Source organism: Paenibacillus sp. J22P218, assembly GCF_056269195.1.
Genome location: NZ_JBWDNL010000003.1, coordinates 57235 through 114905, shown reverse-complemented (window position 1 = coordinate 114905; position 57671 = coordinate 57235). Strand labels below are relative to the sequence as shown.

Annotated in this window: 53 protein-coding genes (2 of these 53 only partly in view); 40 read left to right on the top strand and 13 right to left on the bottom strand. The window is 50.6% G+C overall.

Going from position 1 to position 57671, the window contains the following annotated elements; genetic code table 11:
* Together AC0YN0_RS15230 and AC0YN0_RS15225 are read left to right on the top strand one after the other, a co-directional pair.
* Positions 1-229, top strand: the 3' end of a protein-coding gene (locus AC0YN0_RS15230) for a stalk domain-containing protein (protein ID WP_475822003.1). 770 nt of this gene lie to the left of the window's left edge; the window shows 229 of its 999 coding nt (coding positions 771-999); the start codon falls outside the window, past its left edge; it ends in the stop codon at positions 227-229.
* Complete coding sequence (locus tag AC0YN0_RS15225) at positions 136-579, top strand: hypothetical protein (protein WP_475822002.1); 444 nt, start codon at positions 136-138, stop codon at positions 577-579. Before AC0YN0_RS15230 ends, AC0YN0_RS15225 begins: the two co-directional genes overlap by 94 nt.
* Before the next feature lie 301 nt (positions 580-880).
* Here AC0YN0_RS15225 and AC0YN0_RS15220 read toward each other — a convergent pair whose 3' ends face one another.
* Together AC0YN0_RS15220 and AC0YN0_RS15215 are read right to left on the bottom strand one after the other, a co-directional pair.
* Positions 881-1891 (bottom strand): ABC transporter substrate-binding protein, encoded by a 1011-nt coding sequence (locus AC0YN0_RS15220; protein WP_475822001.1) that lies wholly within the window; start codon positions 1889-1891, stop codon positions 881-883.
* A gap of 181 nt (positions 1892-2072) precedes the next feature.
* A complete protein-coding gene (locus AC0YN0_RS15215) occupies positions 2073-3713 on the bottom strand; it encodes an AraC family transcriptional regulator (RefSeq protein WP_475822000.1) in 1641 nt (546 codons plus the stop codon).
* Positions 3714-3890: 177 nt separating this feature from the next.
* Here AC0YN0_RS15215 and AC0YN0_RS15210 point away from each other — a divergent pair, with 177 nt between their 5' ends.
* From AC0YN0_RS15210 to bshB2, 8 genes are all read left to right on the top strand, one after another.
* A complete protein-coding gene (locus AC0YN0_RS15210; protein WP_475821999.1) occupies positions 3891-4889 on the top strand; it encodes an ABC transporter substrate-binding protein in 999 nt (332 codons plus the stop codon).
* A gap of 126 nt (positions 4890-5015) precedes the next feature.
* Positions 5016-6644, top strand: coding sequence for an ABC transporter substrate-binding protein (locus AC0YN0_RS15205; RefSeq protein ID WP_475821998.1), 1629 nt, complete (start codon positions 5016-5018; stop codon positions 6642-6644).
* 227 nt (positions 6645-6871) lie between these two features.
* Complete coding sequence (locus AC0YN0_RS15200; RefSeq protein ID WP_475821997.1) at positions 6872-7876, top strand: ABC transporter substrate-binding protein; 1005 nt, start codon at positions 6872-6874, stop codon at positions 7874-7876.
* 118 nt (positions 7877-7994) lie between these two features.
* Positions 7995-9587: a helix-turn-helix domain-containing protein gene (locus tag AC0YN0_RS15195; RefSeq protein WP_475821996.1), complete on the top strand. Its 1593-nt coding sequence runs from the start codon at positions 7995-7997 to the stop codon at positions 9585-9587.
* Between the two features lie 161 nt (positions 9588-9748).
* The gene (locus AC0YN0_RS15190) at positions 9749-10786 is read left to right on the top strand and encodes an NAD(P)/FAD-dependent oxidoreductase (RefSeq protein WP_475821995.1); all 1038 of its coding nucleotides are present in this window, start codon (positions 9749-9751) and stop codon (positions 10784-10786) included.
* Positions 10787-10920: 134 nt separating this feature from the next.
* Complete coding sequence (locus AC0YN0_RS15185) at positions 10921-11943, top strand: hypothetical protein (protein ID WP_475821994.1); 1023 nt, start codon at positions 10921-10923, stop codon at positions 11941-11943.
* Positions 11944-12082: 139 nt separating this feature from the next.
* Positions 12083-12427: a YojF family protein gene (locus AC0YN0_RS15180; RefSeq protein WP_337100318.1), complete on the top strand. Its 345-nt coding sequence runs from the start codon at positions 12083-12085 to the stop codon at positions 12425-12427.
* Between the two features lie 20 nt (positions 12428-12447).
* On the top strand, positions 12448-13107 hold the full coding sequence (bshB2, locus tag AC0YN0_RS15175; RefSeq protein WP_475821993.1) for a bacillithiol biosynthesis deacetylase BshB2: 660 nt from the start codon (positions 12448-12450) through the stop codon (positions 13105-13107).
* A 59-nt stretch (positions 13108-13166) separates the two neighbouring features.
* Here bshB2 and AC0YN0_RS15170 read toward each other — a convergent pair whose 3' ends face one another.
* Positions 13167-13571 carry an SET domain-containing protein gene (locus AC0YN0_RS15170; protein WP_475821992.1) on the bottom strand — a complete coding sequence of 135 codons (405 nt, stop codon included), beginning with the start codon at positions 13569-13571 and terminating at the stop codon, positions 13167-13169.
* Between the two features lie 137 nt (positions 13572-13708).
* Between AC0YN0_RS15170 and AC0YN0_RS15165 the strand changes: the two genes are divergently transcribed.
* The 4 genes from AC0YN0_RS15165 to AC0YN0_RS15150 all read left to right on the top strand — a co-directional run bounded on the left by AC0YN0_RS15165 (position 13709) and on the right by AC0YN0_RS15150 (position 18471).
* On the top strand, positions 13709-15049 hold the full coding sequence (locus AC0YN0_RS15165) for an NAD(P)/FAD-dependent oxidoreductase (protein WP_475822506.1): 1341 nt from the start codon (positions 13709-13711) through the stop codon (positions 15047-15049).
* Positions 15050-15103: 54 nt separating this feature from the next.
* Positions 15104-15574 carry an SRPBCC family protein gene (locus AC0YN0_RS15160; RefSeq protein ID WP_475821991.1) on the top strand — a complete coding sequence of 157 codons (471 nt, stop codon included), beginning with the start codon at positions 15104-15106 and terminating at the stop codon, positions 15572-15574.
* Between the two features lie 143 nt (positions 15575-15717).
* Entirely contained in the window at positions 15718-16734 is a 1017-nt protein-coding gene (locus AC0YN0_RS15155) for an iron-hydroxamate ABC transporter substrate-binding protein (protein ID WP_475821990.1), read from the top strand.
* A 96-nt stretch (positions 16735-16830) separates the two neighbouring features.
* Positions 16831-18471, top strand: coding sequence for an AraC family transcriptional regulator (locus AC0YN0_RS15150; protein WP_475821989.1), 1641 nt, complete (start codon positions 16831-16833; stop codon positions 18469-18471).
* A 55-nt stretch (positions 18472-18526) separates the two neighbouring features.
* Here the strand turns inward: AC0YN0_RS15150 and AC0YN0_RS15145 are convergent, their stop codons facing one another.
* The gene (locus AC0YN0_RS15145) at positions 18527-19480 is read right to left on the bottom strand and encodes a family 43 glycosylhydrolase (RefSeq protein ID WP_475821988.1); all 954 of its coding nucleotides are present in this window, start codon (positions 19478-19480) and stop codon (positions 18527-18529) included.
* A gap of 422 nt (positions 19481-19902) precedes the next feature.
* Here AC0YN0_RS15145 and AC0YN0_RS15140 point away from each other — a divergent pair, with 422 nt between their 5' ends.
* The 12 genes from AC0YN0_RS15140 to AC0YN0_RS15085 all read left to right on the top strand — a co-directional run bounded on the left by AC0YN0_RS15140 (position 19903) and on the right by AC0YN0_RS15085 (position 32573).
* Complete coding sequence (locus tag AC0YN0_RS15140) at positions 19903-21567, top strand: PucR family transcriptional regulator (protein WP_475821987.1); 1665 nt, start codon at positions 19903-19905, stop codon at positions 21565-21567.
* A 140-nt stretch (positions 21568-21707) separates the two neighbouring features.
* A complete protein-coding gene (locus AC0YN0_RS15135) occupies positions 21708-22556 on the top strand; it encodes an ABC transporter ATP-binding protein (RefSeq protein WP_475821986.1) in 849 nt (282 codons plus the stop codon).
* Complete coding sequence (locus tag AC0YN0_RS15130) at positions 22556-23437, top strand: ABC transporter permease (RefSeq protein ID WP_442049651.1); 882 nt, start codon at positions 22556-22558, stop codon at positions 23435-23437. Before AC0YN0_RS15135 ends, AC0YN0_RS15130 begins: the two co-directional genes overlap by 1 nt.
* A 63-nt stretch (positions 23438-23500) precedes the next feature.
* Complete coding sequence (locus AC0YN0_RS15125; protein WP_475821985.1) at positions 23501-24520, top strand: ABC transporter substrate-binding protein; 1020 nt, start codon at positions 23501-23503, stop codon at positions 24518-24520.
* A 32-nt stretch (positions 24521-24552) separates the two neighbouring features.
* Positions 24553-24738 (top strand): hypothetical protein, encoded by a 186-nt coding sequence (locus AC0YN0_RS15120; protein WP_442049649.1) that lies wholly within the window; start codon positions 24553-24555, stop codon positions 24736-24738.
* Positions 24735-26102 (top strand): amidase, encoded by a 1368-nt coding sequence (locus AC0YN0_RS15115; protein ID WP_475821984.1) that lies wholly within the window; start codon positions 24735-24737, stop codon positions 26100-26102. Before AC0YN0_RS15120 ends, AC0YN0_RS15115 begins: the two co-directional genes overlap by 4 nt.
* 30 nt (positions 26103-26132) lie before the next feature.
* Positions 26133-26519, top strand: a complete 387-nt coding sequence (locus AC0YN0_RS15110) for a RidA family protein (protein WP_475821983.1) — start codon at positions 26133-26135, stop codon at positions 26517-26519.
* 342 nt (positions 26520-26861) lie between these two features.
* Complete coding sequence (locus AC0YN0_RS15105) at positions 26862-27878, top strand: ABC transporter ATP-binding protein (protein ID WP_442049646.1); 1017 nt, start codon at positions 26862-26864, stop codon at positions 27876-27878.
* A complete protein-coding gene (locus tag AC0YN0_RS15100) occupies positions 27865-28800 on the top strand; it encodes an ABC transporter ATP-binding protein (protein ID WP_475821982.1) in 936 nt (311 codons plus the stop codon). The genes AC0YN0_RS15105 and AC0YN0_RS15100 overlap by 14 nt, the downstream gene beginning before the upstream one ends.
* Before the next feature lie 5 nt (positions 28801-28805).
* The gene (opp4B, locus tag AC0YN0_RS15095) at positions 28806-29768 is read left to right on the top strand and encodes an oligopeptide ABC transporter permease (RefSeq protein ID WP_475821981.1); all 963 of its coding nucleotides are present in this window, start codon (positions 28806-28808) and stop codon (positions 29766-29768) included.
* Positions 29769-29816: 48 nt separating this feature from the next.
* On the top strand, positions 29817-30701 hold the full coding sequence (locus tag AC0YN0_RS15090; RefSeq protein WP_475822505.1) for an ABC transporter permease: 885 nt from the start codon (positions 29817-29819) through the stop codon (positions 30699-30701).
* 18 nt (positions 30702-30719) lie between these two features.
* A complete protein-coding gene (locus AC0YN0_RS15085) occupies positions 30720-32573 on the top strand; it encodes an oligopeptide ABC transporter substrate-binding protein (protein WP_475821980.1) in 1854 nt (617 codons plus the stop codon).
* Between the two features lie 60 nt (positions 32574-32633).
* Here AC0YN0_RS15085 and AC0YN0_RS15080 read toward each other — a convergent pair whose 3' ends face one another.
* Complete coding sequence (locus AC0YN0_RS15080) at positions 32634-32984, bottom strand: hypothetical protein (RefSeq protein ID WP_475821979.1); 351 nt, start codon at positions 32982-32984, stop codon at positions 32634-32636.
* A 135-nt stretch (positions 32985-33119) separates the two neighbouring features.
* Between AC0YN0_RS15080 and AC0YN0_RS15075 the strand changes: the two genes are divergently transcribed.
* The 5 genes from AC0YN0_RS15075 to murI all read left to right on the top strand — a co-directional run bounded on the left by AC0YN0_RS15075 (position 33120) and on the right by murI (position 38795).
* Positions 33120-33791 carry a hypothetical protein gene (locus tag AC0YN0_RS15075; protein ID WP_475821978.1) on the top strand — a complete coding sequence of 224 codons (672 nt, stop codon included), beginning with the start codon at positions 33120-33122 and terminating at the stop codon, positions 33789-33791.
* Between the two features lie 181 nt (positions 33792-33972).
* Positions 33973-35184, top strand: a complete 1212-nt coding sequence (locus tag AC0YN0_RS15070; protein WP_475821977.1) for an MFS transporter — start codon at positions 33973-33975, stop codon at positions 35182-35184.
* 198 nt (positions 35185-35382) lie between these two features.
* On the top strand, positions 35383-36006 hold the full coding sequence (locus AC0YN0_RS15065) for a hypothetical protein (RefSeq protein ID WP_475821976.1): 624 nt from the start codon (positions 35383-35385) through the stop codon (positions 36004-36006).
* A 113-nt stretch (positions 36007-36119) separates the two neighbouring features.
* Positions 36120-37877 (top strand): methyl-accepting chemotaxis protein, encoded by a 1758-nt coding sequence (locus AC0YN0_RS15060; RefSeq protein ID WP_475821975.1) that lies wholly within the window; start codon positions 36120-36122, stop codon positions 37875-37877.
* Between the two features lie 129 nt (positions 37878-38006).
* Positions 38007-38795, top strand: a complete 789-nt coding sequence (gene murI, locus AC0YN0_RS15055) for a glutamate racemase (protein WP_475821974.1) — start codon at positions 38007-38009, stop codon at positions 38793-38795.
* A gap of 58 nt (positions 38796-38853) precedes the next feature.
* Here the strand turns inward: murI and AC0YN0_RS15050 are convergent, their stop codons facing one another.
* On the bottom strand, positions 38854-39615 hold the full coding sequence (locus AC0YN0_RS15050; RefSeq protein WP_475821973.1) for an exodeoxyribonuclease III: 762 nt from the start codon (positions 39613-39615) through the stop codon (positions 38854-38856).
* A gap of 135 nt (positions 39616-39750) precedes the next feature.
* Here AC0YN0_RS15050 and AC0YN0_RS15045 point away from each other — a divergent pair, with 135 nt between their 5' ends.
* The 4 genes from AC0YN0_RS15045 to AC0YN0_RS15030 all read left to right on the top strand — a co-directional run bounded on the left by AC0YN0_RS15045 (position 39751) and on the right by AC0YN0_RS15030 (position 42948).
* Complete coding sequence (locus AC0YN0_RS15045; RefSeq protein WP_475821972.1) at positions 39751-41151, top strand: aldehyde dehydrogenase; 1401 nt, start codon at positions 39751-39753, stop codon at positions 41149-41151.
* Between the two features lie 93 nt (positions 41152-41244).
* Entirely contained in the window at positions 41245-41991 is a 747-nt protein-coding gene (locus AC0YN0_RS15040) for an RNA polymerase sigma factor (RefSeq protein ID WP_475821971.1), read from the top strand.
* Between the two features lie 101 nt (positions 41992-42092).
* On the top strand, positions 42093-42503 hold the full coding sequence (locus AC0YN0_RS15035) for a VOC family protein (protein ID WP_475821970.1): 411 nt from the start codon (positions 42093-42095) through the stop codon (positions 42501-42503).
* A gap of 16 nt (positions 42504-42519) precedes the next feature.
* A complete protein-coding gene (locus tag AC0YN0_RS15030; protein ID WP_475821969.1) occupies positions 42520-42948 on the top strand; it encodes a DUF6157 family protein in 429 nt (142 codons plus the stop codon).
* 89 nt (positions 42949-43037) lie between these two features.
* On the opposite strand, the gene AC0YN0_RS15025 is transcribed toward AC0YN0_RS15030, so the two are convergent.
* Complete coding sequence (locus tag AC0YN0_RS15025) at positions 43038-43937, bottom strand: DMT family transporter (protein WP_475821968.1); 900 nt, start codon at positions 43935-43937, stop codon at positions 43038-43040.
* Positions 43938-43992: 55 nt separating this feature from the next.
* The gene (locus AC0YN0_RS15020) at positions 43993-44769 is read right to left on the bottom strand and encodes a 3'-5' exonuclease (RefSeq protein ID WP_475821967.1); all 777 of its coding nucleotides are present in this window, start codon (positions 44767-44769) and stop codon (positions 43993-43995) included.
* Positions 44770-44984: 215 nt separating this feature from the next.
* Between AC0YN0_RS15020 and AC0YN0_RS15015 the strand changes: the two genes are divergently transcribed.
* From AC0YN0_RS15015 to AC0YN0_RS15005, 3 genes are read left to right on the top strand one after another with little or no spacing between them, the layout of a single operon-like run.
* The gene (locus AC0YN0_RS15015) at positions 44985-45782 is read left to right on the top strand and encodes a sugar phosphate isomerase/epimerase family protein (protein WP_475821966.1); all 798 of its coding nucleotides are present in this window, start codon (positions 44985-44987) and stop codon (positions 45780-45782) included.
* 27 nt (positions 45783-45809) lie between these two features.
* Positions 45810-46937, top strand: coding sequence for a Gfo/Idh/MocA family protein (locus tag AC0YN0_RS15010; protein ID WP_475821965.1), 1128 nt, complete (start codon positions 45810-45812; stop codon positions 46935-46937).
* Between the two features lie 3 nt (positions 46938-46940).
* A complete protein-coding gene (locus tag AC0YN0_RS15005; RefSeq protein WP_475821964.1) occupies positions 46941-48158 on the top strand; it encodes an MFS transporter in 1218 nt (405 codons plus the stop codon).
* A gap of 76 nt (positions 48159-48234) precedes the next feature.
* On the opposite strand, the gene AC0YN0_RS15000 is transcribed toward AC0YN0_RS15005, so the two are convergent.
* Positions 48235-48681: a DUF1648 domain-containing protein gene (locus AC0YN0_RS15000; protein ID WP_475821963.1), complete on the bottom strand. Its 447-nt coding sequence runs from the start codon at positions 48679-48681 to the stop codon at positions 48235-48237.
* A 282-nt stretch (positions 48682-48963) separates the two neighbouring features.
* Here AC0YN0_RS15000 and AC0YN0_RS14995 point away from each other — a divergent pair, with 282 nt between their 5' ends.
* On the top strand, positions 48964-52824 hold the full coding sequence (locus AC0YN0_RS14995; protein ID WP_475821962.1) for a fibronectin type III domain-containing protein: 3861 nt from the start codon (positions 48964-48966) through the stop codon (positions 52822-52824).
* Positions 52825-52923: 99 nt separating this feature from the next.
* Here the strand turns inward: AC0YN0_RS14995 and pstA are convergent, their stop codons facing one another.
* From pstA to AC0YN0_RS14975, 4 genes are all read right to left on the bottom strand, one after another.
* The gene (gene pstA, locus AC0YN0_RS14990) at positions 52924-53844 is read right to left on the bottom strand and encodes a phosphate ABC transporter permease PstA (RefSeq protein ID WP_475821961.1); all 921 of its coding nucleotides are present in this window, start codon (positions 53842-53844) and stop codon (positions 52924-52926) included.
* A complete protein-coding gene (gene pstC / locus AC0YN0_RS14985; protein ID WP_475821960.1) occupies positions 53841-54806 on the bottom strand; it encodes a phosphate ABC transporter permease subunit PstC in 966 nt (321 codons plus the stop codon). Before pstC ends, pstA begins: the two co-directional genes overlap by 4 nt.
* 97 nt (positions 54807-54903) lie before the next feature.
* Positions 54904-55755, bottom strand: coding sequence for a phosphate ABC transporter substrate-binding protein (locus AC0YN0_RS14980; RefSeq protein ID WP_475821959.1), 852 nt, complete (start codon positions 55753-55755; stop codon positions 54904-54906).
* Between the two features lie 19 nt (positions 55756-55774).
* The gene (locus tag AC0YN0_RS14975; protein ID WP_475821958.1) at positions 55775-57193 is read right to left on the bottom strand and encodes a stalk domain-containing protein; all 1419 of its coding nucleotides are present in this window, start codon (positions 57191-57193) and stop codon (positions 55775-55777) included.
* Between the two features lie 222 nt (positions 57194-57415).
* Between AC0YN0_RS14975 and AC0YN0_RS14970 the strand changes: the two genes are divergently transcribed.
* A protein-coding gene (locus AC0YN0_RS14970; protein WP_475821957.1) for a pyridoxamine 5'-phosphate oxidase family protein crosses the window boundary here: on the top strand, positions 57416-57671 show its beginning. Its footprint extends 344 nt past the window's final position; 256 of the gene's 600 nt are visible here — the first part of the coding sequence; its start codon is at positions 57416-57418; the stop codon falls past the right edge of the window.

The following is a 57671-nucleotide window of genomic DNA, read 5'->3' as shown; positions in this document are numbered from 1 at the left end:
AATGAATTTCGATCAGCCTGCGATCGTTGTTGCCAATAACATTCGTGAGTTTATGCGAATTGTGATGAAAGACCCCTCCCTGCTCTTCATGGGGTACGAGGATGAACAGGCTTATCTGCAAAGCGAACGCGAAATGTGGGAGGAGTTAGAGCGCGAGTACGGTATCAAGGAGACGGAGGAAGACCGGTTGGAGAGCAAGCCGTTGTTCGAAAGCTTGAGGAAACGCTGAAACCGCCGATCATCGACGACGTTTATCGCTACTCCGAGAACGTTGCGTTAGAAAGGGAGAAGTCGATAGTCGTTCCGACTTTGGACAAGCTTGGTGTGACGAATGTTGTTCCTTCCGATGCAGGAAAGCTTCTTCCTCCTTTGGCGGTCGATGAAGAGATGATGGCGAGTGAGCTGACAAGGCTGCTGGAGCACGTAACGTATTCGCAAAAACTAGCTTTGATCCGGGATGTTAACTTGGGTCCAATCGACTATGATGATGGATTTATGGAAACCTTGACGGACGCAATGGTAGATATGGGATTGCAGGATGAGGTTGCAAGATTCCAAGCGATGTATTCTTATTACTAGCTGCTGGGAAGTTAGGCAGCTTTCTACACGTTAACGGACACAGGCGACTCTAAAGGTAACTTTCTAGACAAAATTGGCTGCTTACGGACACAGATGACGCTAACTGCCGATGATGATCGTTCAAGAGGCTATTTTCGGTTCGTTAGGTGCAACGGAGTCCGCAACGGTTGTATGTAGCTAATGATGCAGCAGTTAGGGTCACCGGAGTCCGTAATGAACCATTCTAATGTATCCAGAGAGTGGCGAGATACAAACGAAAGAAGGAAGGCCTAAACTGGCCTTCCTTCTTTCGTTTAATATGTTATTTTCCTTGACTAACCAGCCATTCAGCAAGCTCTTCCGTTTGAGCAACGACAGCAAGCGGGTCATAATACCACGAACGCGCTTCAGGCCAAACGTAGAAATGTCCGTTCTTTATGGCAGGAAGTTTGCTCCAGATCGGGTCCGCTTGGAAGTCCTCAAGCGTACGCGTATTGGAGGTCATAATGACATAGTCTCCAGCGTACTGGTCGAGCAGCTCGGTTGATATTTCCGCCCACTGCTTCTCCATGATTTCGTCCGCGACTGCGGCAGGCGGTTTGCGTCCTAGAGCCTGATATACCGGTTGGCCACCGCGCCCGAAGTTGTCTCCGTATACCCACGTCGACTTGCCGCCGTCCTCCATGATGGCGAAGGAAGCTTCAGCTGGAATAGCGGCATCGACTTTGGCTTTGGCTGCGGCTATCCGCCCGTCATACTTCTCGAGCCAAGCTTTGGCTTTATCTTCCACACCCAGCAATTCACCGAAATAGGTCAGCTCTTCATGCACGTTTTTGAGATCGCCGTAAGGAATAACGACAGTTGGTGCGATTTTGCTTAGCGCCGCGTAGCTGTCGGGATTGCCGGTAATAATGAGATCGGGATCGAGAGTAATAATCTTTTCCGCGTTTTGTTGGCCGTAAGCTCCCGTATCGGTAACGCCAGTCAGCGCTTCTTTGAAATAGTAGTTTTCCAATGTAAGTCCCGGAGCGCCCACTGGAATGACATCCAGGGCAATCAAGCTGCCCAAATATTCCTCGGCCACAATCCGTTTAGGATGGGTCGGTATTTCGATATCGCCATTTACCGTTTTGACGGTTTTGACGGTTGGTTCTTCGGCCGCAGCATCCTTTGGCGCATCTGTTTGGGCAGCCGGAGCGTTAGTTGCAGTGTCAGCAGCCTTATTGTTGTTGCTTGCTCCGCAAGCGGAGACGACAAGCATCATTATGACCAGCAGGGAAAAAGTAAAGATCAGGTGGCGCTTGCTGTTGAGCGGGTTATGAGCAGAAAACAATGTGATATCCTCCTTGTGTATAACGATAATCATTATCAGTTACACTCTACAGCGTAAACGTCAATATGACTATGGCTTCAAATGATGTCCGTTCATGCATATTTGTGACCACATAGGAAAGTTTAAGTTCGCTAAAGCTTTAAAGCGAGTCGGACTTTCCTATTGGCGAATTAACCAACCTTTAAACGCGGTCGCTCATCTTCGAAAGACCTCGATAGAGGTTTATCTCATGTGGCGTTAAGGCATGCAAGAGCTCATGAAGCTGCGCCTGCGTGGAGAGAGGGTCGTATCCATAAAAGAGTTCAGGCTCATTCAGATAGTAGACTCTGTTATGCTTAACCGCGTCTAAGCTTCGCCATTTGGGAGAACGGAGCAGTCGGTCAAAACGAAGCCGGCTGTCCGGACAAGAAGGCATCGAGGTAAAGATGATATAATCGGCTGGGTAGGAAGCGATAGCTTCGATATCAGCCTCTATATAGCCTTTGGCGGCAATTCCTTGCTCCAATAGCTTGCCAGGAGGATGAAAGCCGAGTTCATCGTATAAAATCTGGCAGCCTCTGCCGAAGCTGCTGCTGAAGCAGTAAGCTGCATGCGAGCCGATCTCCCATACGATGGCGGTGCCTCTGGCTCCCAAATCGCGGTCCAATCGATGATTGACCACGTCCATCATTTGATCATGTTTAGCCAGCCAGTCCTCGGCTTTGAACCGTTTATTCACGATATCGGCGATGAGAAGGAACTGATCTCGCCAACTCATCGTCATGAGAGGAAGCTCCATGACCGGTGCGAGCGGAAGCAATGATTTATTTACCTCGGCATTGCTATAACTGATAATCAGATCGGGCCGTACGGAGGCTAGCGCCTCATAATAGGTGGCGGGGGTATGGATGTACGGGTTGAATTTTTGTCGGTTTTTCATTTTTTTCTTGCTGTGGAGTTGCTCCAGCCAGGACGTATAGACGCCAAGCTCGGGGGTAATGTCCAAAGCGATCAGACTGGCCGTATGGTTCGAATCCAGCGTGACGATATTTTTGCGCGAGTGTCGATAGGCCGTTGGAGACAGTCCGACCGACTCCTTGAATTTGCGACTCAAATACAACCCTTCCTTATAGCCGACCTGTAGAGCCAGCGTATTCAAATTCGGCGTGCCGATCAGGAGTAGTTGTTGAGCGCTGCGAATTCGCAGCAAAGTAAGATGGGCATTGAAGGTTCGGCCTGTGTGCTTCCTGAACGTGCGCGAGAAGTGCTCGGGACTGACGCCAGCCTGCTCAGCCATCTGCTCCCGTGTAAGCTCTTCATTATAATGGGCGTCCATATAATGAAGAGATTGATCGACCCAAGAATGGGAAGGCTGCTGTCTTGCGGCAAGCTCCTCACTTAGCCCTTGCAGCAATTGCGCAAACAGCTGCTGCGCTTGGAACGGGGAGCTAAGCTGCGGTTCCATCCAAATATGCTTAAACTCCCCGGCGAGCCTTAATAGCCCGGCAGGAACACGCTGCAAAGGAATCGGATGATGCAAGCCTTCGGGGCTGGAACCGTCCGGAGTCAAGCAACGGTACTCGATCCCGATACCGCGGAGAGGGGAGCGAGACTCTACCCGCAGCTCTATCTGTGTTAGAGCATTCAATAGAAATAGAGTGCCGCGGGAAAGATCTTGCTCATGCCCATCGACGAGAAGGGTGCCTTCGCCGCCCCATAGGATGAGAATGATAGCGTTCGGCGATTCGTAAGGGACGACGAGATCGCCTATTTCGAATAGATGGACAGGCATATAGAACGTATGGGAGGCTGTAGTTCTCTCGTTATTGGCAGCAGCGGTCATAGAGATCACGCTCATTTCTCAAATTCGGATTAAAGTTCGCTGAATGATTTTTGTACAAAAATGGAGTGACACATTTGTTTTGTCCATTGAGTATAGGAACATAATTAGTTACTATTTTTAATGATAATGATAAGCATTATCAAAGTAAAGGGGAAAGAACAAGGAGGAGTATCAAAAATGGTACAGGCAAAAAAAGCAAGTCTGCTATTAGCGGTAATTGTTTTGATGGGGGCACTATTGTTGGCATGCGGCAACAACGCTAACAATTCGGATAATAAAGCGCCGGCAAACGGCGGCCAAGCATCCGAGACACCTGCTACGGCTGCGCCGGAGCAGACGGAAGCGACAACACGCGTATTCACCGACTGGTCGGGGCACGAAGTAGAAATTCCGGTTAATCCGCAGCGCGTTATTTATCACGGGGAAGTAACGGGCGACGTACTGGCGCTTGGCGTAACACCGGTCGGCGTCCTCAAGAATGAAGGGACATCGTATGACGATAAAATCGCATCCGTAGAAGATGTAGGCTTCCCGTTTAACTTGGAGAAGGGGTTGGCGCTTCAACCGGATCTGATTATCTTCTCGAACGACGACGCGAAGCAGTACGAAGAAATTTCGAAGGTTGCGCCGACGGTCACGTTCAACTCCTTCGATCCGATTGAGGTGAGAATGCCGATCCTAGGTGATATGCTTGGCAAGAAAGCGGAAGCGGAAGCATGGCTTGCGAAGAACAAAGCGGAGACAGCCGATATGTGGGCGAAGCTGCGCGCAGAGAGCGGGCTTAAAGAGAACGAAACGGCTTCGGTATTCACGATGTATCCGGGCAATCGCTTGTTCATTATGGCAGGCGCGGGACTCCCGCAATTCCTATATGGAGAAGGCGGCTTCAAGCCGCTCGACAAGGTGCAAGAGTTGATCGATCAGCAGACGGGCTTCTTGGAAATTTCGGCTGAAGTCATGTCCGAATATGCGGGAGACCGGATCTTCATCTTGAACCCGGTCGATCCAGAGGCGCAGTCGGATACGAATGATCTTATGAATAGCGAGCTGTGGAAGAAGCTTCCGGGCGTGAAGAACGGTTACGTCTACAACTTCGATATTCTCAAAGCAGGCAGCGACGCTCTATCCAGAGAATGGCTCATTCAAGAACTGCCTAAGGCTATGGCAAGCAAATAAGCAATGCACGAGAGCATAGAGTAAACAAGAGAAGCTTTTTGACCGGCATCGGTTGAAAAGCTTCTTTTTATGGGCTATAATCATGTAAATGATAATAATTCTCAGTTCGTAAAAGGAGGTTCCGACATGCACTACCAATCAGCGCCAGCAACACCAGCAGTGCCTCTGCGGTCACTGTCCTTTCATCTGCTTGATGCCAAGCTGCTAAGTTGCCGTCCGGGTACGGTACTGCCGGAGGAAACGACGGAGATTTATACCCTTCTAATTAACAAGAGCGGTAAAGGGCAATTGTACAGCGACAGCAAGAGGTCGTTGTTTGCCGGCCAAAGCGCGTTTCTCTTCATTCCCGGAGCCTCTTTCCAGCTGGAAAGAAAAGACGATTCGGCACTCGAGTATTATCGCATACAATTCGCGGTTACATTCATCGATTCATGGGCGACCCCAGCAGCATATAAAGAGGCTTTGTTTCCAGGCAGGAGCGAGCTGCGCGTCTATCCTTCGTCACAGTTGATGGAAATGGCGGAGCAGCTATATAGCGGCAGAAGCGATCAGGATGGAATGCCAAGCTTCGAAAATAATATGCGGTTTCTGAAGCTGATAGGTTTCTTATTGGAGCATAATCTCATGACGGACAGCAAGACCAGCTCCACGCAAGCCGTAGAAAGAACGATTCAATATATGCAGGACCATTATACGGACAAAATAACGGTGAAGTGGCTTTCGGAGAAAGCTTCGCTTCCGAGCGGCCAGTATTCGGCTGTCTTCAAAGAATTAACGGGCAAGAAGCCGCTGGACTACTTGACGGAGCTGCGGATTAAGCGGGCCAAGGAATGGCTGCTCCAATCCGACGAATCGCTGCGCGATATTGCGGAGCGGGTCGGCTTTGCGGACGAATATTATTTCAATCGCCGCTTCCGCCAGACGACAGGCATGTCGCCTAGACAGTATGCATTAGCGATGAGGCGAAGAGTTCGGGTAAGAGATTGGGCCGGCCATGAGGTGACGATACCAGATCAGCCGAGGCGTATTATTTTTTACGGGGAGACGATCGGAGATCTGTTGTCGCTTGGCATTCAGCCCATTGGAGGCGACCTATGGAAGCAGGGGCGACCTTTCAATGCGGAGAAGGTATCGTCGCTGAAACCGGATCTTATTATATTCGATAAGGAAGACGAGAGGGAATATGAGCAAATCTCTCGGATAGCTCCGACGCTTACCTACAACTCCTATGGCCCGCTCGAGGAGAGGCTGTTGACGCTTGGAGAGTGGTTCGGCAAGGAGCGGGAGGCGCAGCAGTGGCTCAGCCATCATGCGGGTAACGCCCAGCGGATGTGGCAGCAACTGCAGCCTTATATTCGTCCGGGAGAGACGGCAACCGTATTCGTGCATCATCGGGGCAGACGGTTATTCGTAATGGGCAATATCGGATTAACGTCGGTGCTGTATCATCCGGACGGCTTTTCTCCCGTACAGAAGGTACAGGATGTGCTTCAAGCGGACAGGGCGTACAAAGAAATTACGGAGGACTGTCTTCACGAATACGCGGGCGACCGTATATTCATGCTGCTTCCGGGCAGCCCCGTCTCGAGAAAGGCGATGGAGCAGACGATTGCAAGCCCGCTGTGGCAAAGCCTTCCCGCGGTGCGGAACGGGCATGTCTATTTGGTGGACGAGAACGAATGGAACTGCGGGGATGCCTATACGATTGAACGGCTTCTCAGAATGCTCCCCGAGCTGATTCAACACACTTCATAACCGCGATAGGAAAGAGGAGCCTCTTAAAGGGGTTCCTTTTTTAGATTAGATTGCTTTTGTCGATAAGAAAGTGGCGAGTTTGTATAAAACCGGTCGTAGAGAATGTGTATTGAGCATGCAATCCGAAATGAGGTACAATCTATTCAAGCAAAATGATAATGATTATCATTATAAATGAATGAATTGTTTTGCTGCAAAACATAAAGCTTATGGGAGTGGATTTAGTCATGGCAAGATGGGGGTTTATGAAGACGGGATGGATATCGCTCATTGCGGCGGCAATGATTACGGTGACAGGTTGCGGCGCGGCAGGCGAGCAAGCGGCGGGCAATGCAACTACCGAACAGCCAGTACAGGCAACGGCAACGCCAAGTGAAGTGCCAGCCGAGAAAGAAACGCGCGTCGTAACCGACGGATTCGGAGAGGTAGAGATACCGACAGATCCGAAGCGGGTCAGTGCTCTTTATCGCGAAGATTATTTGGTTGCGCTTGGGGTAACGCCTATTGTGCAATATTATAACCCTATGTGGGGCAAGCAGGATTATTTGAAGCTGGAAGTGCCGTTGTTCGATGTGACCGGCAGCATTGAAGCTTTGCTCGTGGCTGAGCCGGACTTGATTATCGGTGCCGGAGAGGTCGATGCGGCCCAATACGAGCTCTACTCGAAGGTTGCGCCGACGTTCCGCTTGCCGGACGACGTACTTGCGGATTCACGCAAAACGTTGACTTTAATCGCCGATCTGCTCGGTCTCAGCGACAAGGCGGAGCAAGTTCTCGCTGACTATGAAGCACGTATTGTCGATGTGAAGGCTAAGCTGAACGCCGCGATCGGCGATGAGAAGATTGTCGTGCTGCGGATGAACATCGTAGACAAATCGATTAATATTTTCGGCATTCATAACACGTTTGTTGGACAAATCTTGTATGAAGATCTTGGCCTAAAGGCGCCGGGTTTCGCCGAGTCAATGACGGAGAGCAATATCGTCTTATCGAAAGAGGTCATCCCGGAGCTGGACGCGGATCATATTATTTTGCTTCCGTCCAATGGCACATGGGAGGAAGAGAGCAACGCGAAGGCGCTCGAGGAAATGAAGGCAGATCCGTTATGGCAGACCGTTCCTGCGTTTAAGAACGGCCACGTATATCCTGTAGAAAGATCGTATTGGCAGACGGGAGCCATTACGGCCAACGGCATGAAGATGGATGATTTGATTAAATTGCTGGCTTCCTAGTTGCAATTAAAGGTCCGGGCAAGAGCCGCTTTTCAACGAAGGTTGATGGGCGGCTCGTTTTGTTTTACACTATATTCATTGAGAATGAATATCAATTAAAAGGCGGTTGATATTGACGATGGATATTCAACAGGGCAAACAAGCTGAAGCTGCTCCCTCAGTCCAATATGTGCTGCAATCAATCGACTTGATCCCAGCGGGTGAACAAGCGGATCGAGGAGAATTAGAAAACAGCGATAGAAACGATGAGGAATGCTTTGAACTGTTATTCATAATGAACGGGACGGGACAAGGTAAATGCTATTTGCGGAGGCCTGGGAAATCCCTATCTATTGATCAAGAGGCTTCGAGCTTCAGTTATTATCGAGTGTGCTTCATAACGAGAGGCAATGATGGTGCGTACAGCCTGCTGCCGGAGAAGCAAGAGCTGGCCTGCACGCCGTTCGCGAAGACGCTGGAGCTGCTCGACGAGCTATATGGGCTCCGAGGGGCAAGCGACGAGCTCGAACGGTTCCAACGGTTTGTGAGATTTCAAGAATTGCTACTGTTTCTATTCCGCCAAAATCTACCTGCTGCTGATGAGGGTAAGGGAACGGACAGCGAGCGGCACGGGGTAGAGCTGAGCTTGCGGCATATTCATCAGTATTACCGTGAGCTTCTGACCGTGGAGGAGCTCGCTGCTCTGGCCGGTGTTGATCGCTGGAAGTATACCCGTCTGTTCAAAGAGGCAACGGGTCAGGTGCCGCTCCAATACTTAAATGAAGTACGGATCAATCAAGCCAAGAAGTGGCTGGCAAGCGCCGATGACAAGCTGCTTGATATTGCGCTGAATGCGGGATTCAATAATGAATATTATTTCAATCGCCGCTTCAAGCAGACGGTAGGCATATCGCCCGGACAATACCGACGCAGCCGCAAGGGACAGCTTAGAGTAGTCGCGCCTTATTTGGAGGACTTCATAGTGGCACTTGATATGCAGCCTATCGTCCAGTATTGGCATGCGAAGTGGGGGAAACAGGACTACTTGGGCTTAAGCCACATTCCGACGTTCGATGAGCATAGCGGCGATTTCAACACCCTCTCCGGCTACAAGCCAGACTTGATTCTGCTCATGGATCGCTATGAACAACAGCAATATTCGGAGTGCCGCCGCATTTCCACCACTTGTATCCTGCGCGAGCAAAGCAATAACTGGCGGACGGTGCTGCGAACCGTTGCCGACTATTTCGGACGGACGGACCTCGCTGACGATGCAATCGCGAAGTATGATTCCAAAGCCCGGAGCGCGAGCCATAGGCTTGGTCAGGTCATGAAAGGAGAAACGGTCGCTTTCTTGCGTATCTCGGCGGATCACATTATTCAATACACGGAAGAAGGACGCGGCTTTGTTTCGACTGTTCTCTATGGGGATGTTGGCTTGCGTTCCCACTCCGCTGTAGGCGTAGCTTCTAAAGCGAATGCGCCGGGCATGTTCAATCTCTCGAGAGAGGACCTAGGCGCGTTAAACGCTGACCATCTATTTATTACTTTCGATAAGTGGCACAGCCAGGCAGAAGGTGCGGAGAGAGAGCTGCTGGAGCAACCTGAGTGGCGCGATCTGCCCGCCGTACGCAATAACCGCGTCTACGAGGTTGATTTTCTGACCTGGATGAACAACGGAATTATTTCCAACGGTAAAAAAATCGATGATATTTTGCGAGCATTAGCGTAACTTCTCTTTCGCTTGCGGCTGAAAGCTTCGCTTCCTTCATTTTGTACAAAGCAACCGTCGATTTTATCCATTGTTTTTGTCGTGCAGCCGAAGCTACAATGTTGTTGATAATGATTATCACAGAATGGACGTTTCTGGAGCCGGCTGGAGGAGGACATCAATTGACTGAGCAGCTTGAATTGTACGATGTGACGATTATCGGCGGTGGCCCCGCGGGGATGTATACTGCTTTTTATAGCGGCATGAGAGACTTAAAAACGAAGCTGATCGAGGCAAAGGAAGAGCTCGGGGGGCGTATGCTCATCTATCCCGAGAAAATGATTTGGGATGTCGGCGGCGTAACTCCGATTCTATGCGAGAAGCTAATCGATCAATTGGCGCAGCAGGCGAAGACATTTGACCCTACGCTCGTATTCGGACAGCATATTATTGGATTAGAGAAGCAAGACGATGGTACGTATATATTGGAAGCAGCAACGGGTGAGAGGCACAGGACGCGTACGGTCATTCTGGCTATCGGTCGCGGCATTCTGCGGATGGCGAAGCTGGAGCTGGAAGGAGCTGAACGCTATGAGGTGTCCAATCTGCACTATACGGTGCAGGAGCTGGAGCCTTTCAGAGGAAAACGCGTGCTTATTTCAGGCGGAGGAAATTCCGCGGTCGATTGGGCGAATGAACTCGAGCCAATCGCTTCTCAGGTGACTGTCGTGCATAGGCGCGATCACTTCGGCGGACATGAGAAAAACATTGTCCGGATGAAGGAGTCGTCTGTCGATGTGCTCACCCCTTATGAAGTAACCCAGTTATACAGCGGTAACGGAAAGACGATTGAACGTGTGACGATCAGTCATATCGAATCGGGGCAGTCGCGTCAAGTGGAGGTTGACGAGGTTATTGTCAACCACGGGCTGAAGTCTGATTTTAGCGGCATTAAGGATTGGGGGCTTCATATGGACGATTGGAACGTATTCGTCAGTCCGAGGCTCGAGACGAACCTGCCGGGCATCTTCGGAGCGGGCGACTTCGCCAATTACGAAAGCAAGCTCAATCTGATTGCAGGGGCGTTCACCGATGCGGCGTTAGCGCTTAACAGCGCCAAGCGGTATATGGATCCCGAAGCGCCAAGGATGGCATATGTATCGTCGCATAATGAGAGATTTAAAGAAAAGAACAAAGCATTAGGCGTATCCGATGAATAGCTGGGGTTGCTATCCATACGCTATCAATATCATGGAATTATAGCAGCCTAATTATGAAAGGCAGGGACAAGTGCGGACGACGAATCTATTCTACCTTCATATAGTGTATAAGAGATTACACAGGAGGTGGAAAGGTGTCCGTTACTAAATCGATTGCCAAGTTAAGAGGCTTGAAGAAACGAAGCACGAGATGCAAGCATAAGAAGAAACATCATTGCTCTACTAGATTGCCCTTCGAAGAAGTGAACAGGCTCATAGACGTATTAAGATCAATTGAACGAATCCTCCCGAGAGCGCTAAGCGAGAGCAGTCTAGCTAGCAACCGTACATTGCGCGTCCAAATGATACGAGTAGAAGATTGGTTGAAACGCAATCGGTTATGCAACACTACGCTACTGGTTAAGTTGCTCAAAGAAATTATTCGTTTGCTAGATGCGATTGAAACGTCGATTTTGGATAAATCCATTCAAGTACAAGTCGTTATTAATCAGCTGTTCTTGACGGTTGAGAATATTTCGATGACGACCGTCCAGAATAATACGATTATTAACGTAATCAATAATATACACACGATTATTAACGAGAACGGGCCTCCAGGTCCTCCGGGTCCTCCGGGACCTCAAGGGCCGCAGGGCATACAAGGGCCACAGGGCATTCAAGGGATTCCAGGACCTGCGGGGACGTTCTCACCGGTCTATGCGAGTGTATTCGATACGGGTACCCAGCATTTGGTGCCAGGCGATCTTGTGAGATTCAATCAATTCGATCAGGCAGGCTCCATAGCCGTGGGAGGCATAACGGCGACAGCGACTTCGATTACGGTTCCTATTGACGGGGATTACTCATTGAGTTGGCAAGTGTCATTCCTGCCTATCCCGGGGCAGACCCACTGTGCGTTCGGCTTGTACGTGAACAATAATTTAGTTCCTTCTACGACCTCCGGCCTTGCTGCTTTCCAAGATCAACAGATTACAAGCGTAGGCGCTTCCGTCATCGTAAGATTGGCCGCGGGCGACGTTCTGCAAGTTCGGCCTTTGTTCCCAATGGGTACCATCCAGCCCGCAATTGAGCTTAGTCCGACTATTATTTATCCGAATTTGATTAACCAACTGATCACAAGCGCTTCCGCCAGCATCATTTGGCTTGGCAGCGTATAAGAAAGAGAAGCCGCTTCCCTCTGCATGAGGCGAAGCGGCTTTATTGTTGGTAGGAGGGGGAGAAGAAACGGCCTAAAATGTGTTAAACTATAATTTGTGTAGCAAGCCTCATTCAAGTATGAGATATGGAGGTGCGACGATGAATCCAATCCATCCAGGGACGGTTCAAAGCGCAATCGATAAACTTAAGGATCAAGATTTGTATCTTCACTTGGAGATGACGTCCGGCGCTTATGCGAGTCACTTCGATAGCTCTAGGCATCCGGCGGCCAACTTCATCAGCAACGCGGTTATCCGATATTCCCACGGTTCGATCGCCGGCAGCGGACCTTATCGCGTAGGACTGAAGACAGAAGGCGGTTGGATCTATTCCGAAGGACTTACTCATTATGAAGAAAGCGATACGGAGCGGCTTATTATGGCAGGGCATGACGGCCAAGGCAAGCTGGTTGTGGCGTTACAGCTCAGCCGTACGCCATTCTAAAGGGAGAGGTGAAGTGAACAATGAAGCATGAACGCATTCTCATTGTATTCCCGCATCCGGACGACGAGGCTTACTCGACGTCGGGCACGCTGGCTAAGTATATTCACGAAGGCGCGCAGGTTACGTATGCGTGCTTGACGCTCGGCGAGATGGGGAGGAATATGGGCGTACCTCCCTTCGCCAATCGGGTGACGCTTCCGGCCGTCCGCAAGCTGGAGCTTGAAGAATCGTGCAGAGCCATCGGCATTCAAGATATGCGCTTATTAGGGTTTCACGACAAGATGGTCGAGTTCGAGCCGCATGCAAAGCTGGACGCGCCGATTGCCGCCATTATCGAGGAGCTGCGCCCGTCGCTCGTGATTACGTTCTACCCTGGCTATAGCGTTCATCCTGATCATGATGCTTGCGGCGAAGCCGTCGTTCGTATCATAGGGGCAATGCCCAAGGAGAAGCGGCCGGTCGTGTACGGCATCGCTTTTTCCAAGAACCATCAAGAAGCGATTGGAAGTCCCGATGTCTTTGAAGACGTTAAACCTTTCTTGAAAGCCAAGCTAGCCTCGATCTCCGCGCATCGCTCGCAGTTTCCGCCGCCAGAAGGGACTGGCGACAAGAAGCTAAGCTATAAGGAACTGGAGGAGCGGTTCGGCACGGAGCGCTTCTGGACCTATCGGTTCAACTAATTCGTTATAAAGGAAGGCCGACCCGCAGCAAAAAGCGGATCGGCCTTCCTTGTTATCATTTATTCGGATTTTGCTTCTTTAGCCGCCTGCTCTTCATAGAACCAAAGCGGATCTTCGTTGTCAACTTCGCCATTGTAGTTGATCAGCAGTTCATCTCCGGCTTTAACGTCGGTAAAGGCGTAGAAATCTACGGTGAGATTATCGAAATTAAGGTCGTAGTGCGTGTTAGGCGTATAGGAGTGATTGAATAACATTCCATAGCCTAGAAGCAAGGCGGAGTGGTTCTCGCCGAACTCGAATGCATAATCGGCGAAAATCGTTTTCTCTAAGTGTACATGTTCCTCGTTCGGATAAGGAAGTGCGGGTGCTTGATGAAAAACGACTCCCTGGGGGATATCGACTGTTGCGAATACGCCTCTATTCAATTCTCCGTTACTGAGCTGTGATGTCTTTACTTCAATCATTGTAGTCACCTGCGCGTTCTATAGTATAAGGGCAGCCTTTGACTAGCCCCACTTGCATTATATCGGTATAATCCAAATATAACAAAGGAATCGTCCGAAATACAATGCGGACGGCATGCATCGGGGGATGAAAATTGTTGTTCGACGTTGTCATTATAGGCGCAGGGGTTAGCGGAATATTCGCCGCTCATGCGCTCGCTGCAGCAAACAAGCATGTTTTGATGATCGATAAAGGAAAACGGCTCAACGAACGGAATTGCCCGCTCGATAAGGGTGAAGCTTGCAGCTGCACCGCCTGCGCGAAGTACGTCGGCTTTGGAGGCTTAGGCAAGTCGGAAGGGAAGTACAACTACACGAACGACTTTGGAGGAGACCTCGAGGCGAAGGTAGGGTATGACCATGCTTTGCAGCTTATGAACGAGGTTGACGATATATTATGCAGTTATGGAGCAGGACAAGCTGCCATGTATAGCACCGTAAATCCTTCGCTTGCAAGAAGGGCAAGCGAAGCGGGCTTCGATGTGCTTGCTACGAAGACGAGACATCTAGGGTCAGCGCTTTCCAATGAGGTGCTGCAGGCGATGTTCGAGGATTTGGAGCGTTGCATCTCCTTCCTTTTTGAGACGGAGGTCAGTCTGATTCGCCAGCATGCTGAAGGCTTCGAGTTAACGATCGCTGGCCGAGATCCAATAATCACGAAGAAAATCATTATTTCGACCGGAAGAAGCGGAACGGAGTGGTGGTCCGGTCAATGCAAAGCATTAGGCATCTCGCAGCAGCTTGCAAGGCTTGATATCGGACTAAGATTCGAAATGTCCGGAGGACAGCTAGATGCGATTCTTCAAGATCAGTTCGAAACGAAGCTGCGATACGAGTGGGAGGGGCTATCCGCTACGACTTACTGCATGAATCCGAGCGGCAGAGTCATACGGAAATTCCAAGACGGCCTCGTCATGGCTGACGGCCAGAATTATCGGGAGCAGGGCGAAGGGACGGCGAATTTGAATTTTACTTTGTTCGTGCCGAGTTACTTCTCTACGCTTGAAGAAGCCGATAGCCTCGCGCGTCAGATTATTGGCGGGATCAATCGCGGGGGAGACCGCATTGTCGCTCAGCGGTTGGGCGATATGCAGCAAAGGCGGGGAACGTCGGAATCCAGCGGTGCCAGCAACCGCATCAAGCCCACGTTGAAGGCCGATTGGGGCAATCTCATTGAAGAGCTGCCGGATAGCTATATACGGATATCGCTTTCTTTCATTGAAGCACTGGAGCGGCTGCTCGGAACATCTGTCGATGAGGATACGATTGTGTATGGCGTCGATGCCAAGTTCTACGCGCCTATGCTGGACACGACGGAGGACTTTGAATCCCGTATCGCCAATCTGTATGTGACAGGCGATTGCTCGGGTATCACGCATTCATTATCGCAGGCCGCCGCGAGCGGCTTGCATACGGGCAAGCGACTAACGCTTGCCTAACCGCAAAGCTAGAATGAGCGAGTATAAATATAACCGAAATGTGGAGGGTTTATGATGAGTGAGTTAAATAATCCGAACGACATCAGTGAGGTTACCGTTGAGTGCAGCATATGGGTTGATGCTTCTAAGGAGCGTGCGTGGGGAGCCGTGACGGAAGGGGAGCAATTGACGAATTGGTATTCTCCCGGCTCGCCGTGGGATGTGCCGGATCTGCGGGAAGGTGCATCGGTTTACTTCCACCATTCACCGAATGAGTATCATACGGGAGCGGATGTTGTCACGCTTAAGGCTGTTATCGTGGCCGCGGAGCCGCTGAAGAGGCTCGCGCTCCGGTGGGAGTTCGAATCGGAAGGACCGGCGATGATCACTTCCTTCCTGCTTGAAGAGGAGAATGGTGGAACAACCGTTACGATAACGGAGACGGGCTACGAGACAGAGGAACAGGCAATGCCTACCCAGGAGGGCTACACGATGTCGCTTATGAATCTCAAGGCGCATCTTGAAGGAAACAGCTTGCCCTATTAAGCTTAGGCGATTTGGTTAAGCTTCACCGCCCAATTGTCCATGTGTTGTTTCCCGAATCTCCATTGTTCCTTCGTCCGCCTGCTTGTATAATGGCTAATGAGTGTGATAATCATTATCATTAGAAGTTGTAGGAGGCATTTAAAATGAAGTGGAGAAAAGGGTTAGTCCTTTGCGCGATCGTGCTTATGACGAGCGTAATTGCGGCTGCTTGCGGCAATACGGGTAATAACGGCAACGCGGGGGCTGCTAATGAGGCAAACGTTAATACGAATGCGAACGCGAATAGCGGCGATAAGGAGCAGAATGCACAATCGGAAGAGGAAGCGACGACGAGGAAAGTTACGCATCTAATGGGTGAGACGGAAATTCCGGCTAACCCGCAGCGGATCGTAGCCGATCAATATATTGGCCATTTGCTGGCGCTTGGCATCAAGCCGGTAGGGGCAAGGGGCGACCTTATGAAGAGCCCTTTCCTGAAGGAGCTGACCGAGGGTATTGCGGATAGCGGAAGTCCGATGTCGCTGGAGGCGGTGCTCGACCTGAAGCCGGATCTTATTATCGTTCAGAACGGCGACAATTACGAGCAATTGTCCAAAATCGCTCCAACCATCGTGTATGAATACGGAAAGCTGAACTCTATTGAGCAATTAAAGCTGTTCGGAGAGATCCTTGGCAAACAGAAGGAAGCCGATGCATGGATAACAAGCTTCGAGCAGAAGGCGGCCTCGTACCGCGAGCAGCTTGCGAATGTAGTGGGGAAGGACGAAACGGTATCGATAATCGAGCTGTGGGCGCAAGGTCCGTTCGTATTCGGCAACAATTGGGGAAGAGGCGGCTACAGTCTTTATAATTCACTGCAATTATCCGCTCCGGAGATCGTAAAGCAGGAAATATTGGATAAGGAGCAGTATCGCAACATCTCGATGGAGGTGCTCCCCGAGTATGCGGGCGATTACATCTTCTTGACGGTGTATGCGGCAGACGGCGGAGACAAGAAGTCTGAAGAGATTCAGTCCAGTGAAATATGGAAGAGTCTTCCCGCGTATAAAAATAATCGAATCATAACGCTTAATATCGATGAGATGGCTGCCGGCGACCCAATATCAATGATGAAGCAAATGGATATTCAAGTCGAAAGTCTGCTTGCGTTGAAAAAATAATAGGAACCCAAAAGAGCGGACCATTGCAGGTTCGCTCTTTTGCTTATACAATAGAGTTAGTGAAAATGATTCTCATTTAGAGGCGGTGAAAGTCGGATGGACAATGAAGCGAATATACGGCTGCATGCGGCAAAGGCGATTGCTTTCTTGCTGTCCGGCATCCGATACGTATCCAAATCCGGCAAATGGACTATTGAGCGTGAAGACGGCGGATACTTGCTGCTGGTTGTTGCGGGCGGGCAGGGTTGTCTGCGGATTGATGGAGCAGTCAGACGGATGAAACAAGGACACATCGTCTGGGCTGAACCTCATACCGCGCTCCAAATCGAGGAAACCGGGAAAGACGGAATGGAGTCGTACCTTCTATCCTTTCATATGTTACAGGCAAATGAGCAGCAGACACTATCGCTAACGGGATCGGAGCGATACAAAGCGTTCCAAATGACCGAGTCATCGCAATGGTTTCCTATGCTTACGCAGTTGCAGGAGCTTCTTACATACAGCAACAGCTCCGACGTTGCCAGACAAATAAAAAATCAGGCTAGCTTTCAAGAGCTCATGCTCTATTTGTGGCAACAAGCTAAGACGGGGCATGAACGTGAAGGCCCAAGGCGCTCGGTCGAACGGATTATTGCCGATCTGGAAGAACGCTACAATGAGGATATCGATATCGATGCGCTTGTAGCCGCCGCCGGCGTCAGCAAGCGGTATTTCAATCAATTGTTCCGCGAAATAACCGGTGCGAGCGTCGTAGAGTTTATTACCGCGCTTCGCATGAGCCGAGCGCAGCAGCTTCTGCTTCATACGGGGGCTCGCGTGCAGGAGGTGGCTCGCGAGGTCGGCTATCAGGACGAGTTTTATTTTAACCGCAAATTCAAGCAATCGTTCGGCATATCGCCAGGCCGTTACTCCCAAAGCAGGCGGTATGAGCATAAGCTGTTCGCTACGCAATATTTGGGCCATTTGTTAGCGCTCGGTATACGTCCGGTTGGTGCGACGAGCAACATTATGGTCCATTCTTTCCTGCAGCAGCTTGTAACGGGAATCGAGTCCGTTGAGCAGCCGACGACGGCCGAGCGTGTGCAAAGCTTGAGGCCGGACCTCATTATTGGCTGCGAGGACAGCGATAAAGAGACGCTCTCGGAGATTGCTCCAGTCTTCGTCATGCCTTACGGGGAGAGGACGCCGATCGAACAGTTCCACCAGCTGGCCGACTTGCTGGACAAGCGCAAGGAAGCTGCCCAATGGGTCTCGCGTTACGAATCGAAAGCGCTCCGGCTGAGAAAAACATTAGCCGGCGTCATTGGACCGAGCGAGACGGTATCGGTCATCGAGGTGTGGGCTGAAGGCATCGTGGTGTACGGCAATCGCTGGGGAAGAGGCGGGTACAATCTGTATAACGCATTAGAGCTTAAAGCGCCTGAAGCAGTCATGCGCCATCTGATTGATCGGGATTCGTACCGCTTCATTCCGCTTGCGGAGCTGCCGTTATATGCAGGGGATCATATTTTCCTAACCGTGTACGAAGCGGGGGACGGGGTTCGAAGAGCCCTGGAGATGAAGCAGAGCCGCATATGGGCGGAGCTTCCGGCTGTTATACAAGGCAACGTATATGAGGTAGACATTAAACGATTCGGGGCAGGCGATCCTATTTCGTTAAGCAGCCAGCTCGATATTCAAGTTAAGCACTTGCTGTCGGGCGGAGGCGGAGCTGGACGGTCGCGCGGGACGATATAACAAAGACTTTTCCGAGGCTGAAGGCTTCGGAAAAGTCTTTGTACGTTTGACGGTGCTAGTAGTAAGGCCAGCCGCTGGAATCCCAATACAGATCGCTGATCAGCAGCTTCGGAGCACCATTCTCCGCTACGCTGTACGCGTGGCGGGCAATGACGTTCGTGCCGTTGACGTCTTGGCCGCCTGGTCCGACCCAAGCGCTGTTGCCGCTGTCGATGACGCTTGCTCCGCCGTTTTTCATATCGACGCCGTTCTTATCGTAATAAGGTCCAAGTACGCTCGTCGAGCGGCCGACAGCTACCTTGTAAGTGCTGCTCGTGCCGTTGCAGCATACGCCGATCGATACGAATAAGTAATAATAGCCGGTACTGCTGTTGTAGACGAGGCTTGCACCTTCGATACCGCCGGATTTGGTTGCGATACGGTAAGCGTTGCCCGTTGGCTTCATCGTTGTTTTGCTGATGGCCGTAATGTAGATGCCGTTGCTCCAGGAGCCGAACACCATCCATAGGTTGCCGCTTGCGTCTTGCATGATGTTAGAATCGATTGCGTTGTAGTTAGTGGAGTTGTTGGAGCTGATGACGACGCCTTGGTCTGTCCATACACCGCCGGAGATGGAGGTTGTTGTCGTTAGGCCGATCGCGGAAACTTTGGAGCCGAAGGTGGAGATGGAGTAGTATAGGTAGTACTTGCCGTTGTAGTAGAAAATATCTGGTGCCCATACATCAAGCCCTGTATGGCTCGGAACGTAGGTGCTCCACCATGAAGGTCTTGATGTGTAGATCGGCAGGGAGCGGTTGTATGTCGTACCGTTCGTCGAATAGAGTACTTGAAGCCCGGATCCGGTGCTGAATACCCAATGCGTGCTGCCTTCCTTGATATAGGCGGGGTCGTGCACATTCGTATCCCCCGTCAAATTCCATGTCGCGGCATATACCGGAAATACGGATGAGCATACAAGCATGGCAGACAGCAGAAGCAACGTAACAATCCTCTTTCTTGATTTGAACATCTTCGATACGCTCCTTTAACCTTTTTTTTGGTCGTAACGCCACTTCTCGGGCGTTTGCGATCACCTCCTATTTGTATTTTGACAACGCTTACACTCAATTGAAAAGTGATGATGTTCAAAGTAGAAAGAGGCTGATTATGCGCGGAGTTAGAAATTGCATCCATAACGTTCATATATTTATTAACCAATTAACGTATTTGCTACAAATAGAAACTACAGCAATTATTAGCAATAGTCAATCTTAAATTTACGTCATCATTCGACGTTTGAACGATAGGCTGAGCTGCCGGCTGCTCCTGACTCTTTTGGTTATTTTAATCAAAAGAGCGGGGGCTTTTTAGTTCATTCTCACAAACGTCGCTTTACAACATCGGGATGTTAATGTTAGTTTTTATAACATAATGTGAAAGGTGTTGATCTTGATGTTACTATCCGATCTACTCAAAACGCCCGTTTTAATTGCCGCCGACGTCATTGCCGGGCATGAAGGGCTTACGATTCACGACGTGCAGTCCATCAATATTATGGACGCGCCCGACATTGTCACCTTTTTGAAAAAAGGCGATTTGCTCTTAACGAACGGTTACCTGCTCAAGGACAGACCCGATGCCCTCATCGATTTCATTACAAGCATGCACCGCAAGGGCTGCGCCGGTCTTGCAATCAAGACGAAACGGTTCTCCATGAGCATTCCGCAGGAGGTGCTGGACGAGGCGAATCGGCTTCACTTTCCGATTATTGAGCTATCGTTGATCGAATCGACGCTCGGCGAAATATTTCAGCAATCGATCAGCATCATACTTGAGAACAAAAACGAGGAGCTTCATTATGCTCTGACCATCCATAAGCAGTTCGCCGATATGATCATGCAGGGCGATGGACTGGGGCGCATTGTCGATGCGCTCGCAGATATATTGGCTTCCCCCGTGCTGCTGCTGAACGTCAAGCTTCAGCCGCTCGCGAGGTCATCCGGGCTCTATGAACCGGCCCTTCAGGAACTGCCTGAGCTAGCCGCGGCGGCGATCGCTAGTTTTCCAGCCTCGGAGTCGGCGCTGTCCATATGCTTTCCGCATATTCGAGCTGAAGGCTTCCGGCACGCCGAGCTATTCCCCATTCATACTTACCGGCATGAGGGCTATCTGCTCTCTTTCCATAACGACCATACGATATCCGGCCTATCCGCGCTTGCGTTCGAGCAAGCGGCTCATGTCATCGGGCTGGAGCTGACGAAGAAACACGCGGTTAAGGAGCGTTCTCGCCGTTACAAAAATGAATTTTTCTCGGATTTGATCGAAGGCCATCTCGGCACGGAGCAAGAGGTGCTGCATCGCGGCGGCAAATACGGATTGACGGCCGACGGCAAGGCATTTCTGATTGCAGCTAAGCTGGACGAGCAGCCCGAGTGGTCGATAACAAACGCAAGCAGGTCCTCGGAGGAGAAACTCAGCGTGGAACGCGATGCCCAGTATGAGGCTATTAAGCGGGAGTTGGCCAAGCTTGGCATGCCATTCGTTATGTTCACGAAAAACGACCTGTTCGGTATCGTTGTCCAGCATTCCGTGCCTGACTGGAACGAGACGGCGTTTGCCAGAGGGCTGGAGGCGGCCGCGGAGCGCATGTGGGATGCGGACCAGCTTAGCTTCTCGTTTGGAATCGGCAATCCGTTCACGAACGTACTCGATTTGGGCTTGTCCTACAAGGAGGCAATGAAGGCTCTTAGCTCAGGCAGGCAAATGAACCGGAAAAGATTCGCGCAGTCGTATCATGCTATGGATATAGGGCGGCTGCTGCGGCTGCTGCCGTACGACGAGCTGGAGCGGTTTTACGAGGAGGCGTTTAAGGACCTGATTCGCAAGGATGACAAAGAGAAGAACGAAATGCTGCGCACGCTGAAAATATTTTACGAGAATCAGTGCCAAATCAACGATACGGCCAAGGCGTTGTTCGTTCATCGCAACACGGTCATCTATCGCATCGAGAAGGCGGAAAGACTGATCGGCCGTTCGCTTAAGGATTGGCAGGTGAGCTTCCGGTTTCAGGTTGCTTTTGCGATCGAGCCGTTATTAAAGAATGAAAAATATAGTTAAAACAACTAAATTCACATTTGATTTCTGTTTGTTATAACTAATGACATTCGAGAGCCGAATCGATAAGATAGGTTTATGTTCGATATGTCAGATAACCTAACACAACATAAACGCGAATGCAGCATTGGAGAGGGGTTGAGATGATGGGAGTAACGGAAACGATTGACCGAAGTGAAGCGTTAAGGGGTTATGGCAGGGGAGATGCGGCGCAGTCGGCGATTAGCGTGCAGCAGGTAACCAAGTCGTTCATGAACGCGGAGGGAGATGCCATTCCTGTTCTTAGCGGCATTACGATGGATATTCAAAAACAAGAATTCGTCAGCATCGTCGGACCGAGCGGATGCGGGAAAAGCACGATATTCAATATTATAGCGGGTTTGATCGAGCCCAGCTCAGGCAAGATCGTAGTCGGCGGCGAGGAGATCGGGCGCTCGACGGGCCATGTCGGATATATGATGCAGCGTGACCTGCTTCTTCCTTGGCGGACGATATTGGACAACGTGACGCTTGGATTGGAAGTCAAAGGGTTATCGAAGAAGGAACGTTACGACACGGCAATGGCTTATCTTGAACGTTATGGTCTTGATTCCTTTGCCAAAGCTTATCCGTCAACGTTGTCCGGCGGTATGAGGCAGCGGGTAGCGCTGATTCGTACGCTTGTAACGCAACCTGACATTATTTTGCTCGACGAGCCGTTCTCGGCGCTCGACTATCAGACTCGGCTTGTGCTCGAAGACGAAATTCTATCGATATTGAAAAACGAGGGCAAGACAGGCGTACTCATCACGCATGACATTGAAGAAGCGATATCGGTATCCGATCGGGTCTTCGTTATGAGCAAGCGGCCGACTTATGTGAAGAAAACGTACGAGGTCGGGCTCGCGGCAAGCCATGGATCGGCGATGAAAGCGCGGACGGACGCGGCATTCAAGCAATACTTTGAAGAGATTTGGTCAGAGCTCGATATACAGATGGGGAGGATAAGCTGATGTCTAATGCATCTCAGAGAGTGAATCTGAATGCGGCGGGTGCCCTGCCGGCAGCTAAGCGCCGCCGATTAAAGCCCCATAAGGTCGCTTCCTTGAAGCAATGGATCACGACGATGCTGTGGCGCTTCGCCATTATAGGCGCCGTATTAGCGGGATGGGAGACGCTCGTAAGGCTCGAAGCGGTAAACGCGTTTCTGCTGGGCTCGCCTAGCGCAATCGCCAAGTCGGCAGGTGCGATGCTGCAGTCCGGCCAGTTGCTGACGGATGCCTACGCTACGGTTAAAGCGACGGTTATCGGCTTCATCATCGGGAGCATCGCCGGCTCACTCGCGGGCTTGCTGCTTTGGTTCTCTAAGACGGTATCGCGGGTCATCGATCCATTCGTCGTAGCCTTGAACGGCGTTCCGAAGATTGCGTTGGCGCCGATGATTATTATTTGGTTTGGCTCGGGTATATTTTCGAAAATCGTGCTTGCTTCGGTAGCGACCTTCATCGTAGCGCTGTTGTCGGCTTATCAAGCTACACATCAAATCGATGACTCGCAAGTTAATTTGATGAAGTCGTTCGGAGCGAGCAAACTGCAAATATTCCGGAAAATTATTATGCCCTCCTCGCTGCCTTGGATTATATCGGCATTTCGCATCAACATCGGACTGGCTCTCGTATCCGTCGTTGGCGGCGAGTTCATTTCTTCGGACAAAGGGCTTGGGCATATGATTTTCGTCGAGGGCAACCTGTTCAATCTGCCGGCCGTATGGGTTGGCGTCTTCACTCTGATGCTTGTCGCGACATTCCTCTACACCTGCGTGAGCGTTCTTGAGAAGCGGCTGTTGCCTTGGAACGATAATAAGCAGCAAACTCAGAAATCAGCATCGGTTTAACTGCTGAAAGCATCATCCCGTCTATGCTCAAATCAGCCTAATCACAAAAGGAGACGATCAACGATGAAAAAAACGGCACTCAAACTTATGGGCATTACATTAATAAGCGCATTGTTCCTGTCGGCTTGCGGCGGCGGCAAAGCAGATAACGTTAACGCTGGCACTGGGACGACGACGGCGCCACCCGAAACGGCCAAAGACGTGATTATGGTGTCCGAGGTGTATCACAACTTGCTGTACCTGCCGCTCTACGTAGCCAAGGAAAAGGGTTTCCTAGCTGACAACGGCATCGAGTTGTCCTCCATTACGGCAGCAGGAAGCGGGCCGGCTGCATTGGCTTCGGTGTTGTCCGGAGAATCGGCATTCTCGTTCCATGGCCCAGAGCATGTTGCCTTCGCAAGAGCAAAGGGCGGAGATGCCCAGTCGCTAAGCATTGTATCGGGAAGCGCGCCGGTATGGGCAGTGGCCAAGGCGGGTTCAAGCATTAAGGAGCCGAAGGACTTTATTGGCAAAACGATCGTCACAGGCATAGCGCCGACGAGCTCGAACAGCCTTCTTCGCAAGCTGTTCGCCGACAATGGAATTGACTTGAAGAGCGACGTAACGATTACCGAGGTACAGAACGGCTCCGAGCTTGGTACGCTGCTTGCCGGCAAAGCGGATATTGCGGTCGTCTACGAGCCGCAGCTTGATCAAGGACTTACCCAAGGTTTGGAGATCGTCTACGATTTTACGAAGGATTATCCGGACTTTGCGTTCGCTACGATTAATACTTCTAAGAAGGTCATTGAGGAAAATCCTGATTTGGTCAAACGAATGGTCAAATCGATTGAAACGGCATTGGATTTCATTCATGCAGATGCAGCGGGAACGAAAGAAATCGCCAAGAAGGAATTTCCGAACCTGGACGGCGCTGTCGTGGAGCAGGCTGTGCAACGCATGATCGACAGCAAGGTATATCCGCAGGATGGATTGCTTACGGAAGCGGCGTTCCAAAATGCTGTTGATATGCAGAAGTTTATCGGCAATTTGAAGGTCGATATCTCCTACGGCGACATGGTGGATACGAGCTTCATGCCATAACCGCACAAGCATAGAAAGGAGCCCTGATCGTCATGGGTGTACAGCAGGAAGCGGAATATAAAGCCTTTCTAGAATTGGAAAGGAGCAGGTATAGAAGCGGTCTCGTAACGGGCGAGGAGAAGGAAAGCTTTCTAGAAGAGCTCAAGCTTCTCCGCTCCTTCCGGATGGATGACCAGGTTGCGCCTTATACGACCTATAGGGGAGGTGCGGGCCGATGATATCGACACAGCTGTACGAGCTGACGTTGGCGGAAGCCGCAGCATCCATCAGAGCTAAGAATGTGTCGCCCACTGAGCTAACCGAAGCGTATTTGTCCCGCATAGAAGCGGTAGACGGGAAGGTACAAGCTTGGGTTACGGTAGCGGCCGACCATGCGATGCAAGCGGCGAAGGAGGCGGAGCGCCTGCTCATGTCGGGTCGCTATCTTGGTCCGCTGCATGGCATTCCATACGGCGCGAAGGATATTATTCGCACGGCGAACATAAGAACATCCGGCGGCTCGCGGGTGGACGGCGATTACGTGCCGGGTACGAATGCAGCCGTTATCGATCGGCTCGGCAACGCAGGCGCCGTCCTGCTCGGTAAGACGACGACAACCGAATATGCTTATCAAGGAGGGGAGCCGCCGACGCGGAACCCATGGAACTTGAAGCATACGCCGGGAGGCTCCAGCTCGGGATCGGCGGCCGCCGTTTCGGCCGGCATGGCCGCCTTCACGCTAGGCACGCAGACGTTCGGATCATTGATCCGTCCCGCTGCGTACAACGGACTAACGTGCATGAAGCCGACTTTCGGCCGCATCAGCAGGTACGGCGTGTTCACGGCAAGCTGGAGCCTCGATCATATCGGGGCCTTTACAAGAACGGTCGAGGATACGGCAATTACGCTTGAGGCGCTGGCAGGTGGAGATGGACGCGATCCTTCCACGTTGCAGGGAGAATCTCCGCGCTTCACTGGAGCGATTGGGCGAGACGTAAGAGGACTGGTGGTCGGCTTGCCGAATACGTTCTTCGAGTCAGAGGAACCGGTTATCGGCGAAGCGGTCGCACAAGCTGTCGAGGTACTGAAGGGGATGGGCATCCGGTTCAAGCAGGTTAAGCTGCCGGCGTGCATGAAGGAGGCTATCGCCGCGCACCGAATGACGATGCGCGCCGAAGGGGCAGCCTATCATATGGAATCGTACAAAACAAGAGCCGATTATTACGGACCGTCGATGCGAGAGCAGTTGGAGCTGGGATTCGAGCTAAGCGCAGTCGATTACTTGCATGCTCAGCGTGTCCGAAGCGTGTTCCGCAACGAAATGATGAGTCTCTTCGGCGAGATCGACGCCTTGCTTACGCCATCGACGCCAACGCTGGCATTGCCCGGCTATAAAACGGGTAGTCCGATGTTCAACGGGCCGTTCACGAATGCGGGATTGCCTGCGATGACGGTGCCGATCGGCATCGACTCTTCTAGGCAACTGCCAATCGGCATGCAGCTGGCCGGTCCGCTAATGGGTGAAGAGACGCTGCTTGCGATCGGGCATCAATACCAACAAGCAACTTCATGGCATCTTCAGAGCGCCCCGATAGGACTGTAGACGGGGTTCATAACAAGGAGGAAATAAAATATGACGACGATCATTACATCGGAAAAGGCGCCAAAATTCCCGCTGCCATTCTCGCATGCGGTGCGCGCAGGTGATCTTGTCTACGTGGCTGGACAGGTCGGTGTTAATCCGCAGACGCTAGAGCCGCTCGGGGACATACGGCAGCAGACAGCGCAATGCATACGGAACATTGAAGCGATATTGCAGGAGGCGGGGTTAACGCTGGATCATATCGTTAAGGTGACGACGCATCTGGCAAGCACAGAAGACCAAGATGCTTATAATGCGGTATACGAGGATATGATAGCGGCGCCGCATCCCGCCCGAATCACGGTATTCAGCGGTCTTGGACCCTATTTAATAGAGATGGAAGTATTGGCATACGCGCCTTCGAAGCGCGGTGAATAACAAGCGCAAGGATAGGGATGGAACCTTGATCAAGGGTCTGCATCCCTATTGCTCATTTAGGTAAAAAGCCATCTGCCATAATCGGCAGCGGAATGATAGAGTAATCATTAATTAGGTTTATATTAATTAAGGTTTAATAAATAATCATAGAGTTAAGCAGCATTTTGTACTGTCATTAACTTGGCTTAATAAAGTCTTGACAACTTATTAACCAAGTATTAACATATGGTGCAAATAAGAGGGACATCATGTTGACGGCAATAACGATGTTTAATGTTATTAAATATTATCTGAATAATCAGAATATTTAGAACAAGGCAACTCGTCGATAGGGGGATTCCGTTGAGTGATACGCTGCTAGCCATTGAAAATCTCACTACCTCATTCCGCATTGCCGACGAATATTATGCAGCCGTTGACGACGTGTCGCTTACGATCGGCAAAAACGAGATCGTTGCTATAGTCGGAGAATCCGGCTCCGGCAAGAGCGCTCTCGCTTTCTCTATCATGGGACTGCATACGAGAGCGAGGATTGACGGCAGCATTAAGTATAAGGGGCAAGATATCGCCCAATTGCCTCCGGCCAAGCTGAATCGGCTACGAGGCAAGGCATTCGGGATGATCTTCCAGGATCCGCTGTCCGCACTCAATCCGCTTATGATCATAGGCGCTCAGATCGAAGAAGCGCTGTTGCTCCATCAACCGAAGCTCTCCCGGAACGAACGGCGAATAAAGGTAATGGAGCTGTTAAGGAGAGTCGGGATACCTAGACCCGAGCATACCTACGGACAGTTTCCTCATGAGCTGTCGGGCGGAATGAGGCAGAGGGTGGTTATTGCCATAGCGGTCGCCAATGAACCCCAGTTGCTCATCGCTGACGAGCCCACGACTGCGCTTGACGTTACGATTCAATTGCAAATCCTCGAATTAATCAAGAAGCTGAAGAATGAAAGCGAAGCCGGCATTTTATTAATTACACATGATCTTGGCGTCGTCGCTGAGATGGCCGATCGCGTGGCCGTTATGTATGCTGGCCAAATCGTCGAAATCGCAGATATCTACACACTCCTATCCGGGGCCAAGCACCCCTACACCAGGTCTTTACTCCAATCGATTCCTACTTCCAAAGAAGCGCAGTCCAGACTGCATGTCATTCAAGGCATCGTGCCTTCCCTGCAAAATCTTCCGCGGCAAGGCTGCCGCTTCCGCTCGCGCATTCCGTGGATCGATGCATCCGCGCATGAAGACGATCCAACCATGCACGAAATTGCTCCCGGGCATTACGTCAGATGCACCTGCCATAAGTCGTTTCACTTCCCTAATCAGAAGGAGGCGAACGATACGCATGTCCTTTCTTGAAGTGAAAGATCTTAAAGTACATTTTCCGAGCCGCGGCGGCATTCTTAACAAGCGGATTCCGCTTGTGAGGGCCGTCAATGGGATTAGCCTATCGATCGAGCAAGGTCAAACCTACGGGCTCGTCGGTGAATCCGGCTCCGGTAAGACGACGACCGGCAGGGCGATCATCGGGCTTAATCCGATCACGTCGGGCAACGTGTTGTTCGAGGGTTATGATCTGGCGAAAGGCGGCCGGAGAAGCCATATCGACGTTCGCCGAGATATTCAGATGATTTTTCAAGATCCGTATTCGTCCTTGAATCCGAAGAAACGGGTGCTTGATATTATTGCCGAGCCGCTGCGAAACTTCGAGAGGCTGTCGCCGAAGGAAGAGAAGCTACGCGTCGAGCAATTGCTGGAGCAGGTCGGCATGAGCCCGGAGATGATCTACAAATATCCGCATGAGTTCTCGGGCGGTCAGCGGCAGCGGATCGGCATTGCGAGAGCGGTTGCTCTGAAACCAAAGCTTGTTATTGCCGATGAGCCGGTGTCGGCGCTCGATGTGTCAGTGCAGGCTCAAGTACTGAACTTCATGAAGGATATTCAGCAGGAAATGAAGCTTACTTATTTGCTCATTAGCCATGATCTCGGCATTATTCGTCATATGTGCAATCATATCGGCATTATGTACAAGGGCCGTTACGTCGAGCAGGGAACGACGGCCGATATTTTCGACAACCCGCAGCATATTTATACGAAACGTCTTATTACGGCTATTCCGAACATGGATCCTACGCAACGAGACAAGCAGCATATTTATCGCGAGGCGGTTAGGGAGGAATACGAGAAAGCGTACGATACCTATTTTGACCATGAGGGACTTGCCTTGCCCTTGCAGCCGATTACGCAAACACATCTAGCGGCGTTGCCTGAGAGAGGTTGAGAGCGATGTGGAGGACAGTTGCGCGAAGAATGATTATTATGGTTCCCCAAATCATCTTGCTGAGCATTCTCGTATTTCTAATGGCCAAGGCGATGCCCGGGGACGCTTTGACGGGGTTGATCGATCCGAGCATTGATCCGGCGGCGATGGACGCGCAGAGAGAGAGGCTCGGGCTTAATAATCCGTGGCAGGTTCAATACTGGGATTGGATTACGAAAGCGTTCCAAGGCGATTTTGGCCAATCGTTCCGCTTCAAGATGCCCGTCTCCGATTTGATTGGGCAGCGAATGATGAACACCATTTGGCTATCGATTGTCACGCTGATTCTGACTTATTTGATCGCCATTCCGCTTGGCATTACGAGCGGCCGCTACAACGATACATGGGCGGATCGCTTCATAACGGGTTATACGTACTTGGGCTTCGCGGCGCCGCTATTCATATTCGCCTTGTTAATGCTATGGGTATTCGGGTTTCATTTCGGATGGTTTCCGACCGGCGGGAGCGTAGAACCAGGCATGAAGCCGGGGACGCTGGAATACGTGCTGAGCAAGTTCTATCATTTGCTGCTGCCGGCCTTGTCTATGGCGCTTATTACGACGGTTACGACGGTACAGTTGCTGCGGAGCGAGATTATCGACACGAAGCAGAAGGACTTCATCGTAACGGCAAGAGCGAAGGGCGCGTCGGAGTCGCGCGTGTATAACCGGCATATTTTGCGAAATTCATTATTGCCTATCGCCGCATTTTTCGGATACGAGATTACGGGACTGATCGGCGGCACCGTATTCATAGAGAGCATCTACAGCTATCCGGGCATGGGGGAGTTGTTCCTCAGCTCGATCTCGCTGCGCGACTTCAGCGTCGTTACCGCGCTTGTGCTGCTGTACGGGGCTGCGTCGATCATCGGTGCATTACTGTCTGACATCACATTAAGTGTCGTTGATCCGCGCATTCGGATCAAATAACAGCCAACGTGCATAGGGGTGGGCCTTTTGAGGAAGACATACGCCAATATATCGCATGCAAGCTTGGAGAACAGAAGCCCCTCGAGCTGGAATATTGTGTGGCGCGAGCTCGTTCGGGACCGAATGGCGTTCGTATCGCTGCTCTTCCTGGTGCTGGTGATCGCGCTTGTCTATGGGATTTCATTCGTGCTTGATCAAGAGCAGATCGTATCCATCGATCTGTTCGCGCTTAAGAAGCCGCCCTCGGCCGAGCATTGGCTAGGTACCGATTATGGCGGGCGCGATGTATTCGGCCAGCTCATTATCGGCACTCGCAATTCGTTGTCGATCGGCATTATCGTGACGCTGCTCACGGGGTTAATCGGCGTACTGATTGGTCTCATATCCGGTTACTTCGGCGGCACTGTCGATAACATTTTCATGCGCTTCGTCGATTTTTTCATGATCCTGCCCACGCTTATGATCGTTATTGCATTCGTAACGGCAGTGCCCAAGTACAGCATTATTTCCTTCTCGCTTATTATGACCGCTTTTCTATGGATGGGTATTGCAAGGCTCATACGCTCCAAGGCGCTGCAGGAGAGAGAGCTGGATTACGTGCAAGCATCCAAAACGCTTGGCTCCTCGCATGTGAAAATTATGATTACGCAAGTGCTGCCCAACTTAAGCTCGATCATCATCGTGACGATGACCCTTAACTTGGCAGCCAATATCGGACTCGAATCCGGCTTGTCATTCCTCGGTTTCGGGTTTCCCGAGAGTACGCCGAGTCTCGGAACGCTCGTCAGCTATGCGCGAGATCCGCAGACGCTGGAGTCGAGATGGTGGATATGGTTACCCGCATCGTTCCTCATATTGGTTCTGATGTTGTGTATAAATAACGTCGGTCAAGCGCTTAAGCGGGCGACGGACGCAAGACAAAGAAAAGGATGACGAGGAGGAGAAGTTGTTATGAAGAAGAGGTTACGCTCCACAAGGATGGCATTGCTTCCGATGCTGCTCGCGCTGTTGGTATTTGTTGCAGCCTGTTCATCCGGCAACGGGAACGAGAAGAACGAGCCAACCCCGGCGGATAGCAGCAACAAGCCGTCCCCTACCGAAGAGGTGAAGGAAGCAACGCCGGAGCCCGATGACGGACTATACTCCATAGAAGATTTCAGCAACGTGAAGAAAAACGAAGGCACGGCGATCGAGAACGGCTCGCTGACGTTCGGCCTTGTATCCGATACGCCGTTCGAAGGCACTCTTAATCCGGTCTTTTACTCGGGTGATCCCGATTCGCAAGTGCTTGCTTGGTTCGATGAGTCGATGCTGACTTGGGACGAAAGCTACGTCTTCACGAACGACGGCGCAGCCACGTACGAGGTGTCGGAGGATGGCCGTACATTCACGTTCACGATCCGCGACAACGTGAATTGGCATGACGGCAAGCCGGTAACGGCTGCGGATTGGGAGTTCGCGCATCTCGTCATCGGCGATCCGAAGTACGACGGACCCCGCTACGATTCCACGTTTACGAATATTGTCGGTATGAACGAGTATCACGAAGGCAAGGCCGATAAGATTTCCGGCATCGAAGTCATTAACGACAAGCAGCTCAAGATTACTTATATCGAATCAACACCGTCCTTGCTGACGGGCGGGATATGGACGTCTCCGCTGCCTAAGCATATTTTCCAAAACATTCCTGTCGATAAGATGTCCGCATCGCCTGAGGTGCGCGAGAAGCCGATCGGCTTCGGTCCGTACAAGGTGGAAAGCATCGTTCCAGGCGAATCGGTCGTGTATACGAAAAACGCGGACTACTGGCGCGGCGAACCTGGGCTCGAGAAGGTTACGTTGAAAGTCATTAATCCAACGACAATCGTACAGCAGCTCGAGAGCGGCGGCGTAGATCTCGTCGACTCGTTCCCTGTTGATCAATACCCTGACAATGCAGGCATGTCGAATGTAGAGTTCCTTGGCAATGTTGACCGCGCCTATACTTATATCGGCTTCAAGCTTGGCGCATGGGACGCGGAGGGCGGCAAGGTTGTTCCTAACCCGAAAGCGAAGATGGCTGATATTAATCTCCGCAAGGCGATGTGGCATGCGGTCGACAACGATCAGGTCGGCAAGCAGTTCTACCACGGCTTGCGCTGGAACGCAACAACGCTTATTCCGCCGTCGCATCCGGAGTATCATGATTCGTCGAATGCGGGCTTAGCGTACGATGTGGATTTGGCTAACAAAATATTGGACGATGCCGGTTATAAGAAAAACGGCGATTTCCGCACGAATCCGGATGGAAGCGAGCTGGTCATTAACTTCATCTCCATGACTGGCGGCGACATTGCTGAGCCGCTTGCGCAATATTATGTGCAATCGTGGAAGGCAATCGGGCTTAATGTGAACCTGGAGATGGTCGAGTTCAACACGTTCTATGACCGTGTCGGCGCTAACGGCGAGGACGATCCGAAGGTAGACGTATACCAAGGCGCATGGGCGGTTGGCATCGACGTCGATCCTTCAGGCTTGTACGGACGCGAAGCGATCTACAACTTCCCTCGTTATGCGAGCGACAAGCAGGACGAACTGCTTAAGAAGGGCTTGTCGAAGGAAGCGTTCGACGTCAAAGTACGCCAAGACATTTATAAAGAGTGGCAGAAATTAATGGTAGAAGAAATTCCGGTATTTCCGACGCTATACCGCTCGGTGCTCGTGCCCGTCAACAAACGTGTACTCAACTATGCGATCGGCGACGGAACGGATCTTTATTTGTACCAGGTCGCAGTATCCCAGGATAAGCCGTTTGTTGCCGAGTAATAAGCAGTTATAAAAGAACGCCGGCCTGCTCCGTTCGTGGAGAGGCCGGCGTTTTAATTTTTATAGAGGAATGCGATATTCAGAATACTCCTCGATGATATGCTCGCCCTGTTGGTAAATCCAGCGGAAGGTGAATTCATCGCCCGTATAGCCAGTACGGCTTCTAATATCCGGCAGGATGATGCTCTCGAAGTTAGCGACAATCGTCTGTTCGATTTCCTTCAGCCGCTCCGTGTTGGTGATGCTTTGCTGCTCCGCTTCTTCATCGGATGAAGCAGTTTGGCTATAGTAAGCCACCGTGATTTCATGGTCGCTGAGTTCCTCAGGCAGCGGATGTCCTGATCCGCGGAAGATTTCTCTTACCGTGTCCAGCCAGTCTTGATGCAGGCGAATCGTTATGTTGTATTTCATCGTTAATCTCCTCTCGGCTATAAAGGTCAGGCACTTTTCATGTTTTATTATTTTAACATAATCATCAGGGTATCGCAGAAATTAGCGTGAAACAAATAAGGGAAGTGCGCCGTCTGATAGTTTGAGGTGATTGGATTGAACAAGAAGCTAACGGCGGTCATTGTTGCTGTAGCCGTATTATTTTGCATAGGGGTCGTGAAGCCGGCAAAAGTATTCGCATGCTCGTGCGCAATGGCGCAATCCGCAGAGGCGCAAGTGAAGGATGAAATGGAGCGGAGTAGCGCGATTTTCGCAGGTAAAGTATTAACCGTGACGCAGCCGCCAGAAAAGGAATCAATGTCATCAGCCGATCCGGTTGAGGTTCAGTTCGAGGTATCCGAGGTATGGAAAGGCGACGTGCAGGAGCGTACTGCAGTGTATACGGCGCTTAGCTCGGCGAGCTGCGGCATTGAGAATTTCGTTGAAGGAGCGGAATACGTCGTATCGGCCTATGACAACAAGGGCGCGCTTCATACGACCATATGCAATATGACGAAACCAGTGTCTGCGGCAGGCGAGGAGCTTAAGGCGCTTGGAGAAGGAAAGCAGCCACAGCCGATTGCGATGAACGTTAAGAAGGAAAAGAACGAAGAAACCGAGATACCGTTAAGTGCGGATGGCGCAGCACCACCAGATACGGCGGGAGATGACAATGCAGCTTCTGCTCGTACAAGTTCAGGTTCAATCAACTATATGTTAATAGCTGCTTCGGTGCTGCTCATTGCCACGGTAATGATTATGTGGGTGAGAAAAAATCGGAAGCAATAAGGATAGATTGGGGGATAGTCCGGGATACCGGGCTATTTTTTTTATATGATTACAGTCCTATGTTTAGTTGCCAAAATAACAAGTTGTAGGCTATCATAGTCAAGTTGTGCTTAAAAAGATAGAGGTGCAATAACAACTACTTATATATCAGATAACAGAGAAGAGAGAGAAGCAAACGGATATGGAAATGCAGATGAATCATACTGTCCAGCAGGGGACAAAACCTGCGGGATCAATCATGGCCGCAGTGTTATCGCTAACCCTCGGCACCTTCGCGTTCGGAATGACCGAGTTCGTCATTATGGGCTTGTTAACCAATGTAGCGCAGGACTTGAATATTTCGATCGCCAGCGCCGGTCAGCTGATTACCGGTTATGCGCTGGGCGTAGCAATCGGCGGTCCGATTATGACCGTGTTTACACTTCGCATGCCGCGCAAGCAGCTGCTCTGCGCCTTGCTCGTTATTTTCATTGCCGGCAACGCGCTTGCGGCGCTCGCGCCTAGCTACTCGGTGCTTATGCTGGCAAGAGTGCTTACGTCGCTTGCTCATGGCACGTTCTTCGGCGTCAGCTCCGTGATCGCAGCAGGACTCGTAAGCCCGGAGAAGCGGGCCAGCGCGATCGCGTTGATGTACATGGGGCTTACGGTCGCCAATATTATTGGCGTTCCGCTCGGCACTTATATCGGTCAGCAATTCGGATGGCATTCGACCTTCGGCATCGTATCCGTTCTTGGATTCTTAGTCGTGGCGGGAATTCTGCTGTTCGTGCCGAAAGTGCCGCATAACCGCAAAGTAAGCATCGGCAAGGAATTGAGGATATTCGGGAATAAGCAGGTGCTGCTTGCTTTCTTCGTAACGGTATTCGGGTTCGGCGGGGTATTCACGGCATTCACTTATATCGATCCGCTGCTGCAGGAAATTACCGGCTTCAGTGAACAATATGTCACGGGGATCCTTATTTTATTCGGGATCGGGATGACGGTCGGTAATTTGGTTGGAGGCAAGCTGGCCGATTGGCGGTTAATGCCGGCTTTGATGGCCTGTCTCGGGTTTCTAGCCGTCATGCTGTTCATCTTCTTCTTCGCGGTGGACAACAAAGCGATGTCGGTCATTACGATATTTATATGGGGCATAGCTTCGTTTCTGATCGTGCCCGGCTTGCAAATGCGCATTATGGATATGGCGAAGGACGCGCCGACGATGGCATCTACGGCTAACCAATCGGCCTTCAACCTCGGCAATGCGGGAGGAGCCATTATAGGCGGTCTTGCCGTGAACGGGATTGGCCTTCATCATGTGCCGTGGATCGCGGCGATCGTGACGCTAGGCGGGCTTGCCCTAACGGCGATCAGCTACAGCTTGGAACGGAAGCAAAATAGCAAGACGGCTTAGCTTTAGCGGCTGAAAAAGAGAACAGGACAAACAGCTCATATGCGCTGCTTCGTTCTGTTCTTTTGCTATGTCCTTACAAGGTACTACACATTGTTGGTACTATTCGCGCGGGGAGGGCACTGGTATATTCATAGCAAATAGAGCGCAGGAGAAAAGAGCCGGCGCACTTCATCCTATGAATGAGAAGAGGCGAGCGCCGTGGAACAATGCCAGGGTCCGAATAAAAATATTTATGTGCTGTTGACGAATACGGGTACGCTGTTCACGAGACTCATTAAGGCTTTTACCGGCGCTCCCTATAATCATGCATCGTTAGCGTTCGACTCGGAGCTTAACGAAGTATACAGCTTCGGACGCAAGAAGCCGAGCAGTCCGCTGCTGGCGGGTTTCGTTAAAGAGAACGTGTACGATGGCGTTTATCGCAGTCATCCAGGGACTAGCTGCACGCTGCTCCGCTTGCGCGTGACTGATAAGCAGTATTCACAGATAAAGCAATTTGTGTCTAGTATTGCTCAGAATAAGGATGATTACCATTATAATCTGCTTGGTGTTATCAGTATTTTGCTAAAGGTTGATTATAATCCCCAGTATGCGTATTTCTGCTCGCAATTCGTGGCTGAGGCGCTGAACAGAGGCGGTCTAGATTTATGGAAGCGTCCATCTCGAACAGTAACGCCTGATGACTTCCGTCAGCACATCGATCTGGAAGCTGTTTACGAGGGTCTATTGTACGACTATCCGATGCTTGATGAGCATAAAGTACGCTGGGTGCTTGCGAATCGGACCAAGACGGCTAAGGCTGCTACAGTTGCTATGGAATAATCTGCTCGATAAAAAGAGGGTTTTTATGCCATTTGTCGAAATTCATCGAATGAATTTCTATTTGGAGAAAGCAAACCCACTATCGTACTTAAGAGCAGGAGAGGGAAAACAGCATGATTAACTGGTTTCGCAGAAAGCTGATTGGCCGGATTTTGGTCGTAATGGCGGCAGTTATTGTACTCATCGTTGCAGGCAATAGCGCCATTCAACTGCACAACACAGGCACGGCGGTAGAAGGTGCGATTAGTACCTACAACATGAATATCGCACAAAATTACGTGACGCAGATTGATGTCGACAGCTACGCCGATTTTATCCAGGATCCACAGGAAAATGAATTGTATTGGAAGCTCCGTGAGGAGCTTGATCGATTCCGTCTGTCCATTGGCGCGCGTTACGTCTATTTCGTGAAGGTGGAGGCGGATAAGGATCCGCTGCTGCTTATAGACGGAAGACCGAAGGGCGATCCGCTTGCATCGCCGATTAATGAAGTGACCGATATGCCGGCATCGGCTATTAAGCTTGTGCTGGATGGACAAGCTGCCAGCTCTGATCTTATCGACAATCCTGAATACGGGACATACATATCTGCATTCGTACCCATGCTGGCTGCAGACGGTACGTTCATCGGAGCGCTTGGCATCGATACCGATGCTTCCGTTCTGCATCAGCTTACGAACGAAGTAACGAAGGACAGCATACCGTTATACGCGGCCATGCTTCTCCTTGCTTTAGCGGCGCTTGGCGTCATTATGTGGTTCATCGCGAAAACGCTTCGGCCGCTTCAGACGATTACGGCAAGCGCGAACAAGATGGCGACGGGCGATCTTGCGGAAGCGAATCGGATGCTGCTGGCACATCCCGTGAAATCAATCGATGAGATTGGCAGCGCGTACGAGGCGATGCTGCTCATGTCGGGTCATCTGAACGATAAGATCGGCGACATCGTTTCCAAAATCGCACACACATCGGATGTTGTCGCCTATTCTTCCGAAACATTCTCCAGCCATGCGGACCAAATCTTAACGATGGGCGAGAGTGTGAGCGGATCCATTCGACATATTCATGAAGGCGCTTATGCCCAAACGCAGAGCGCGCAGGACAATGCCGTCGCCATGGAGGAAATGACACAAGGCATTATTCGTATATCGGAGTCGTCGGCAACCGTATCGGATGCCGCGGTACAAGCGCTGCATACGGCGCAATCCGGTCAGACGACCATTAATGAAATGAACAGGCAAATGCTTAGCATATCCGAGACGGCGCAAGAGACGTTGACTATTGCGAAATCTCTACAGCAGTACACGAGCGAGATCGAGGGCTCGTTAGGCGCAATTAGTGAATTCGCCAATCAGACGAAGCTGCTCGCGCTTAACGCATCGATCGAGGCAGCGAGAGCAGGCGAGCATGGGCGCGGTTTTACCGTTGTTGCGGCGGAAGTCAGGAAGCTTGCCGAGGCATCGGATGTAACGGTGCGGCAAGTGACAGCGCTGCTCGGCAATATTAGCAAGGAGACGGGGCGAATCAGTGAACAGATGGATCTAGCTGCCTCGGAGATTGGGACGGGGGCGCGCTTGTCGCAGGAGGCGGAGCAGGCCTTCATTCATGCCGTCTCGGCGTTCCATCTCGTGACCGATCAAATTATGGAAGTATCTTCGACGGTAGAGCAAATGTCCGCAGGCTCGGAAGAGGTGGCGGCTACCGTAAGCACTATGGCCAGTGTGGCTGGAGGCGTATCGGAGCAGACCAAGCAAATCCAAGAGCTGACGGAGCTGCAACTGGAAATGATTAAGAAGGTATATGACGATTCCATCGAGCTGAAAAGCAATACATCGCGCATGAGAGAGGCGATCTCACAAGTAAAAGTATAGTCGGGCTATTAGCGCGTGAGTCTTGCTGGAAGACTCTGTTCTTGCCTACTGGGGCAAGTCGCGCTATGCTGAGAGGGATACTAGATTGTAGATGCTTTTCTCACTACATACGTTAGGAATAGATAACCTATGACGATTGGTTTTTTTGATTCGGGTATTGGCGGGTTAACGGTATTATCGGAGGCGCTGCGGCGCCTTCCCGCCAACGATTATTTGTATATGGCCGATACGCTTCACGTTCCTTACGGCACGAAGCCGATGGAAGAGGTAAGAACCTATATTGTTGATGCGATCGAGTCGATGGTAGCTGTAGGAATTGATGCTCTTGTCATTGCATGCAACACAGCGACAAGCATAGCGGTGGCGGAACTTCGCGAGAAATATTCATTCCCCATCGTAGGAATGGAGCCGGCTGTTAAGCCTGCGGTTGAGATGAACCGGGCTACGGGCAAGCGGGTACTCGTATTCGCGACGCCGCTCACGCTGCAAATGCCTAAATATTATGCGCTCGTGTCCCGCGTGGACGAAGAGGGCATTGTTGATTCTTTGCCGCTGCCTGAGCTCGTCGGCTATTGCGAAAGCTTGCAGTTCGATACGGAACTGATGCGCGAGTATTTCCGTGGCAAGCTGGCAGGTTACGATTTGAACCAATACGGCATTATCGTGCTGGGCTGCACGCATTATCCGTTCTACCGCTCTATCCTAAGACAGGTGCTTCCGCCTCATATTCAGATCGTGGACGGCAATGTAGGGACGATTAAGCGGCTAACGGCGCTAATGAATCGGTTCGGCATAGCGGAGAGACATGGAAACGGCAGCGTAAGATTCATGTGTACGGGCGGAGAGGAAGCCTATCTCGATAAAATGCATTCCGCTTTAAACTTCTATCAGGAGCAGTACATGACGACTGAGCTGTAAAAGAAAATAGGCCGAGCGAAGCGGACTCAAGCGTCCTTGCTTCACTCGGCCTATTTTATTAATCCAGCCCGTTCACCTGCAGCACAACCGGACAATGATCGCTGCCCATAATGTGGCAGTCAATCTGTGCATCCACAAGCTGCGGAGCAAGCCTTGTTGAAGCAAGGAAATAATCGATACGCCAGCCTACGTTCCGCTCCCGTACTTTCGGCATATAGGACCACCAGCTGTAGACGTCGCCAAGGTCGGGATAGAAATGTCTGAACGTATCAACGAAGCCGCTGCCTAGCAGCGTCGTCATCTTGCCGCGTTCCTCGGCTGTGAAGCCGGAGTTGCCCATATTCGGCTTCGGATGCTTCAGATCAATCTCTTGATGGGCAACGTTCAAGTCGCCGCATACGATGACGGGCTTCAACTCGTCAAGCTGCTTCAAGTAGGTGCGGAAGCGCTCCTCCCACTCCAGCCTGTAATCAAGCCTGGACAGGTCCCGTCTTGCATTAGGCGTATACACATTAACTAAGTAGAAATGCTCGAACTCAAGCGTAATGACGCGCCCTTCGAATTCCTCGTTCTCTTCCAGTCCGTAGCGGACGGAGATCGGCTTCAGCTTGGAAAATATCGCTGTTCCCGAGTAGCCCTTCTTCTCGGCATAGTTCCAAAACTGGTGATAGTGCTCGCCGATCTCCAGTTTAATTTGCCCTTCTTGCAGCTTCGTTTCTTGAATGCAGAACAGATCTGCATCCGTTTCGTTGAAGTAATCGATGAATCCTTTGCCTACGCATGCCCGCAGACCGTTAACATTCCAAGATATAAGCTTCATTATGAGTGCGCTCCTTACCGTGCGATTGTAGCTATGTCTAGTGTAACATAAGTAGCGCTGAAATCGCTTTAGTCTAGCAGACACTTGTAGTATGATGAAGCTAACAGAATAGGTTCGGAATAGGAGGATTGTCGTATGGAGCAGAGCAAGACCGTTGTGGAATTGGATACGGATCGAATCGTCCAGGAGCATCGCCGGTTTTTCCATAGTGGAACTACGAGGAGCGTTGCCTTTCGGCTGGAGCAGTTGGGGCGTCTGAAGGATGCGATCGTTCGAAATGAGAGACTGCTATTCGATGCGTTACTTAAGGATCTTCGCAAAAGCGAGATGGAAGCCTACGCGACAGAGATTGGCTTAGTTCTCGATAGTATCCGCTATACGATGAACAATCTGAAGCGCTGGGCGAAGCCTCAGAAGGTGAAGACGCCTCTGTTTCTCATGCCGTCCACGAGCCGGATATTAAGTGAGCCTTACGGTACGGTTTTGATTATAAGCCCTTACAACTATCCGGTATACTTGTGCATCGAACCGATGATCGGAGCCATTGCCGCAGGCAACTGCGTCGTGCTTAAGCCGTCAGAGATGACACCGAACGTATCGGCGGCGCTTCGACATATCGTTACCGAGACATTCGATGAGTCGTATGTGCGCATCGTCGAGGGAGAGCGCGAGGTTACGAGCGCTTTGCTGGCGGCGTCCTTCGATTATATTTTTTTCACGGGCAGCGTGCCCGTCGGCAAAATCGTCATGGAAGCGGCCGCTAAGCAGTTGATTCCGGTAACGCTTGAGCTGGGTGGCAAAAGCCCGGTTATCGTTGATTCATCGGCTAATCTGAATGTTGCGGCTAAACGTATTGTTTGGGGCAAGCTGCTTAACGCGGGGCAGACCTGCATTGCGCCCGATTATGTGCTTGTCCATGAGGATGTTAAAGATACGCTTGTCATGAAAATGAAAGAAACGATCGCCGCATTCTATGGCGCCAATCCTGGCTTAAGTCCGGACTTTGGGCGCATCGTGAACGAACGGCATTTTCACCGCTTGGCTGCAATAATCGATCAGGATCGCGCGAATGTCATTGCAGGCGGCAGGGTAGACAAGGCTGATCTCTATATCGAACCTACTTTGCTTTCGGCAAAGTCATGGGACGATGCGGCGATGTCGGAAGAAATCTTCGGACCGATCCTGCCTATATTGCCTTTCCGGCAGCTGGAAGAAGCGATCACGCAAATTATTGACCGTCCGAAGCCGCTTTCGCTTTATCTATTCACGGAGAGCAAAGAGGTAGAGCGCGAGGTGCTTGAGCGAGTATCGTTCGGCGGCGGCTGTGTGAACGACACGGTTATGCATGTATCAAGCGCCTATATGCCGTTCGGAGGCGTTGGTCATTCGGGCATCGGCGGTTATCACGGGAAGTATAGCTTCGACTTGTTCTCGCATAAAAAAAGCATTTTGAAGAAAAGCACGAGGATCAGCATTGAACTGCCTTACCCGCCCTATAAGGATAAAATGAAATGGCTGCGTAAGCTGCTGAAATAGATTGAATTCGTTAAGAAGCCGGAATGATCTCATTAAGAGCATTCCGGCTTTATTGCTGCTTGCGTTGAGCTTATATTATACTAATTGGTAATAATGGAAATGAGGAGAGAGAAGCAATTGGAGGAGAGGCTTGGATTCAGCAGCTTGAATGCTCGGCAATTGCAAGATCGAATCTATCGATATTGTGTGCGTATAACGGGGGATACCTGGGAGGCTGAGGACTTGAGACAGGAGGTCCTGCTTAAGCTCTACAAGGCCGTGAAGAACCAGCCATCTCGTGAGATTACGAATGCATATATGTATCGAATCGCCCTTAACGCATGGCGGGATAAGAAGCGAAAGCAAGGCTCGACTCGGCTAGAGGCTCTTGAAGCCGCGGGGCCTGATCGGGGCGAGCCGGATATGCGGCTGGAGACGCGGGAGCTGCTGGAGACGTTGGCTGATCGGCTGTCCCCTCGCGCACTCGTTATTTTGCTGCTCATGGATGCGTTCGGATTTACGGCCAGGGAGACGGGGGAGATGATCGGCGCAGCTGAGGGAGCGGTGCAGGTCACGCTTGGCCGCGCGCGAGCCAGATTGAAGAAGCTGGCAAGCCGGCTTTCTATCGATAGAAGCGGAAGCGGCCTGGAGCGGACGAGGGCTGAACAAGCCGAATACGGGCGGCTGGACTTCGAGGCATTGGTTGAAGCGTTTCGAAGAAGGGATGCGAAGGCGATATGCCTTTCCTATCGCGGTCTGGTACAGCAGCAAGCTTTCGTCAGCAATGTTCAGCTTGTTGGCGGTAAAATGTACTTTCACTTTACTGACCCGGATGGAAACCGGTTTATGGTGACGGGGTAATGGTTATAGAATTTTTTTGGTGCTCTGTTTGGTTTTTGAATCGGCATACGTTTATTTCATGTAGGTCTAACCATAATAGGGATATAAGAGGAGCGATCGCGATGGCGGTTAAAGAGCTTGGAGGCGTGTTCGTACATGTAACGAATCTGGAGAGATCGATTCCGTTTTATGAGGCGCTTGGTCTGAGGTTGAGGGGCATTGAGGACTGGAATCCAGGTCGAGGCGCGACTTTCTTCATCAGCCCGGAGCATGACGGCTGGCCGCTTCTGACCTTGGTAGAGTCCGAGCAAGTACAGGTGCTGAAGCATCCGCCGTTCAATCTGAACTCGCTGAACGTGCAGGAGATGCATGGCGAGCTGATTGCTAAGGGAATCCAAGTATCCGAGCTTGAAGAGTGGACATCCCCGTGGAATCATCATAGTCTATTCGATGCGTTCGATCCCGACGGCCATATGATCTGTCTTATTGAAGTTACGCCGGTCGAACAGAAGCAGCACGCGCTAATCGAATAATCGGAGGGTTATTGAAATGAATATGAATTATTATAATACGTTCATAACGGTGGCAGCGGATTGCCCGGTAGAGACGGGGATCATCCCGCCTGACAAGAAGGACGGCCGAACAAAGCCCAGCTTGGAGTACGAGCTGGCAGCAGGGCAGCCTTATCAATATACGCAAGAGGAGCTGCTCTTTGAAGTGTATGTGCGGCATAAGCAGATAGCGGATGTAGACCTGGTGGAACGACGCCAGGAGTTATGGGATGGTTTTTTCGGCAAGTCACAGGCTTGTCTGCGCGCATCCATGCTGCCGAAGAAGTACGGCTGGGGCATTCATTTCGACGGTGCCGGCAAGCTGGCGCTTATTCCGAAGGAGTCGGAGGCCTATCAGCAGTACATCGAGAATGAGAACGGCGAACTGAAGGTCGTAGCGGCGATGCGGAGCAGCAGAGGGAAATAAGGTACTAATTCAGCTCTTAAAATTAAAGAACCGCCGCATTAGCTTCGTGAAAACGAACTATTGTGGCGGTTTCTTTGTAATTCATGGCCTTATGTTTTCTCCTTGCCATGCCGGATGAACAGCCACACGCCGAAGAGAATGAAGACGCCGGCAGCGAGCTGATACGCCGACAACGATTCTTTCAACAGCCACCAAGCGAGCAGCGAGGAGATGACCGGTTCGCCGAGTACGGCCATGGATACGGCTGCGGCGTTCATATATTTGAGCAGCCAGTTGAATAGATAGTGACCGAATAGGGTTGGTACAATGGCCAGCAGCAGGAACAAACCCCACTCGCGTCCGCTGTAGCCGGTAAATGGGTTGCCTAACACGACATTGTACAAAGCAAGCGATGTCGCGGCAAGAAAGAATACAGCGAAGTTGTAGACGAAGGCGCTTATTTCATTCCGCAGCTGCTTGCCGACGAGCATATGGACAGCAACCGCAGCAGCGCCAAGCATGGATAATACATCGCCAAGCAAGGCGTTGCCCGAGAGGCTGAAGTCGCCTGCTCCAATCAGAATCGAGCCGATTAAAGCGATCCCGAGTCCCCAAAGCATCATTCGATTCGCCTTCGTGCGGAACAACCAGTACGAGCCGAGCATGACGAGCAGCGGTTCTAGGGTCAGCAAGACGGTGGAGCTGGCAACGGTTGTGAGGCGAAGCGAAGCCATCCATAGCAGGAAATGAGCGCCAAGCATGACGCCCGATAAGGCGAGCAAGCGCCATTGCCGAGCGCTAAGCCGCATGAATTCATGCCTATACTTCCAAACGAATGGGAGCATGAGCAGATTGGTCAAGTACAGCCGGTACATCGCGATGACCGCGACGTCCGCCTCTGACCACCGAACGAATATGGATGAGAACGATATGGCAATAATACCAACGATATAAAGCAGATCATAGATGGCGTTGCGCGATTTTGATTGAGATAGTGTGATGTCTGTCATGATAGTCGATTCTCCATTGCTATTGCTAGTGCAGCACTTGTTCTATTAAAGCCCATTACACATTTTGGCTTGCCTTTGGTTGCTTCGCCTTCTCCACCTCAGCGGCAAAATACTGTTGAAGTTCCGCGACTTTCTTCTCATCTGTCAGCACGATCTTGTCCTTCAGAAAATGCTCCATGAGCACTTCCCATTCCGTAGGCGCCTTGCGCTGAATCATCGAACGAATCGCATTCTTAACAAGCCGGCGTTCCTTGGCATTCGTGTGCATATCCTTGTACTGCTGCTTCAGATCCATATCCAAATGGGCAATAATTTTGCGAAGAACCTCGCCAGTCATTCTTGCGTCATCAAGCGCGCGGTGGGCAGAGCCTTCCGCCGTAATCTCCAGCTCTTGAAGCGCCGTCTCGACACTGACGTCGTTCGTTACATTTCGGAAGCGCAAGTAGCCTTTAAGCAGGTCGTAATAATAGAGGCTTGTCCAGAAACTATCATCGAGCTTATGCATCCGAGTATCAAGCACGATTCGCTTCATATCTTCCCCGCCCCAAGTGAACAGCAACAGATCATCGCTTTGCTTCAACCAGTCGTTGAATCTGGTTATGACGGCTTTGAAACCCTCAGCCGTGTCGATGTCCTCTTGCGGAATGCCGGTCTTCTTCTTAATGAAGCTATTTAATTTGGAGAAGTAGACAGGCTTAATAAGCGATGAGAATTCATCCTTGAACTGCAGGTTCTCATCAAGACGTACCGCGCCGATCTCGATCACTTCCATAGGAAGCTCGCTCGCGAATTTGCGGCCGTTAAATTCAATGTCCAATATAATGTAATCCAAAGTATGTGTCCCCCGTTCTATGCTCGTGATTCCCATTTTAACAGAAAAGGCCGCTATACAGTAATATTGAAATTATGGGCGAGAAGATAGGCTCTAAGTAGTAGAAATTTCCCCCTGCAAAAGAGGATCGTGCACCGAGTGGCTATGCGCTGCAGGTTTATAATGAAGGCGTAGGCAACTTATCCATTATCCATCAATGACGGGGTGAATTATCGATGAACATTTCGATCGGCGGCTATTCATTCAACAACACGTATTTGGAAGGCAAGATGGATGTATTCGGTTATTTGGAGACGGTCAAATATCGTTACGGCTTGGACGCGGCGGATTTGTGGAACGGCTTCTTCATCGATCGCGAGAGCAAACCGATAATGAAACTCGCGGACGAGAGCTATATTCGCAAAATAAAAGAGGCTTTGGACGAGCGTGAACTGCGGCTCGTTAACTTCGCCGTAGACGGGGCCCATTTATGGGATCCTGATCCCCATATGCGCGAGCTGCTGTATAACAACGCGCTAACGCATTTGCGTGCAGCCATCATTATGGGCGCGGAGACGGTACGTATTGATACAGGCGGCAGTTACACGGAATGGGAAACGATGAGCGAAGAACAATTCGACTATACGGTTTTGCGCTATAAGGAGTTTTCTCAAGTAGCAGCCGACAATGGTTTCAAGATTGGTCCGGAAAATCATATGGGCGCGTCGCTTCTCCCGCGCGAAATGAAACGAATCGCGGAAGCGGTCGACCATCCGGCGTTCGGATTTCTCGTTCATCTTGGCCGCTGGAAGGCCGATCAAGCGGAAGGCGACCGGTTAGTAGCGCCATGGGCTTACCACACTCATTTCGATGCGGCGACTGCCGTAAGAGAAGATGCTATTGAGACGATTCGAATGATGGGAGTGTCGGGTTACGCCGGATATTGGGGAATTGAACAAAATGCGAAGGGTAATCAGTATGCGGAAATCGAGCGCTTGATCGGGCTCGTGAAAAAGCTTCTGGCAGAAGCGTAGAATACAGCTGTGGAGGGTGAAATAAGGATGACAAACATACGTATCGGTATTATCGGCGTAGGCCAAATCGGCAAGCAGCATATTGAGAAGTATAGCCATATACCCGGTGCGGAGCTCGTTGCGGTCTGTGACGTTAATCTGACAGAGGCAAACCGAGTAGCCGAGCATTACGGTATTCCGCATGCTTATTCAGATTTCCGTGAGCTGCTGCAACGTGACGACATAGATGCAGTAGATGTATGTCTGCACAACAACTTCCATGCCCCTGTTACGATAGCGGCGCTGGAATCGGGCAAGCATGTGTATTGCGAGAAGCCGATCGCAGGAACATATGCGGACGGCAAGGCGATGGTCGATGCGGCTGAAGCAAGCGGTAAGCAGCTGCATATTCAACTATTCACGCTGTATCAGAAGGAGACGAAAGCCGCTAAGACACTGATTGACGGCGGCCTGCTTGGCAAGCTGTACCATGCGCGGTCGACTGGTTTCCGCAGGAGAAACCGTCCTTATGTGGACGGTTACGGCACGCCTTATTTTACTCGCAAGGAGACGGCAGCAGGGGGCGCGTTGTTCGATATGGGCGTATATCATATCGCGCAAATTCTATATCTTCTCGGCAATCCTGCGGTAGAGAGGGTTACGGGCAAGCTTTATCAGGAAACCGCTATGCTAGAGGAGCGGAGAGAGAAAAGCGGGTTCGACGTCGAAGAGCTCTGTACGGGTTACGTACGGTTCGCTGACGGTCTGACGCTGGATATTATCGAGGCGTGGGCTGTGCATATGGGCGATTTCGAGGGAAGCAGCATCGCCGGCTCTAAGGGCGGCGTCCGCTTGCCAAGCGAACAAGCAGGCGGGGGGACAAGACCGTTTACTTTCCATAACACGGTGTGCGATATGGATATGGACAGCACGCTTGACCTGGATATGATGGACGTGCGCTGGCATCGCATTCGCGACAATGAGGATGCTTACGATTCGTCGCAGGCGCATTGGATTGCTGCATTGCAAGGTAGAGTTCCTTTGCTGCCAACTGCTGATATTGCGCTGCGCACGATGCTTATCAGCGAAGGCATCTATTTGTCGGATCAACTAGGTCGGGAAGTGACGGCGGAGGAAGTGATTGCATCTTCCAGGTCAACCGCCGTTCCAATATAAAGAATGGGTACGAAGGTTAAGCAATCCTACAGCGTGATTAAAGGATTCAATTTTTTCATTTACGGCGCTTTAACGATCTATAGCACTTATTTTGCGCTATATCTGAAGTCTATAGGGTTGTCTACGCTTGAGATTGGGGCACTAATGGCCGGAGGCCCCATCGTATCGCTTGTTGCCAATCCGTTCTGGGGATATGTCAGCGACCGCTTCAGGAACTTGCGTCTGACTTTAATCTTGATGTTAGTAGGCAGCATGATTATCATGCAATTCGTATTTCTATCCGAATCGTATACGTTTATTTATACGTCGATGCTGTTTTTCTTCTTTTTCCAAATGCCGTTGTTTTCGCAAAGCAACACCTTAATATTGAACAGTATTGAGGGCACCGATCAAAGCTTCGGGGCTTTCCGGTTATGGGGGTCACTCGGATGGGGCGTTATGGCGCTGGCGGCGGGGCCGGTCATCGGTCAGATTGGGATTGAACGTCTATGGATCATATATACCGTTATGATGCTGTTCTCGCTGGTCTTCGCCTTCGCCCTGCCGCGCGGCGAGGCGAAGAACTCGGCTGCCAAAGCGGGCAAAGTAAATTATCGCTCCTTATTCGCAAGCCGGGCATTCTTCATCTTCCTATTCGTCGGATTGGTGCTCTCGATTCCGAACTCGGTGAATACGACATTCGTCGCCTTATACATTAAGGAATTGGGCGGAGGAGAAAGCCTAGTCGGTTGGTCGGCCTTTCTATCGTCGATCTTCGAGATTCCGATCTTCCTGCTGCTGGACAGGTATTTGAAGCGTAACGTACGCTCGATGCTGCTTTGTCTCGTCGTTATTAGCTGTCTGTTCGCATTAAGATGGTTCTTGATGGCGGGAGCGGCAACCGCGATGCAGGTTATCTTCATACAAATGCTGCACTGCGTCACGTTCGGCGGCTTCTATTATATCGGGACGCAATTGACGGTGTTACTGGTACCTGCCGAACTGCGTTCGTCAGGCCAAGCGGTGTACGCACTCACTTGGGGAGGGTTGTCGGGTATGGCAGCCGGCTTCATCGGTGGCCTGATGTTCGAGCAATCGGGAGCGCAGTCGATGTATTTCATCTGCGGCGTATTATCCGTATTTGGTATTATCGGGTTTTCCTTGCTGTATGCTTTTGTGCGAAGACTGCAGGAGCAGCAGTTGGAACAGCCTGAGCAGTCCGAGCAAGCGGTTCAACTATAACATTAAAAAATCCCGACTCCTTCTCGCAGAATTGCTGCTGGAGGAGCGGGATTTTTTGTTTTAACCTTAAAAAAAGCTACCGGGCTTTTCTCATACGAATCATCGTTCCTGCAATTGTTCCGAACAAGATGATGAGCGATACGGGAAGGAGCCAAATGCCTAGTCCTGACGATAATCCAACCGCATTTTGAATGGATGACCATGAAATGTAACCGAATAAGATCACTATTTCGAGCTTGATCCAACTCAGGAGCAACAGCGATAGACGATACTGGGCTTCGGCGTTCTGCTCTGTAATTGGAACAATGTAGTTGAAATGATGGGGAACTCGCCGCAGCAGCGATAGTCCGGCATAGAGTGTAAGTGCGATGATCGGCAAAAGGATAAGCGTTACCCGATTTCCCCAACCATCAGCCTCGCCTCGGGCGTTGAAGTGGATAGGGATTGTGGTCGGGAGATTGGTCCATTTGATAAGCATGTAAATAAAGGAAAACATCAGAACTAAAATGCAAACCCAATCCATCCATCGTTCCATGCTAGATTTGGTGAGTGAGATAATAGGTTTTTGTTCTATGGTAATCCATCCCTTTCTTGGATCTTAATATTAACTATATCGTACTGCAAGTTATTTATACATTCTAAACATTTTTTGAACCGACATCATTCGACAACATCTATATCCCTTATTTGATATATTCGTGAGGCTATCTATCATTCCTGGACTTTAGTTTCGATATACTTAAATAGATTAGGAATGAAGAACTAGCGCTACAGCATTTATTTATTGGTAGAGGAGCCGCTTGTTATGAAACGATTTCGAACTTGGTTGACCGCATTGCTAGTTTTGGTACTAGTTTTCCCTGCATCACAAGCTTTTGCCGCAGCTGCAGGCCAAGTGGAGGAGCTATCGCTTGACAGCAAAGAGATTGCCTCGTCTAGCAGCAGTCTTTCATTGCCTAGCACTACATTCACAGAGGGTATTTTGTCAGGTGCACTCAATAGCGATCAAGAAGTGCTGCAGTTTGCGGGCTCTAAAGGCAAGGGGCAAGGGCTTGCGGCGAGCAGCAAACAATTTATAATCGCTCGTAAGGATACAGATAATCTGGACCAGGATCACTACATCCTTCAACAATCTTTTAGAGGTGTTCCAGTTTATGGCCGTTATATGCAAATTAATTTGAATAAGGCAAATCAGATTTATGCCATTCAGGATAAATCGGATAACGGCTTGAGCCTATCTGCTCTGAATATTTCACCGACACTTACAGCGGATGAAGCTATTAGCGCATTCAAGAAGGATTTGGAAAGCGGGCTGAGCGGTGCAATTCAGTTGGAGACGAAGGCAGGATCCTACCAAGTGTCCGCACCGACCGCCTCTACAATTATTTATCCTTTTAATGGGAAAAATCATTTGGCTTATAAGGTCAATATGATATTCATGTTCCCTACGGCCGGTAATTGGATTGGGTACGTGGATGCGCATACGGGCCAAGTAATTGATAAGTATAATAAGCTTCAACATGCCACAGGAACAGGGTACGGAAATGATGGGAAAAGTAAAAAACTAAACACCACACAATATAACGGGCAATATATTTTGTGGGACCAAACTCATATTGGTGATATTTATACGCTTGACCTTATTGATTGGGATGCTGAATATTTATACTTTGATGATATATACAGCTCAAATAATATATTCAACAATTCATATGATGCAGATGGGGTTGACGCGCATTATAATGCGGATATTGTGTATGACTTTTATAAATCCAACTACGGTCGTGAAAGTATAGACGGTGCAGGGATGGATGTTTACTCTATTGTTCATGTGCCTGAGTTTGATGACGAGGGCAACGCCTATATTATGGACAATGCGTATTGGAACGGGGAAGCAATGTTTTATGGGGATGGATCGGGCTCATCCCGTGGAGGCTTTGATTGTTTATCATGTGGACTAGATGTCGTAGCTCACGAGCTGACGCATGGCGTTACGGAGTTTACGGCTGGCTTGGAGTACCGCTTTCAATCCGGCGCCTTGAATGAATCTATTTCCGATATAATGGCTTCCGTTATCGATAAGGATGATTGGTTCATTGGCGAAGATACGGGCATGACGCTTAGAGATATGGCAGAGCCGGAAAACCACAATCAGCCTGGACATATGGATGATTATGCAAACTTAGAGGATACAGCGGAAGAAGACTGGGGCGGAGTTCATGTTAATAGCGGAATTCCGAACCGTGCCGCTTACTTGATGGCAGGGAAGTTTAATGCGCTAGGGCTTAAAGGCAGAGATTTGTTGGGTAAACTCACCTATGAATCGCTACGATATTTTCTATTTGAAACATCTGATTTCAGAGATATGAAGAATGCTTATTGGCTTGCGGCAGAAACGGTCAGCGGCTTAACCACTGCGCAACGTCAAACGGTCAAAAAAGCGATTTCGGAGGCATGGACAGCGGTAGGCATTGAAGGCGATCCGATTAGCGATTTGAGAGTTGCGGCCCAAACAGGAAATACCGTTCAATTAAAGTGGACGGCAGTAAGCGGAGCTTCTTCGGTTAGTTTGTTTTTAGCTTACGATAATTCGGAATGGTATGATCTTGGCGATCTTACAAATCCGAACCTTAACTCGGTAACTGTGATAGCTCTTCCGACGGGTAAAACTTACTACTTTGCATTAGCAGTCAATGATGGCAAAAATGAAGGATTATCTAATATAGTATCTACAAAATTGACGCCAGGAAAAATAAACTCTTTTATTTTGGGATCTAAAACCTACGATACTGCAACGTTCAACTGGAGTGTAACGGATGTACCTGACAACCTACTTATCCAACATTCTCTGGATAACGGGAAAACGTGGCTAACTTCTTCGATTTCGGGAAGCCTGACGCCTGAAAGTACATCGGCTACTGTTAACAATCTCGAAACCGGTAAAACTTATAAATTCCGATTAGGTGTGAGCGGTACGGCATATACATCGACTCAATATTCGACGATCTTGAGCGTTCCGATTACGCCAGTGGGTGTCGCGGATTTGGCGGCTTCGGGAGCGACTGGCAATAGTACGGCATTGGCTTGGACGCCTGCTGTAGGGGCAACGAGCATTGTCGTGCAGCAATCGCTTAACGGCACTTCGTGGACAAATGCGATTACGGGGGCGTTAGCTCCGAATGCAGGCAACGCGACAGTAACTGGTTTGCTGTCAGGTACCGTATATAAATTCAGAGTCGTCGCAACAGGTGGACGAAATGCGGGCAATTCCAATGTTGCAAGTTCGACGACGTTGTCTGTTCCCGTATCTGAGCTAAGAGTAAGCAGCACGACAACGAATACGGCTGTTCTGGCATGGCCCGCTGCAGTTAGAGCAAAAACGATTTACGTCGAGTACTCGGCTAATGGCGGCGCAACCTGGAAAGAACAAGCGCTTAAAGTATCAGGAACCGCTAAGGCGGCTACTGTAAAAGGACTGCTTCCTAATACAGCATACCAATTCCGTCTTCAAGTAGCTGAAGGTGCCAATGCGGGAACCTCCAATACCGCAGAGGGTGTAACGAAGCCTGTTCCTTTGAAATCTTTCGCAAGCACGGGCAGAACGAATCTAAAGGCAGAATCGGCTGAATTCAAATGGTCACTGCCTGTCGGTGCGACTTCATTGACAATTGAACAGTCAACTAACGGCAAAGATTGGACAACGGCTATAACAGACAGCATTAATCCAATTGCAACAAGTGCAACGGTTAGAGAACTGACTCCGACTACGAAATATTATTTCCGTTTGAATGTTGTTGGCGGTCAAAACGAAGGCCCGTCCAATAGTGTAATGGTCACAACCATTCCATTGCCGTTGTCAGATCTTTCGGTAGATGTAGAGGAGACTACGGGAAGCAAGGTTGCGTTGAATTGGACGGCAGCAATCGGAGCTAAGAAGGTAGTTATTCAACAATCGCTGAACGGCAAGTCTTGGACGACCGCAAAAGTAGCGTCGCCTTTATTGCCGGGCGACAGCAGCGCTGTCGTTACAGGACTTGTAGCAGGTACGGATTACGATTTCCGTATTACGGTAACTGGCGGTCAGAACGCTGGTAATTCGAACATTGCAGAAGAGAGTACAAAGATTGTGCCAATCGATTCGTTAAGGGAAAGCTCTTCGACGACAAACAGCGTAACGTTGGCTTGGGATGCGGCTTCCAAAGCGACTGCAATCGGGTTGCAGCAAAATGTTGGCGGAGGATGGGAACCGGTAGCTGGCATTAAGCTCTCGGTATCCGCGAAGTCTGTAACGATTAAGGGACTGACTCCTAACACGGGTTATGCTTATCGCTTAGTTGTTACAGGCGGGGGTAATGACGGCGAATCGAATGAAGTAGATGTAAGGACGAAGTCGCTTGCGATATCTGGATTTGCTTCTACGGGCAAGACATCCAATTCCGCGAGCTTTAAATGGAAGCCAGTAACTGGGGCCGGAAAAGTGTATATTGAGTATGTGGGTAACGGTCAAGATTGGGTTGACGCTGTTTCTATCGAATTATCGACTGATAGCGTAACGGCTACGGTGGATGGTCTAACACCCTACACGAGCTACAAATTTAGACTGAGAGTAGAAGAAGGGCTTTATGAAGGTTCTTCAACTGCTTTGAGTGTAAAGACGAATCGTTAATCGATTTCTAGTATATTATTAACGTTAACAAGGGCTGCGCCAAATGGTCTGAAACAGACCAAACGGTGCAGCCCTTGTTGCGTTTATTGAATTCTCGTACTAGCTCCGAGTCTTGCGGCTATTCAACCATAGAGGGATGCGGAATACTAGATTGATGAGTAGGACGACGAAGACGAGTACGGCGGCTGCTTTCTGTGCGATTTCTTGCGCGTCGGATACGATCGCTTCCGACTGTACATACCACAGGTGGACGGCAAGCGTCTCGCCGGGGGAGAACAGGCTGAAGTCCCACATCTCGCCGGAGGTCGTCACGCCGGCGGTGAGGATGATAACCGCGCTCTCGCCGAAGGCGCGGCCGGCGACGAGGCAGATGCCGGTGATGATGCCGTTCAGCGCGGCCGGGATAAGCGCGCGTGTTATCGTCTGCAGATGCGTTGCGCCAAGCGCGAAGGAGGCGCTCTTCTGGTCGGCAGGCACCGCGCGGATCGATTCCTCTGTAACCCGCGTTAATACCGGGAGATTGAGGAATGCGAGGCTGATCGCGCCGCCGAGTATCGTGAGTCCGATTTGGAACATTTCGACGAACAAGGCGATGCCGAACAAGCCGAATATAATCGAGGGTACCGATGCAAGGCCTTCCACGCACACGCGTACGAAAGCGATGAGCTTATTGTCCGGCGCGAATTCGGCGAGGTAGATGCCTGCGGCCATGCCGAGCGGGATGGAGATAAGCAGCGACAGGAACAGAATGTAAAAGGAATTGAGCAGCGTAGGGCCAATACCCCCGCCTTCATCGATCTCGCTTGGGAGGCCGAACAGGAAATCCCACGTCAGCTTCGGGAGACCGTCCTGGAGGATCAAATACAGCAGTCCGAAGATAAATGCGATAATAAGGACGCCTGCGGTCCAGATCACACCGGAGAACAGACGGTCGTTGATCCGGTTAAGCCCTTTGTTGTTGCGGCGGAACGGATTAGCGGCAGCAGCCGTACCAGCACCGGCACTCATTTGGTTTTTCATGAAATGCGAGCTCCTCTCCGTTGAAGCCAGCGAACGGCCACGATCATCAGAAGTGAAATAAGCAGCAGCAGGAAGCCCATCAAATACAGAGCATAGTTCCATGTGGAGTCAAAAGGAACGTTCGATATTTGCATAACGATATTGCTTGTTAAGACGGAGGTCGGCTTCAGCAGGCTGTCTGCTAGCTGAGGCGTATTGCCGATAACCATCACGACGGCCATCGTCTCGCCGACGGCACGAGCCATGCCGAGAATGACGGCATACATAATGCCGCTTTTGGCAGACGGCAGCAAAACCTTCCAAACCGTCTGGAATCTAGTGGCGCCGAGAGCGTAGGAGGCGTCACTGAATTTGGCAGGTACGGCGCTAATAGCGTCGTCGCTAATCCGGCTGACGGTCGGGAGCACCATGATCGTGAGTACGAGTGCCGCGGCGAGCAGTCCGTCGCCCATGCCCGTGCCCGTAACGGTACGGATGAGCGGAATAAGTACGGTTAATCCGAGATAGCCGTATACGACCGATGGAATGCCGACCAGCAGGTCGAGTATCGGGCGAAGCGCGTTTTTTAGCCATGGCGGGACGAATACCGATAGGAATATCGCGATCATCAGCGAAAGCGGAACGGCGATCAGCAGCGTAAGCGCCGTTAAGGCGAAGGTGCCGAAGATGAATACAAGTCCGCCATATTGCTCGTTCTCAGGCGTCCAATCGGTAGAGAAGAAGAAGTCGGTGAACGAGATATGGTTGAACGTAAGAACGCCGGTCCGAAGCATAAGAAATAGAATAAGAAATAGAATCAGACAAACGAAAGCTGCAGCAGCGACACATAGGTAACGGAACATGCGGTTCATCGCGAACAAACGCGAACGGCGGTCGAACTTCTTGCCGCTGCCCGCTAGCAGCGTACGGCCAAGCTCGGCATGAAGCGGCGCTTTGCCGGCGACCGGGGTTGAATCTAGCATAATAAAGGGTCTCCTCTCTCTAAAAGAGCGGCGGGCGAGGCGCTTCCATGCGCCTGCCAGCCGCTCTCTTCGTGTCATTCCATTCAATCAAGGTTGCTTATTTCATAGCCGAGATCGGGATGAACTTCAGCTTTTTAAGCGATCCGTTCTGGAACTTCGTGCTTTGAACGTATTTAATGAATTCTTTCGTAGCGCCAGTAGGCTCGCCTTTTGTCATGTAGTAGCCGTAGCCCCACACTTTGTATTTGCCGTTGATAACGTTAGCTTCCGTTGGCGCGATATCGTTGATTTTTACAGCGATCATTTTGTCCGTAACATAAGCAAGGTCCATGTAACCAATAGCATTAGGCGTCGTCTCGATAGCCGTTTTCATATCGCCGCTTGTTTTCACTTCTTTATAATTGTCGCCTTTAGTCATGAAATCCGTGCCTTGCAGCGCTTTATCCTGGAAGTTAACGCGCGTGCCGGAGCCGAACGTACGGTTAACGACGATAATATCGGCGTCCTTGCCGCCAACATCTTTCCAGTTCTTGATTTTGCCGGAGAAAATGCCTTGCAGCTGCTTCGTTGTCAAGTTCGTTGCCGTTACGTTTTTGTTCACGACGGCTGCGAAAGGAATGACAGCTACTTTATGTGCCACTTGGCCTTCGAATTTCTTGAAGCCTGGTACGTCCTTCGAAGCGTCCCAGTCTACCGCGCCGATCTGTGCGATTCCTTTGCGAACTGCTTGCGGCCCAGTAATGGAGCCTGCTGCCGACGCCGAGATTTTCACTTTCGGGTGAAGCTTTTTGAATTCGTTAGCCGCTTGAAGCGTGAGAGGCAGCAGGGCGGAAGAGCCGTTGATGACGATCTTGCCGCTGAGCTTGCTAGCCGCGTGCACGGCCGTTAGCGAACTGAAGCCGATAACGGTTGCGAGTACGGCGATTGTAAGTGATTTAAACCATTTCATTGAAATATCCCTCCATTAATTATTGAGTAATGTTCTTCCATTGACCGTTAACCGATACGGCAAGCTGGCCGTCGATCAGAGCAGCGAGATGTCCGTGACGCGATACGATGATTTCGGAAACGCTGTCCGATATTGCTGCCAGCAGTTTGTTTCCGCCGATTAAAGCATCGACCTCGTAAACCGCATTCGACGAATCATCGTTCGATGTCAGTAAGTACAGTCTGTCAGCACCTTGTGCGAGCTGATAAACATCCTTTTGCGCGAATACGCTGGTCGAAGCAGCGTCAGTGGCGGCAGTAGAGACGGATGCTGCTTTGCCGATACTTGCATCGTCAGCCGTTACGCTCACGTAGTACACTTTGGAGCCGTCAGCCGAAAGTTCAATGAACACTTTGTCATCCGTGTCCTTCGTCAGTTGCACCGGCTTGTTGTCTGCCGCTGCCGCGTTGTAGAAGTAGACTTGCGCTTCCGTTCCGGCAGCATCGATGGCTACATCGTCCAGAGCGACATCGACATTGCTGTCTGCGGTTACTTTCGGTTGCTTGTTAACGGTAAAAGCGAATTTCGTGCCGTCTGCGGACACGTCGAGGTTCGCTTTGTAATCGACCTTATCTTCAAGCACTTTGGACACAGTGCCGTCGGCCAAGTTTACTTTGGCAATGATCGAGTTTTTGTCGCCTTGCAGGAAGAAGAGAGCCGTTCCGTCTTGCGACCATTGCAACTCGTTCTTGATCGAGCTGTCCGTACTTACTTGCTTGGATTCCTTGCTGTTCAGATCGATGACATATACAGCGCCATTAGCATCTGTGTAAGCCACGTTTTGACCATTCGGCGAAACAACGAGATCCGATGTGCCAGCGGAGGAGAGCAGCAGATCATACTTGCCGTTAGCCGCATTTACGAGGTAATCCTCACGGCCGTTGTCGGAGCTGTTCGATACGATTAGACGTGTACCGCCGGCCCATACCGCGTGCTCAACGAATGTCAATTGCTCAACCGTTGCGATAGCAGGGGCATCGGCATCCGCTTCGTATGTACCGCCAAGTGCTTCAACCAGTGCAGATGGGTCTGCGAATATCGTGTAGTTGACCGTCTTCACATCTGATGAAAGAGCAGGCGAAGTGCTGCTAGCGGCAATGGTTCCTGTGCCCGGATTAACATACACCGACTTGCCTTCCAGTGTGAGTGTTACATAACCGGCTGCCGGTTGCAGAGCTGCGCCAATGGCCTTTGCGAAATCGCGTACGGAGACGAGCGTCGTGCCTGAAGCGCCTTGAATCGTACGGAGAACGGCTGGATTGGCATTCACGAGGAATGTCGTTTGGCTGAATTGGACAGCTTCCTGCTTGACCGGAGTTTGGGCAAAAACAGGGTTGACGGCGGTTGCGCCGAGAGTTGCCGCCAGCATGGAGACAGCCAGCACTTTTTTCATTTGCATGGAATCGGTCACCTTTCTCATCGTTAAGTGGTATGGGACTAATCGACTATTGATTCGATTTCATATGGATCATAGCAATCAATTATTATCCCATTATTTTGAAATCGTTTAGTATTTGTAAAGGATTGGCAGAGCGCGCGAGGTTTTTGTACTGCTTTTGTACGGGAGATAGATTTGTTACACTGTGTATATATGAGTAGGTGAAGAGAGGAAGAAGACAGCATGATATACAATCCTTTAGAGGACGAAGTTATTCATTCCTTAGAGCAGTTGCAAGAGATTGTCGGCATGCCGCATGAGGCGGTCGTGAAAAAAACAGTATCGGTGATCGATGATCATATTCGAGTATATTTGGCGAAGTGTCCGTTGTTTTTCCTTGGGACAGCCAGTGGAGAAGGATTGTGCGATGTGTCGCCGCGAGGCGATGAGCCTGGTTTCATTAAAGTGTTGGATGAGAAGACGCTGGTATTTCCGGAGC

What these genes read in the sequence shown, in the direction of transcription:
- AC0YN0_RS15155 (WP_475821990.1), top strand. Translation starts at nt 15,718, where the DNA reads ATGAAGTGGAGAAAAGGGTTAGTCCTTTGCGCGATCGTGCTTATGACG.
- AC0YN0_RS15205 (WP_475821998.1), top strand. Translation starts at nt 5,016, where the DNA reads ATGCACTACCAATCAGCGCCAGCAACACCAGCAGTGCCTCTGCGGTCA.
- AC0YN0_RS15085 (WP_475821980.1), top strand. Translation starts at nt 30,720, where the DNA reads ATGAAGAAGAGGTTACGCTCCACAAGGATGGCATTGCTTCCGATGCTG.
- AC0YN0_RS15115 (WP_475821984.1), top strand. Translation starts at nt 24,735, where the DNA reads ATGATATCGACACAGCTGTACGAGCTGACGTTGGCGGAAGCCGCAGCA.
- AC0YN0_RS15145 (WP_475821988.1), bottom strand. Translation starts at nt 19,480, where the DNA reads ATGTTCAAATCAAGAAAGAGGATTGTTACGTTGCTTCTGCTGTCTGCC.
- AC0YN0_RS15200 (WP_475821997.1), top strand. Translation starts at nt 6,872, where the DNA reads ATGGCAAGATGGGGGTTTATGAAGACGGGATGGATATCGCTCATTGCG.
- AC0YN0_RS15120 (WP_442049649.1), top strand. Translation starts at nt 24,553, where the DNA reads ATGGGTGTACAGCAGGAAGCGGAATATAAAGCCTTTCTAGAATTGGAA.
- AC0YN0_RS15080 (WP_475821979.1), bottom strand. Translation starts at nt 32,984, where the DNA reads ATGAAATACAACATAACGATTCGCCTGCATCAAGACTGGCTGGACACG.
- AC0YN0_RS15035 (WP_475821970.1), top strand. Translation starts at nt 42,093, where the DNA reads ATGGCGGTTAAAGAGCTTGGAGGCGTGTTCGTACATGTAACGAATCTG.
- AC0YN0_RS15030 (WP_475821969.1), top strand. Translation starts at nt 42,520, where the DNA reads ATGAATATGAATTATTATAATACGTTCATAACGGTGGCAGCGGATTGC.
- AC0YN0_RS14975 (WP_475821958.1), bottom strand. Translation starts at nt 57,193, where the DNA reads ATGCAAATGAAAAAAGTGCTGGCTGTCTCCATGCTGGCGGCAACTCTC.
- pstC (WP_475821960.1), bottom strand. Translation starts at nt 54,806, where the DNA reads ATGCTAGATTCAACCCCGGTCGCCGGCAAAGCGCCGCTTCATGCCGAG.
- AC0YN0_RS15010 (WP_475821965.1), top strand. Translation starts at nt 45,810, where the DNA reads ATGACAAACATACGTATCGGTATTATCGGCGTAGGCCAAATCGGCAAG.
- AC0YN0_RS15130 (WP_442049651.1), top strand. Translation starts at nt 22,556, where the DNA reads ATGTCTAATGCATCTCAGAGAGTGAATCTGAATGCGGCGGGTGCCCTG.
- AC0YN0_RS15110 (WP_475821983.1), top strand. Translation starts at nt 26,133, where the DNA reads ATGACGACGATCATTACATCGGAAAAGGCGCCAAAATTCCCGCTGCCA.
- AC0YN0_RS15160 (WP_475821991.1), top strand. Translation starts at nt 15,104, where the DNA reads ATGAGTGAGTTAAATAATCCGAACGACATCAGTGAGGTTACCGTTGAG.
- AC0YN0_RS15170 (WP_475821992.1), bottom strand. Translation starts at nt 13,571, where the DNA reads ATGATTGAAGTAAAGACATCACAGCTCAGTAACGGAGAATTGAATAGA.
- AC0YN0_RS15050 (WP_475821973.1), bottom strand. Translation starts at nt 39,615, where the DNA reads ATGAAGCTTATATCTTGGAATGTTAACGGTCTGCGGGCATGCGTAGGC.
- opp4B (WP_475821981.1), top strand. Translation starts at nt 28,806, where the DNA reads ATGTGGAGGACAGTTGCGCGAAGAATGATTATTATGGTTCCCCAAATC.
- AC0YN0_RS14980 (WP_475821959.1), bottom strand. Translation starts at nt 55,755, where the DNA reads ATGAAATGGTTTAAATCACTTACAATCGCCGTACTCGCAACCGTTATC.
- AC0YN0_RS15025 (WP_475821968.1), bottom strand. Translation starts at nt 43,937, where the DNA reads ATGACAGACATCACACTATCTCAATCAAAATCGCGCAACGCCATCTAT.
- bshB2 (WP_475821993.1), top strand. Translation starts at nt 12,448, where the DNA reads ATGAAGCATGAACGCATTCTCATTGTATTCCCGCATCCGGACGACGAG.
- AC0YN0_RS14995 (WP_475821962.1), top strand. Translation starts at nt 48,964, where the DNA reads ATGAAACGATTTCGAACTTGGTTGACCGCATTGCTAGTTTTGGTACTA.
- AC0YN0_RS15180 (WP_337100318.1), top strand. Translation starts at nt 12,083, where the DNA reads ATGAATCCAATCCATCCAGGGACGGTTCAAAGCGCAATCGATAAACTT.
- AC0YN0_RS15140 (WP_475821987.1), top strand. Translation starts at nt 19,903, where the DNA reads ATGTTACTATCCGATCTACTCAAAACGCCCGTTTTAATTGCCGCCGAC.
- murI (WP_475821974.1), top strand. Translation starts at nt 38,007, where the DNA reads ATGACGATTGGTTTTTTTGATTCGGGTATTGGCGGGTTAACGGTATTA.
- AC0YN0_RS15195 (WP_475821996.1), top strand. Translation starts at nt 7,995, where the DNA reads ATGGATATTCAACAGGGCAAACAAGCTGAAGCTGCTCCCTCAGTCCAA.
- AC0YN0_RS15045 (WP_475821972.1), top strand. Translation starts at nt 39,751, where the DNA reads ATGGAGCAGAGCAAGACCGTTGTGGAATTGGATACGGATCGAATCGTC.
- AC0YN0_RS15135 (WP_475821986.1), top strand. Translation starts at nt 21,708, where the DNA reads ATGATGGGAGTAACGGAAACGATTGACCGAAGTGAAGCGTTAAGGGGT.
- AC0YN0_RS15100 (WP_475821982.1), top strand. Translation starts at nt 27,865, where the DNA reads ATGTCCTTTCTTGAAGTGAAAGATCTTAAAGTACATTTTCCGAGCCGC.
- AC0YN0_RS15040 (WP_475821971.1), top strand. Translation starts at nt 41,245, where the DNA reads ATGGAAATGAGGAGAGAGAAGCAATTGGAGGAGAGGCTTGGATTCAGC.
- AC0YN0_RS15015 (WP_475821966.1), top strand. Translation starts at nt 44,985, where the DNA reads ATGAACATTTCGATCGGCGGCTATTCATTCAACAACACGTATTTGGAA.
- pstA (WP_475821961.1), bottom strand. Translation starts at nt 53,844, where the DNA reads ATGAAAAACCAAATGAGTGCCGGTGCTGGTACGGCTGCTGCCGCTAAT.
- AC0YN0_RS15070 (WP_475821977.1), top strand. Translation starts at nt 33,973, where the DNA reads ATGGAAATGCAGATGAATCATACTGTCCAGCAGGGGACAAAACCTGCG.
- AC0YN0_RS15215 (WP_475822000.1), bottom strand. Translation starts at nt 3,713, where the DNA reads ATGACCGCTGCTGCCAATAACGAGAGAACTACAGCCTCCCATACGTTC.
- AC0YN0_RS15150 (WP_475821989.1), top strand. Translation starts at nt 16,831, where the DNA reads ATGGACAATGAAGCGAATATACGGCTGCATGCGGCAAAGGCGATTGCT.
- AC0YN0_RS15060 (WP_475821975.1), top strand. Translation starts at nt 36,120, where the DNA reads ATGATTAACTGGTTTCGCAGAAAGCTGATTGGCCGGATTTTGGTCGTA.
- AC0YN0_RS15125 (WP_475821985.1), top strand. Translation starts at nt 23,501, where the DNA reads ATGAAAAAAACGGCACTCAAACTTATGGGCATTACATTAATAAGCGCA.
- AC0YN0_RS15000 (WP_475821963.1), bottom strand. Translation starts at nt 48,681, where the DNA reads ATGGATTGGGTTTGCATTTTAGTTCTGATGTTTTCCTTTATTTACATG.
- AC0YN0_RS15005 (WP_475821964.1), top strand. Translation starts at nt 46,941, where the DNA reads ATGGGTACGAAGGTTAAGCAATCCTACAGCGTGATTAAAGGATTCAAT.
- AC0YN0_RS15210 (WP_475821999.1), top strand. Translation starts at nt 3,891, where the DNA reads ATGGTACAGGCAAAAAAAGCAAGTCTGCTATTAGCGGTAATTGTTTTG.